Here is a 57,671-nt window from a genome sequence, read left to right as displayed (position 1 = left end):
CCCCGTAAGTACGCCCACCACCAGGACTGATCGGGAGGCTCATCGTGTCAACCACCCGAGTAACCAGAGCCCACCGCCGCGCCGCGCTACTTGCGGTGGGGGGCGTGCTCACGATCGGGGCCGCGGTGCTGCTGGCCCACGAGGGGCACGCGCCGCTGCCCACGCGCGGCGCGCAGGTGGACGCGGAGAAGGGCACCCTCGTGCTCACCGCCGATGCGCGAGCGGCCATTGATGTCGATACTGCACCCGTCGAGTTGTTGCCGATCGAAGAGCGAGTGTCGGCCTACGCTTCGCTCGTCGCGCCGTGGTCGAACCACGGCTTCGCTACGGCCCGGGTGCCGGGTCGGGTCGTCCGCGTGGCGGTGACACCCGGTCAAACGGTTGCGGCCGGGGCGACTGTTGCCGAGATCGAGAGCCTGGAAATTGATGCCCTGCAACTCGACGTACTCGCGGCCCGCAACGACATCGCGCTGGCCGAAAAGCAGGTCGCGGAACTGATCAAGTCGGCCGAGGCCGGGGCCGTGGCGGGACAGTTGGTGATTGATGCGCAAACGCGCTTGGCGCGGAACCGCAATGCACTCGCCCTCGCCCGGAGCAAGTGGCTCGGGTTGGGCCTGTCCGTCGCACAACTCGACGAAGTGATCCGGCGCAGCGCCGCACTTCCCGGCTTGGCTCTGCCGGTCACCGCTCCCGTGTCCGGGACCGTTGTCCGCGCGGACGCGACAACCGGAAAGGTGGTCGAACCGGCCGAGCAACTGGCCGAGGTGATGGACCTTTCGACCGTCTGGGTTCGGATCGAGGTTTTGGAGAAGGACTTACGCCGCGTGGCGATCGGGCAGTTGGTCGAACTGCACCTAGCCGCGTACCCGGGCGAACTCGTCCGCACAACAGTGCGAATTAAGAGCGAGTACCTCGACCCGACAACGAACGTGTCCACGGTCTGGGCGGAACTCAGTAACCCGAGCGGGTCCGAGCCGCGCTTCCGGCCGGGCATGTCTGGCCAGGTGCAACTCGTCGTGTCGAACGCGGCGCCGGCCGCGCCCGCATTGGCGGCGGTCACCGGCGGAATGGGCGCTTCGGCTCCGGGGGGCACACGCGCCCCGGGCCGCCCGACGGTCCCGAGCGCCGCAGTGCTCCGCGAAGGGGTGGAGCGGTTCGTTCTGGTCGAAGAGGCGAACGCGGCCGAGTCGTCGGAGTACCGCAAGGTGCCGGTGGTGGTCGGGCGAACGGCCGGCGAGCGGGTCGAGATCGTTGGCGGCGGGGTCTTCCCCGGCGACCGCGTGGTTACGCGCGGCGGGCACGAACTTGCGCCGTTCTTTACACCCACGGTGCTGCGCCCGAGCCCCGAGGCGGTGCGGACCATCGGGTTAACCGTGGAACCGGCGCGCTTCGTTGCACTCGATGAGGTGCTGGCACTGGAGGGCACCGTCGATGTGCCCCCCGCGCGCCGCGGATTCGCCGCGTCCCAACTCGCCGGCACCGTTCACTCGATCCGGGCGGATCGCGGGCGGGCCGTAACTGCGGGCGAGGTGCTGGCCGAAGTGTTCAGCCCGGAACTCCTGGTTCTTCAGCAGGAATTGCTCCGGGTTCACCTGGAAACGGCTCTCGCGGCCGACCGGCTCGACCGCTTGCGGGACGCGGGGGCCGGAGTCGCGGTGACGCGCGTGTGGGAACTGGAGAGCCAACTTAACAGCCTGAAGAACCAGTCAGACACGTTCCGCCGCAAACTCCTCACAGTGGGCCTGCTCCCGGTGCAAATCGATCAGGTTCTCGCCGACAAGCGCCTCATCGGGTTCGCTCCGATCCGTGCCCCGTTCGCCGGGATCGTGGTGAACTTCGACAAGGTGTTGGGGCAGGCCGTGGCCGCGCACGAGTCGGTGTTCGAGCTTCGAGACCCGAGCGCCCGTGCCCCGGTCCGTGCGTTCGTGCCCGAGCGCGACGCGGGGCGCATTCGACCCGGTCAGGTCGTGCGGGTCCGACTGGTCGCCGACCCGGACTTCGTGGGCGCGGCTCTCGTCGCGCGCAGCGGGCGCACGTTCGGCGCGGAGAACCGCACCCAGTCCGTTTGGGTCGAACTCGATGCGGACCCGGCCCACCCGCTGTTGCACGGCCAGCTCGCCGGGCTCGTGGTCGTACTCGGGCGCCGGGCGCCGGCGCTCGCCGTTCCGCGGTCCGCGGTCGTGACGGACGGGACCGCATCATATGTGTTCGTGCGCAAACCGGACGGGACGTTCGACCGGCGCTCCGTTGAGACCGGACCGGCCGACGACCGGCTCGTGACGATCACGCGCGGGCTGACCGAGGGCGAGCCGGTCGCGGCCACGGGCGCGCACGAGCTGATGACGGCGTTTTCGTCACTGCGATAAATGGGAGGCGGATTCGTGCTCGATCGCGTGATCGCGTTCTCGCTCCAGAACCGGGCGCTCGTACTGATCGCCGCCCTCGCGGTCGTCGTCGCGGGCGCGTACCAGCTCGCGCGCACGCCCGTGGACGTGTTCCCGGACCTGAACCGCCCGACGGTCACCATTCTGACCGAGGCGCCGGGGCTGGCCCCCGAAGAGGTCGAAGCGCTCGTGACCCGGCCGCTGGAGTACGCCCTGAACGGCGCGACCGGGGTGAAGCGGGTCCGGTCCGCGTCGGGCATCGGGCTGTCGGTCGTTTGGGTCGAGTTCGATTGGGGTACCGATGTGTACCAGGACCGGCAGGTCGTGTCGGAGCGGCTCCAACTCGTCCGTAGTCGGCTCCCGCAAGACGCCAACCCGGTGATGGCCCCGATCTCGTCCATCATGGGCGAGGTGATGCTCATCGGCTTGCGCCCCGCGGACCCGGCGCAAACGCCCGAAGAGGATCTGAAGCGCGGGATGGAACTGCGGACGTTCGGGGAGTTCACCGTTCGCAACCGGCTGCTGGCGATCGACGGCGTGTCGCAGGTCACGGTGATGGGCGGGCACCTGAAGCAGTATCAGGTGGTGACGACCCCCGCGCGGCTCGCGGCGCAGAAGGTCACGCTCCAACAACTGACCGACGCGGCGGAAAAAGCTTACGTCCTGGCGGGCGGCGGGGTAATGGAACGCGGCCCGCGCGAGTCGCTCATCCGCATCAGCGGGCAGGCGCTGACCCCGGAACAGATCGAGGAAACGCCGATCGTCTGGCGCGACGGGCGCGCGATCCGCATCCGGGACGTCGCGGACGTGCGGTTCGCCGGGCCGGTTCGCCGCGGCGCGGGCAGCACCCGTGTGAAAGAGGGGGACGCGGTCGCGGGCGGCGCATCGGTCATCGTGACGGTGCAGAAACAACCCGGGGCCAACACCCTCGATCTGACCCCGAAATTGGACCGGGCACTGGAAGAACTGCAGCGCGACGCCCCGGCCGGCACGATCGTGGAGCGCCGGGTGTTTCGGCAAGCCGACTTCATCCAGACCGCGATCGACAACGTGGTGGAGGCGATCCGCGACGGAACGGTGTGGGTGTTCGTCGTGCTGCTCCTGTTCCTGGCGAGCATCCGCACCTCCGTTATCACAATGACGGCGATCCCGCTCTCGATTATGGTGACGGTGTTGGTGTTCAGTTACTTCGGGATCACCATTAACACGATGACGCTCGGCGGAATCGCGGTGGCGGTCGGTGAGTTGGTCGATGACGCGATCGTGGACGTGGAGAACATCTTTCGCCGGCTGCGCGAGAACCGGCAGAAGCCGGTCCCGGACCCGCCACTGAAGGTGATCTTCCGGGCGTCGAGCGAGGTCCGCAACTCGATCGTCTACGCCACGCTGATCGTGTGCCTCGTCGTGATGCCGCTGTTCGCACTGTCGGGGCTGGAGGGGCGGATGTTCGCGCCGCTCGGCCTCGCGTACCTCGTCGCGCTCCTCGCGTCGCTGGTCGTGTCGCTCACCGTCACGCCGGTACTCGCGTCCCTTTTACTCGGGCGCGCGAAATCCCTGGCGCACCCGCGCGATCCGCTCTTGCTCCGCGCGCTCAAGTGGCTCGATGCCCGCGTGCTGCGGTTCACTCTGCGGCACCCGCGCCCGATTCTGGGGGCCGCGATTCTGCTGTCTGCGGCTTCACTCTTTGCCGTGTTCGGAATGGGGAGTGAGTTCCTTCCACCGTTCAACGAGGGCACGGTCACGGTGAACCTCCAGCTCCCGCCGGGCACCAGTCTGGCCGAGAGCGGGCGCGTCGCGGAACGGACCGAGCACGCGCTGCTGCAAATCCCCGAGGTCGTGTCGGTGTCGCGGCGCACCGGGCGCGCGGAGCAGGACGAACACGCGGAGGGCGTGAACACGTCCGAACTCGACGTCCGGCTGACCCCGCACGAGCACCCGAAGCCGGGCGCCGGGTACGCGCTGCTGCGTGCGGTCCCGGGGTTGCACAAGTACGGCGTTGAGAGATCCGGTCGGCCGCACGAACAGGTGCTCTCCGACATCCGCGACCGCGTGAGCGGCATCCCGAACGTGAACGCGAACGTGGGTCAGCCGATCAGCCACCGACTCGACCACGTCATGTCCGGGGTGCGTGCTCAGGTCGCGGTCAAAGTGTTCGGCCCGGACCTTCAGGAATTGCGGAACGCGGCGCAGGAGATTCGCGACGCGATGAGCGCGGTTCCCGGGGTGGTGGACCTCCAGGTCGAACCGCAGGTGGAAATTTCGCAGGTGCGGCTCCGCGTCAAGGTGGCGGAGGCGGCCCGGTACGGGCTCGCGCCCGGCGACGTCGCCCGACTGCTCGAGACCGCCTACAAGGGCCGCGTCGTCGCGACCGTGCTGGACGCGGAGAAATACTTCAGCCTGGTCGTGTGGTACGACGAGACCGCGCGGAACTCACCCACCGTGATCGGTCAAACGGTTCTCGACACGCCGGCCGGCAAGCGCGTCGCGCTGGATCAAGTTGCGGACGTACTGGACACGACCGGCCCGAACACACTCAATCACGAGAACGTGGCTCGCAGAATCGTGGTGTCGTGCAACGTGCAGGGGCGCAGCCTGGGAACCGTAGTCGCGGACATCAAGCGGGCCATTCGTCCCGCCGAAGAGAAGCTCAGGGCGCAGGGCGCGGAGTACCGGATCGAAGATGACGGCCAGTACCGCGCCCAGCAGGAAGCGAACGGCCGGCTCCTCGCGCTGGGGGCGCTCGCCGTGGTCGGCGTGTTCCTGCTCCTGTGCCGGTGCCTGGGTTCGTGGCGGGCCGCACTCATGGTGCTCGGCATCAACGTTCCGCTCGCCGGTCTGGGTGCGGTCGCTGCGCTCCTCATCATCAACCGCCCGGACCCGGTCGCACTGCACGGGGTGCCGTGGTGGAAGTGGCCGCACGTGTGGTCACAGGCCACAACGCTCTCGGTCGCGCACTGGGTGGGGTTCATCACGCTCATCGGGATCGTGAGTCGCAACGGAATCATGATGATCGCCCATTACATTCACCTGATGCGCGAAGAGGGCGAACCGTTCGGAGAAGCGATGATCGTGCGCGGCAGTCTGGAGCGACTGGCGCCCGTTCTGATGACCGCGGGCGTCGCGGTGATCGGGCTCGTTCCGCTCGCGCTCGGGGGCGGGCAACCGGGCAAGGAGATCCTCCACCCGCTCGCGGTGGTCGTGATCGGCGGGTTGCTCACTTCGACGCTCATGGACCAGATCGTGACGCCGGCCGTGTTCCTGCTGTTCGGGCGAAGGGTCTACGTCCCGCCCCCGGCGCCCACCGCCGGCGCGCCCGCGCAGGATTGGGACGATGCGTGGTTGACCGAACTCCGGGAACCCGCCCCACCACCAAACGGTGTCCCGCACGCGACGTCTGCGAAATAAAGACAGAAGACCGAATGGCCACAAAAAAGCACAAAGGGCACAAAAGAAGACCGGGACAGAGAGCAGAAGGCAGAGAACTGAGATCAGAGGGCAGGTATCAGAACGAAGAAGACGGAAAGCTGAGGATAGACGTGTGTTGGTTGAATCCCGGGTGGGCGACCGGGTAAGCCGTCAGGGGTGCGGGGCACCCCAGTGGGACGGTTCTATTTCTTCAGCGCGCCGATCTTCGATTTGAGCGTCATCGTTCCGCGAACCGCGATCGACCCGGCGTCGGGGATTTCGGCGGCAATATCGAGGTCGATGTCCGCGGTGCTGTCCTCGAATTCGACGGTGCCGTCGATGCACGTGTCGATGGTGATTTTCATTACCATCTTACTGTCCGCTGTGGTCCGGACGAACTCCTCGCCCGTGCCGATCTCGGTCACGACCATCGTCACGGTGAGTTCCATGACGCCGAACTGTGCCCCGGCCCTCTTGTAGACCTTCAGGAGCTTCCCTTCGATCGTCGATTTGTCCGCGTCGTATTTGGCTTTCCCGTCGCCGAGCGCCTGGAACAACTTCTCGCTTTTGGCGCCCGCTATCTTCCAGCTCTGGCCGACTTTAACGGCTTCGGCGGGCATGAGGTCTTCGTTCGTCGGTTCGTCGGTCTTTTTGTCGCGGTAAGTCTTGACCAGGTCCGGGGCTTCGTCTTCCGTGAGGGGCTTCCCGTCGATGCTGAGGACGTACTCGTTCCCCTTCTTTTCAATGAGGACCGTTTTCCCGGCGTACACGGTCTTGGTCGTTTCGCCCTTCTCGGTCTTCTCGGCGACGGTGTACGTGCGCTGCAGTTTCGTGACCTGTTTGGTGGCGGCATCGATTTCCAGGATTTCCTCGGTGTAGGTCTCTTTCAGGCCGCTCGCTGTGTTTTCTTCTTTCTTCAATCCGTCAGTTTCGAGGACCGTGCTGGCTTTGCTGCTCTCGCTCCGCTCGTGCGTGTTCTTGGTGCCTTCCTTGCTCTTGTAGAGCTTGATGGTGTAGGTCTCGTCGGCTGCTCTGCTGGTCCCGGCGCTCAAACCGACCACGAGAACACTCGCTAGTAACGCCCGCATCGGACTCCCCCCGCGCTGTTTTTGGTGTGGCCGGGCGACGTGCCCGGTCTGCCAAGCGAGCGGGAACGCGGGGCGAGTGTTACCGGATTTTTGCCCCACGAACGGCCCGACCCGTGCGGGAGTACCGTCCGTTCAAAATGCGCTCTAACGTTGGGGAGAAGGTGAATGCGGTTCGCGGTTCTGCCCGATCCGAATCGAGGGTTCATGCGCGGCTGTCAACTCGTTCGAGACGGTGACCGGCTCACGATACGCCCCACCCGGGGCACGGTACTTGTACCGGTTCTCGCCTGCGTTTTCCTCGGCGGCGCTTGGGTCGTTGCGGGGGTTCGCGCCGCGCAACTCCCGCCCGCCGATCTCAACGCGCTGGCACGCGAACCGATCACGTGGGGGTACGCGGCGCTGAGTTTCGCGCTGCTCGTCGGCGCCGGCGGGTGGTACTGGGCCGTGTCCGGCCCGATTGTGCTGGACAAACACACGAAAAGACTGGAAATCGACCGCCGAAGTGAATCACTCGTGGGCGCGGCCGGAGTCGCACTGACTGTGTCATCTTCGAGCGATTCGGCCGACAGTCATCACATCGAAATCGTTTTCGCGGATCGCCGCGTGCGCGTCGGGCGGGTGGGGTGGACGGATGAAACGGACCGCGCCCGTGCGGAAGCGAACGCGGCCCGGATCGCGGACTTCCTCGGTGTACCGGCCCCGCACGCGGCGCGTTGAGCACCGCGTGCTACTCGTTCTCGTCGCCGTGGTTGCGTGCTGCGGCCTGGCGCGACGCCACGCCGACCGGCAGTAACTTCGGGCGCGGGACCACGACCCCGGTGATGCCGCCGTGCGTGTCCCAGAGGTCGCGGTAGCCCGTGCGCAGGAACGCGAACACCCCGGGCTCCGGGTGCCCGGCGAGGTAGTCGTCTACCAGTTCCGCCATCCGCGAGTCGTACAAGTCCTTCGAGTGCGAGTGGACCGCGTAGCGCCCGGGGTGGCGCCGGAGGTCGCCATCGAACGCCGGCGCGACGTGGTACAGTTCGTGGAACACCGTGATGAGCTTCTCGCGGAACGGCTGGTCGATGAACCGCGGTAAGCAGAACGTGAGCACGTACAGCATCTCGCGGCCGTTCACGAAGAACCGCTGCACCTGGTAATCGGTCGGGCCGTGGCGCCGGGTGAGCGCCCCGTCGCGGAACCGGAGCGGCGTGACCCGGGCCTGGAGCCCGTACCGGCTGCGGTTGCGGCTGGGCGTGAATGTGACCAGCACGCGCGGCATGTGGACGTGGTGCAGGGGTTCGCATCGGGCCACCACGTCTTCGCACAGTACCCGCATTCCCGCGGTGAAATCCAGGGGCGCTCTGGCGGCCCGGGCCGGGACCGGGGGCCGCGCGCCGTCCGGGAGCACCCAGCGCGCCGGGAGCGGGGAGCGGGCATCCCACCGCAGTTCGAGCGGTAACGGGTGCGGGCGGCTGGGGTTCCGTGCGACGGTCATCCGTCAGATCGTCCATCTGGGGGGCGACAAGCGACAGGGTGCCATGCTAGGACGGAACCCCAACTCGGTCAACGACGGAACGCACCCCGGTACCGAACCAACTCGCACGGGCGCAAAATTTAGTTGAAGCCGCAGTACCACTCCGGTCGATACAAGCGGCATCACCGGTCACCCGCGCGTTGGGGCGCGTCGGGGCCGCGATGGAACGGGAGTGAGGATTCAGATGCGAACCAATCGGCGGTGGCTGGCGAGCGTCGCAGCCTTGCTCGGCCTGACCCTGACGTGCTCCAGCGGGTGCCAAACGGTCATGGGCGGCATGACGCTGCCCAGCCCGCGGTACCTGGAGCACTACCCACAATACTTCGCGCCGGACCCGGCGTTCCCGCTGCCGCGCGAGCTGGCGAGTCAGGAAGACCCGGAGGGCGCAGCGCGCCGCGGGGGCGCGATTGGTGGCGGCCCCGCCCCGGTCGCTCCCGGCAACCCGGCGCCCGGCGGGCGCTAACTCGACCGAACTTCGGTTCATCTCGACACGAGCGGCAATCGCTGCTCGTGTCGGCGTATTTGGTGAACGATGGCGAAATCCACCCGCTCGTTGACACTCGCGGTTCGCCAAAAGGCTCGGGCGAACCGCGAGTGTCAACGAGCGGGTGGTCCCACTCCGCGGGTCGGCTTGATTCCGCTTCTACTCACCGCTATTGCCCCCAACCGAAACGAACGAGTCCCAGCCGGGCGGCACGGATGTCGCGAGGTGGAACCAGTTCCGGTCGAGTTCGGGGGAACGGAAACATGGCGCAAGGAACGCGCGGGCGATGGGTGCGGGGCGCGGCGGCCGGGTTGGGGGTGCTGCTCTGCACCGGCCTCGTCGGGTGCATGAACACCGACAAGGATAAGAAGGACAAACTCGTCACCAAGCAACCGGGGCCGGGGCTCCCGGGCACGCCCCCGATCGGGGCGAACGGCCAGTCGATCACCAAGACCGGTGGGGCGCCGGCCTTCGGCGCGGGTGCCAGCGGTGGCGGCATTCAGCAGACCGGCGGAATCACCCCGCAGCGGTACGGCAGCACCGGCTCCAACTCGCTGACGAGCCCGCCCCAAACGTTCGGTAACACGTCGGCTCAGCCCGGGAACCCGGGAACGATCGGTGCGCCGGCCAGCCCGATCGTGCCGAGCGTGTACCCGAGCGGTTCCTCCCCGATTGGTGCCGCTTCCCCCTCGGGGGGATTTGGGAGCGTGCCCTCGAACCTAAAAGACCCGCTCGTGAGTAACGGCCCCGCGTTCCTCGACGCGCCGCTCCTGCCCCCGCCCCCGCCCGGTTCCCCCACGGCTTCCGGCACCCAGTTGGCCGTGCAACCGCCGCTCGCGCCCGGCCCGCTCTCGCCCGCGAGCATGCCGCCGGCGCCTTGAAGGGCGCGCCCGGTAACGAGTGCCGCGAACCGCCCGAATCACCCACGGGCGCTCGGTGTTTGAAGGCGCTTCGTGAAGCGGGCGGCAACGTAGCCCGCCTTGAAGCCCGCATCAATGTTCACCACGCACACGCCGGCCGAGCAACTGTTCAGCATCGTGAGCAGCGCCGCGACGCCGCCGAACGCGGCCCCGTAGCCGATGCTCGTCGGGCACGCGATCACCGGGCAGTCCACCAGCCCGCCGACCACGCTCGGCAGCGCCCCGTCCATCCCCGCGACCACGATCACCACGTCCGCTGAGGTGAGCCGCTCGCGCTGCCGCAAGATGCGGTGCAGCCCGGCCACGCCCACGTCCACAATGAGTTCCACCCCCGCGCCCATCACCCGCGCCGTGACGAGCGCTTCTTGCGCGACGGGCAGGTCGCTCGTACCCGCGGTGACGACGCACACCCTACCGACCGGGGCCGGGCGCTCGCCCGCGAGGGGCAGCCAGAAGGTGCGCGCGAGCCGGTCCTGGTCCGCGTGCGGGAAGTGAGTAGCTAGGTGGGCCGACTGCTCCGCGCTTACGCGCGTCACGAAGCAGTCCTGCCCCGCTTCCGAGAGCCTCCGAACCGCCCCTTCTACCCACTCGGCCGTCTTCCCCTCCGCGAACACCACCTCCGGGAACCCGCACCGCTGCTGGCGGTCCAAGTCGAGCGTGGCGAAGCTCAGCTCCGCGACCGACGCTCGCCCCAACCGGGCCGTCGCGTCGGTCACGTCGATCGCCCCGGTGCGCACGCCTTCCAGGAGTTGCTGCAATTCGTCGGAGGTCATTACCCGTTCCTTGCTTGATGGTCTCTACCGCCCGGAACCCCGCCCGTTCTTGCGCGGCTCGAGAATTCAACTTGAATGAATTCTGGAGACTCGCGCGAAATACTGAATTCTTCTACCGGCACAGCCGATACACCCGATACAGCTCGCGCCCACGCGGGCGCTCCGTTCCGCACGCCGGGGATGAGTCATGACGTTCGCCGCCGCCGCCCTGCTCGGGCTCACGATGGGCCAGCCCGTCGGCTCCGACTACCACGCAATGAACGCGCGGAACATCAAGCTGCCCATCGATTACAAGAAGGACCGCAAGACGATCCGGCACGTCGTCCTCTACGTCGCCCGTAACGGCGAGAACACGTGGTACCAGGAGGGGTTCGTTACGCCGGACAAGGACGCCTTCGTGTTCGTCGCGAAGGACGACGGCGTGTACTGGTTCAAGATGCAGATCGTGGACTTGAAGGGCAACAAAGACCCGGCCGAACTCACCAGCGACCCGCCGGACCTGAAAATGGTGGTCGACACCACCGCGCCGCAGGTCCGCGTGACTGATGCGAAGCGGAACGGCGCCGAGATCGTCGTCAAGTGGGCCATCGAAGACAAGTTCCCGAACGACGCGGGGACGAAGGTCCATTTCCGCGCCACGAACAACCCGAACGGGTTCTGGCAGGAAGTCACGATTCACCCCTCGTCGCCGAACGGCGTGGGGTTCTCGAGCGGGATCACCGAGGGCGTGACGGTGAAGATCACCGCCGTGGACGTCGCCAAGAACGTGACCGAGATCACCCACGACTTCCCGGCGGGTAACGCGAACGCTTCCACCAGTCTTAAAGAAACACCGCCCGCTCCGCCCGCGGGGACGGGTGCCGTGGGCGCGGGGGCTTTTACTCCGCCCCCGCCGTCGAACCTCGTGCCGGCCGGTCCCGGCCCGGGTACGCCCATCGGCCCTCCGATTATCCCACCGGGACCGGGGCCGGTGTCCCCGCAACCACCGGTCGTGCCGACGTTCAAGCCGGAGCCGCCCGCCGGTACGCCGTTGCCGAGCAACCCGCTGCCCGGCACCCCACCGTTCACTGGGCAGGGGCAGCCGCTGCCCAGTAATCCACCGCTAACAGGTGGCCCGGTGCAGACGGGCGGTCCGCAACCGCTCGCGACCGTCGATCCGAAGGCCCCTCCGCTTCCCGCCCCTGGGGGCGCGACCCCGGCCGGTGGGTGGAACGGCGGTACCAACCCGATGGTCGAATTGACGCGCGCCCAGGCCATCAACTACCCGAAATTTGACCTCGGCTTCGACCTCGAACAGCGCGGGCCGTCCGGCATCAGCCGCGTCGATTTGTGGGTGACGCGCGACGACGGGCGCTCGTGGAGCAAGTGGAGCCAGCACGACGGCAAGGGCGGGGCGGTCCGCGTGTCGCTCGACGCGAAGGAAAACCCGCAAATCGAAGGCACTTACGGGTTCCGCCTGGTGCCCGTGAGCGGCGCCGGGTTGAGCGAGCGCGAACCGGCCGCGGGGGACGCGCCGGACATGCGCGTGGTGCTCGACGTGACCCCGCCGCAACTCGAGTTGTTCGCGCCGGTGTCCGACCCGAACGCGCTGGACACGCTCATCATTCAGTGGAAGGCCAGCGACCGCAACTTCGGCGACGACCCCATTACCCTGGAGTGGAGTGATTCCGCGACCGGGCCGTGGAAGCCGGTCGCCGCCACCGGGAACGAGCCGGTGGTTCGGGCCACCGGCATGGACGCCCCGATCGCGAAGCGCCTGGCGAACACCGGGCAGTACGGGTGGCGCGTCCCGGTGGGCGTCCCGGCCCGCGTGTACCTGAAGGCCACGGCACGCGACGCGGCCGGGAACGTGAAAGAGATTGTGACCCGCGAACCGATCCTCGTGGACCTTACCAAGCCGCGAGCGAAGATTAATGGCATCGTGTCGCCGCCGATTGTACCCCGGCAATAATTGTTCGCGTCTGTACTAAATTGCGGTTGGTAAGTTCTGTGCGGGAATCGAGTCAAACCTCCCGGAAGAACCGGGCGCGTTTGACTCGCCCCGGTTCTGTGACCTACTATTGTGCTAGTGGCTGAACAACCCACTCCCCGACTAGCACCACCAATGTCGTCGTCCGGGCGCGTCATCGCCGAGAAGGTCACCGAGACGTGGGTTTCCACGCCGAAGAAACTGTTTACGGCCAAACGCGAAGCGTGCCTGGTTCACATTTACCCGACCGGCCCGACGATGGGGTGCCGGTACCCGCTCACCGACCGGCCGCTCGTCCTCGGGCGCGGGGAAGACAGCGACATCCGGCTCACCGATCACTCCGTTTCGCGCAAGCACGCGCTGATCGAACCGGCCGTGGACGGCTACCACGTGTCCGATCAGAACAGCACCAACGGCACGTTCGTTAACGACAAACAGCTCGAAACCTCCCGGTTGCTCAGCGACGGCGACTACCTGCGGGTCGGGAACTGCCTGTACCGCTACCTCGCGGGCGGGAACATCGAGGCCGAGTACCACGAAGAGATCTACCGGCTCACGATCCTCGACGGGCTGACGCAGATCCACAACCAGCGATACCTGGACGAGTTCCTGGAGCGCGAGGTCGTGCGGTCCCAGCGGCACCACCGGCCGCTCTCGGTCCTGGCCATCGACATCGACAAGTTCAAAACGATCAACGACAGCCTGGGCCACCTGTGCGGCGACTTCGTGCTCCGCGAACTGGCGGGCGTGATCCGCGGGATCGTGCGCCAGGAAGACTTGTTCGCCCGCTCCGGCGGTGAAGAGTTCGTCGTCGTGTTGGTCGAAACGACGCTCGAGGGCGCGCTGCAGGTCGCGGAGCGCATCCGCGAAGCGGTGGCCGAGCACCAGTTCCGGTTCGAGACCACCCCGGTCAACCTCACGATCAGCATCGGACTGGCGAGCACGATGGGCGACGACAACGCCAGCACGACCGACCTGCGCCACACGGCCGACCAGAAACTGTATGAGGCCAAGCGCACGGGCCGCAATCGGGTTTGCAGCTAATTTATGAGAATGCCCCGATCGGGCGAAAGAGCACACGGGGCGGTAGACCGGTGTTACAACCGCCGACGGAAGAGGGGTTTTGTCTTCGCCCCGGAGGGGCCGTCTGGCGTAGCACAGGGCGGGAGCCCTGTGCGCTTTGGGCTTCGGGTCACAACACCGGGCTAAATAGCCGGCACGCATTCTCGGCGAGGCGCCCCACCAGCGGGCGGGTCGCGTACACGTCCGGGTCGAGTCGCACCGACCACTCCAGGTCCGCCAAGTACGCCTCTTCCAATCCCTTCACGACGCCCGCGTCGAAGAACTGAACGTTGCACTCGAAGTTGAGAAACAGGCTGCGGTTGTCCGTGTTCGCGGAGCCGACGGACGCCCATTCGTCGTCCACCAGCACCAACTTGCTGTGCAACATGCCCCGCGTGTACTGGTACACTTTCACCCCCGCCGCGAGCATGTCCGTCCAGTAGTACCGGGCCGCCAGGAACGGGAGCCATTTGTCCGGGCGGCACAACCCCAGCAGTCGCACGTCGACCCCGGACCGCGCTGCGATCACGAGGGCGTCGCGGAACCCCGCATCGGGCACGAAGTACGGGCTGGCGATCCACACCCGCTCGCGCGCCCGCAGAATGGCCGCGACGTAGGTCTCGCGGATCGCCTTATACTCCGCGTCCGGCCCGGACGCGACCACTTGTGCGAGCACCGTTCCCGGCGCGCGTTTTTCGGGCGCGGGGAAGTACCTGCCGCCCTTCACGGCCTCGTTGGTGGTGAAGTGCCAGTCGTCGAGGAACGTGTGCTGGAGTCCCTCGACAGCCGGCCCCGCGATGCGGAAGTGCGTGTCGCGCCAGTAACCGAACGTCGGGCACTTGCTGAGGTACTCGTCGCCGATGTTCAGCCCCCCGGCGAACCCGGTGTGCCCGTCCACGACCAGGATCTTGCGGTGGTTCCGCAAGTTCACCCGCAGCGGGTTCACGAGCGGCAAAAACGACGCGACCCGCCCGCCGTCCGCTTCGAGTTCTCGCAACAGGCGCGACGACAGCCCGTATGACCCCACCCAGTCCACCAGGAACCGCACTTCCACCTTCCGCTTGGCACACGCGCGCAGCGCGTTAATGAACCGCTTCCCGGTATCGTCCGAGTGGCAAATGAAGAACTGCGAGTGAACGTGGTGTTGCGCCGATTCGATCGCTTGGAGCATGGCCTCGAACGCGGCGTTGCCCTCGTGGTACAGGGCGACGGCGTTCCCCCCCGTGACCGGGAAGCCGTCGCCGTGGTGCCCCAATTTGGCGAGCACTTCCAACTCGGGCCGAACGCCCGCGGACGGGCCGCCGGTGCGCGCGGTGAACGCCTTGTACGCCTTGCTCCGCTCCCGGCGCCGGCGCAACCGGCGGTGGACGGTCTGGTAGCCGAAGACCAGAAACAGGAACGCGCCGAAGAACGGCACCAGCAGCACCGTGAGCGACCACGCGATCGCCGACATCGGTTCGCGCTTGATGTGCATCACCGCGAGCAGCGTGCCGACGGTCAGTAGCACTTCGGTCAGCAGCAGCCAGCCGGCGATATCTGGCCAGAACGCCGTGAGGAAGTCGGAAAGGGACATTCGCACTTTCTTCGTTGGGAGCGATCGCGGACCGGCGCGCCCGCGGAGCCTTCACAACCGCGCGCGGATAGATACTGAATGTATCATCGCGAGCCCCGTTCCGCTGAGGAAGCGCTGTGAAACGTGTCGTGTTCGATCGGGTCGGTCCGCCGGCCGAAGTGTTGCGCCTCGAAGACGACGTTCCGGCCCCGCAACCCCGGCGCGGCGAGGTCCTGGTGCGCATGCTCGCCAGCCCCGTGAACCCGTCCGATCTCATGTACATTGGGGGGAAGTACGGTCTCAAACCGCAGTTCCCCGCGACGCCCGGGTTCGAGGGCGTGGGCGTGGTGGAGGCGACCGGCGGCGGGGTGCTGGGGTGGTTGCGCAAGGGCAAGCGCGTCGCGGTGATTAACGACCGCGTCGGCAACTGGGCCGAGTACACCGTCACGTCCGCGCGCCAGGTGATCCCGGTCCCGGACGCGATGAGCGACGAGCAGGCCGCATCGTTCTTCGTGAACCCGGCGACCGCGCTGGCCATGACGCAGGACGTGCTGAAGGTCACGCGCGGCGCGTGGGTGCTCCAGAGTGCGGCCGGCGGGGAACTCGGGAAGATGGTGATCCGGCTCGGGCACAAGTTCGTGTTTCGCACGATCAACGTGGTGCGCCGGCGCGAGCAGGTCGAGGAACTGAAGAAGCTCGGCGCGGATCACGTCATCGTCGAATCGGACGGCCCGATCCCGGAACAGGTGCGGAAACTCGTTCCCGACGGCGTGCGGTACGCGATCGATCCTGTGGGCGGCGAGACGGGCTCACAGGTGATCGCGTCGCTGGCCCACGGCGGGCGGTGCCTGTTGTTCGGCTCGCTCTCGGACGAGCCCATTTCGGTTCACCCGCGCTACTTCATCGGGAACGATCTCAGTGTGGAGGGCTTTTGGCTCGGCGCGTGGGCCAAGAAACAGCGCATCCTCACGATGCTGAAGCTGTTCCGCCGGATGCGCGAACTGATGAACGAGGGCGTATTACAAACGCAGTTCGCAGCCACCTACCCGCTCGAAGACGTGCGCAAGGCGGTCGAGCACGCCGCTACGCCCGGCAAAGGCGGCAAGGTGTTGCTGAAGATCGGCGTGCGGTGACATTGCTGCGCGATGTCACAAGTTGCGCTCCGCGCGGAGTTTCGGTTCGTGTCCCGGCGCCGCGCCCGGAACCGCGGTGCGCGGGAGCTCGCAGCAAATCGCATCGCCGGTTCGTTGAGCAGCGCTAGAATAGGTGTAGCCGTCCCCGAACACGCGAGACGCAGGTGCCGATGTCATCCACTACCGTCCGCCACCCGAAGGGGCCACCGGCCCTCAAGTCCGACCGCCAAGCAGCCCCGTTCTTGCGGGCGTTCTTCGACTCCAGCGTCGGTGCGAAGGTCACTGTTGCGCTTACCGGCTTGGGGCTGGCCGGGTTCAGCGTCTTCCACATGATCGGCAACCTGAAAGTGTTCCAGGGGCCGGACGCGATCAACAGCTACGCCCACTTCCTCACGCACAGCCTGGGCGCCCTCCTCTGGATCGCACGCGCCGGGCTGCTCGCGATCTTCCTGTTGCACCTCGCACTCGCGATCCGCTTGAAGCTGCGGTCGCGCGCCGCGCGCCCGATCGGGTACGCGTACCCGGGCAGCGTCCAAGCGACGGTTTCCAGTCGCACGATGATCTGGAGCGGGGCCGTGGTCGGGCTGTTCGTCCTGTTCCACCTCGCGCACTTCACACTGTTGGGCCTCCAATCGGTGGAAGTGGAGCCGGGGAAGGTCGTGAATTACCTGGAACTGAAGGACAAAGACGGGCGGCACGACGTGTACAACATGGTCGTGGCCGGGTTCACGACGCCGTGGTTGGCCGTTCTGTACATCGTGGCACAGGTCGTGTTGTTCGTTCACCTGCTGCACGGCGTCCAGAGCGCGTTCCAAACGCTCGGGCTGAAGAACAACCGGTTCGCCCCGCTGATTCGGCTGCTGGGTGTCGCGATCGCGGCCACGATTTTGGTGGGTAACCTCGGGATCGTGATCGGTGTTTGGGCCGGACTCGCCCCGCCGCTCCTGCTGTACGGCAAGGCCCTTTGATTTGAAGAGTCGGGGTGAAGAGGGGGCGGGTGAACGGGCGAAGACGTTCACCGATCGCCTCGCACCGAGAGCCGCGCCGCCCGGTTGCCGGGCTCCTTTCACCCGCTCGCCCCTGTATCTCTTCATCCCTTCTCTTCGCCGAGAGTGAACCATGCAACTTGACGCGCGCGTTCCGGGCGGGCCGACGGCCGAGAAGTGGTCGCGGTTCAAAAAGGACCAGCGGCTCATCAACCCGGCCAACAAGTCGAAGTACCACGTCATCGTGGTCGGCAGCGGGCTGGCCGGTGGGAGCGCCGCGGCCTCGCTCGCCGAACTCGGCTACAAGGTCTCGTGCTTCTGCTTCCAGGACTCGCCCCGGCGCGCCCACAGCATCGCGGCGCAGGGCGGCATCAACGCCGCGAAGAACTACCGCAACGATGGCGACAGCGTCCACCGGCTCTTTTACGACACCGTGAAGGGCGGCGACTTCCGCTCGCGCGAGGCGAACGTTCACCGGCTCGCGGAAGTGAGCGTGAACATCATCGACCAGTGCGTCGCGCAGGGCGTGCCGTTCGCGCGCGAGTACGGTGGGCTGCTCGATACCCGCAGCTTCGGCGGCGCGCAGCTCCAGCGCACGTTCTACTGCCGCGGGCAAACGGGTCAGCAACTCCTGCTCGGCGCGTACCAGGCGCTCAGCCGGCAGATCGGGCTGGGCGCGGTGAAGATGTTCCCGCGCTGCGAGATGCTCGACCTCGTCGTGGTCGACGGTAAGGCGCGCGGGATCGTCACCCGGCACCTCGAAACGGGCAAAATCGAGTCGCACACGGCCGACGCGGTGGTGCTCGCGACCGGCGGGTACGGCAACGTGTTCTTCCTCTCGACGAACGCGATCGGGTGCAACGTCACGGCCACGTACCGCGCGTACAAGCGCGGCGCGACGTTCGCGAACCCGTGCTACACGCAGATCCACCCGACCTGTATCCCGGTGACCGGCGACCACCAGTCGAAGCTCACCCTCATGAGCGAATCGCTGCGGAACGACGGCCGCGTGTGGGTGCCGAAGGACAAGGCCGATTGCGGCAAGCACCCGAGCGAGATCCCCGAGGCCGCGCGCGACTACTACCTCGAGCGCAAGTACCCGAGCTACGGCAACCTCGCGCCGCGCGACATCGCGAGCCGGGCCGCGAAGGAGGCGTGCGACGACGGGCGCGGGGTCGGGCCGGGCGCGCGGGGGGTGTACCTCGACTTCGCGACCGCGATCGCGAAGCAGGGGCGCGCGAAGATCGAGGAGAAGTACAGCAACCTGTTCGAGATGTACGAGCGCATCACCGCCGAGAGCGGGTACGAGCGCCCGATGCGGATCTACCCCGCCGTCCACTACACGATGGGCGGGTCGTGGGTGAACTACGAACTCATGTCGAACGTACCGGGGCTGTTCGTGGTCGGCGAAGCGAACTTCTCGGACCACGGGGCGAACCGGCTCGGCGCGTCCGCGCTCATGCAGGGGCTCGCCGATGGGTACTTCGTGCTCCCGTACACGCTCACGCACTGGCTGGCGGGCGAGAAGCCCGGTGTGACGCCGACCGACCACCCGGAGTTCAAGCGGACCGAGGCCGAGGCCACGGAACGCATCAAGAAGCTGCTCTCAATCAAGGGCAAGAAGACCGCGACCGAACTGCACCGCGAGCTCGGCAACGTGATGTGGGAGAAGGTCGGCATGGCCCGCACTCGATACAGTCTGGAATCCGCGATCGTGCGCATTCAGGAATTGCGGGCCGAGTTCTGGGCGAACGTGAACGTGCCGGGCAGCGACGCGGACCTGAACACCGCGCTCGAGCGGGCGAACCGCGTCTCCGACTTCATGGAGTTCGGCGAACTGCTGGCCCGCGACGCGCTGGTGCGCGAGGAGAGCTGCGGCGGGCACTTCCGCGTGGAGCACCAGACGTCCGACGGCGAGGCGCAGCGCGACGACAGCAAATTCTGCCACGTCGCCGCGTGGGAGTACGCGGGCGAGGGCAAGACCCCGATCCGCAACGAGGAACCGCTCGTGTTCGATGCCATCAAGCTCGTCGAGCGGAGCTACAAGTGATGCCGGAGAAGCGCGCGACTTGGAACTGCCGGACGTAAACACAGTGGGTCGGGCGACAACCGACCCGCGAGCACCGGTCCTGCCTGCGGCTATTTTTCCAGTCCGTTTTTGAAGTAGACGATGCGGTTGATCTTCTCGTTACCGCGCGTGATGTGGAAAATGCCGGCTTCGAGCGCGACCGAGTACCGGAGCTCGCGGCGGAAGTCGTTGGCGGTCTTGATGACCTTGTCGTTCACCCGCGTGACCACGTCGCCCTCCCGGATGTCGTACTTGGTAAGCGGCGACCCGGGCGTGAGTTTGGCGATCGTCAGCGCCTGACCCTTGAGGGCGGCCTCGGCACCGAGGTCCGCGGTCTCGAAGAACCGCAACCCGAACGGGTTCTCCTTTACGCCCCCTTTCTCAATAGTTTGTTTGTTCCCACCGTTGACCTTAGCAATTGGCACATCAACCTTCCCGCCCGCGAGCAGTAGGCCATTGTGGGAATTGGTCCCTTTCGCCACGATATCGCCCTGCGCGTAGAACGTAGAACTCGTACACCCGAGCCCTTTCTGGCTCCGAATCGATTCTCGCGCAATAATCGTCGAGTACCCCCCGTCGACGGCATTGACGAAGTCGATGTTGCCGTCGCACACGACCAGTGACCAGGTGCAACTGTCCAGGGTGAGATCCCCGTTGTGGAAGAGGTAGCAGTTCTCCCACAAACTGTTCCGGGTCGTGCCCTTGAGTTCGTCGCGCGTCAGGGTGAGCCAGTAGAACCGGGTTTGGTTCGTGGCGTCGCAGGACTGCGCGCGAACGTAGGCGTGGCCGATGTGGTCGGTCGTGACCTTGCCCCGGGGCTCGTGGAACTGGCGCAACCGCTCCACCTCAATGTGATCCAAAAAGTGTTTGGCTTCGGGTCCGCCGAGTTTCTGGGGGACCGGGCGGATCGCTTCGGCGAAGTCCATGAGCAGCTTGGCGAGCGTGTTGGCGTCGTCCGGTTCGGGGAGGTGGATGGCGGTGTCGACGAGCAGGTCGTAGCGCCCGGCTTTGGCCCACTGGGGCACGCGCTTCATGTTGCGCTTGGCGCGCTCGGCGTCGATCAGGGCCAGGGATTCACTCGCGCGCGTGTTGTCCTTCCCGGCGTCGGTTGTGCGGTAGTGGCGGATGTACGGTTCCGCGTCGGGTAACTGGGCGAGCGCCCGGGACGCCTCCAGGCGCTTTTGCGCGTCGGCCCCTTTGAGCTCGGCTAGTGCGCCCGCGAGTTCACGGGGCGGGGCCTCGAGGGTCACGGCGGTCCGCGGCGCTTTACTATCTTGCGGTACGCCCGGCAGCGGTGCGGGAACCGCCACGAGCGCACTCGCGCAGATGACGAAAACGGACTGAAAGCCTCGCCTGATACACATATGTCCCCTCCGAGTGCGTTAACTGCCGAAGGAATAAGGTCGTGACAGTTGGGCGTTGGATCGAATTACGGCAGCGGATCGTAAATTCGATCCGCGTTGGTTACACCGGTGCTGCCAGTGAGGTAGATCCACGTGTCAGGATTTACAAGGATTTCGCCGTGGTACGCGATGATCGGGCCAAGAATTGATGCGCTGTTTTGATCGAATGTTGAATTATATATTTCTACTTTTTGATATTTGATATATAAGGCTCCTCCTTTGCCTGCTGAATTGCCCGAGAATTCAACCCCGTCGATAATGGCATTGGCCGTGGATAAGAACAGCGCCCCGCCTTTACTAGTCGCGGAGTTGCAAACCGCCGAGCCACCGATCATCTTGAAAGTTATTACGTTTGCATTGCCACCTGATATGTACGCGGCTCCGCCTATGTCTGCTTGGTTGGCAAGTAGATGTGAGTCGTATAGCTCCGCTAGCGATTGAAAATTAATTGAGATTGCGCCGCCCTTGGCTCCTATGGCTTTGTTGTTACTTAATGTGCTCGAGTAAATCTTGAGTTGCCCGTTCCCGGTAACCCGAATCGCGCCCCCTTCGAGACCGGCGCCGATGACTTCGTTCTGATCCACCACGCAATTCTTGAGGACCAGGCCCGAGCTGGCACCCACATAAACAGCTCCGCCCTGGTTTGCTTGGTTCTCGAATAGATTTACGTTTTCGAGTGTGAGATTGGCTGCATTTTGACCAGAATTTGCAACAGAAAACGCCCCGCCGCGTGCGAAATTGATCGGCGAATACCCGCTGTCGCGGATTGTCATGTCCTTGAATGTTACGGCACAAGCGGCTACGTTCGGCGTGTCGGCGATGCTGAAAAAGCGAAACCCCGCTGTGGCCGTATTGCGCGTAATGGTGAGCAGATCGCGGCCGGGGCCATTAATTTGAACGAAACAATGGATGTCTTCGATGGGGGCGGTCAGAACGATTGTTTTTGGCGCTGGTGGGGGTAGAGGTGGAGGGGCGCCTTCGCCCTCTTCCACGGTCGCGGTCGCGGTGACCAGGAAGGAAATGATGGTCGGATTGAGTGACGTGCTGAAAGTCGAGTTCGCTTCCTCAATTGCCGAGCGGAGCGTTACCTCCGGTACCAATTGATTGTTGACGAGAACCATGTTTCCGGTCGAAGCGACTCCGTTGCCGCGATTCGAGTCCCCGAGGTCGCCAACGCTGTTGACGACGAATAGGGCCGGTACCTCTCTCGCCTCGAATTGCTCCAGCCCGAGGCGCGCCCTCGGTTGGGGCGCGGGCCGCCGGAGCGCACTCTTCCGAGCCAATGATTGGCACAACCGAGCTGCGAGCTTGCGGATGGTGAGCGACATAGTCTCGTGCTTTTTAAGGTGATGGATCTGGCACGGGAGAGGTGATTCGCGTTCAGCCTTCGCTACAGTAATCGGTACGCGCTGGCCGGTCAATCGTAATTGGTGCGAAATTTTTCATTCGGATGCGCACGAATCATGCAAACAATCGTCTTTAGGTTTTCTGTAGCGATTAGGGCGTCGGCACGTGGGGTGTGCTCGATTCGCACTGGCGATTGTCAGGCCGTTTTTGGATGCAGTGACGGCATTCCTGCGACAACCATCTTGGTGGTGGGGCAAATCGATTGTGATCTCTTGTTCACTGGTTTATAATTGATGCTGTAGAGCATCCGGTCCGAATTTTTATTCCAAAGTTGGGTGCGATCGGGCCGGAAATCATGGCGATGTGAGCAAATGTTAGCCTCGGTCCGTCGCCGAAGTGGGGTTGTTGGGAGGGTCACAATGCAAAAAGACCGGAACTATCAGCAGTTGGCGCATTGCCACTCGGCGTAACACTCGGGCGGGCCGCCCAAGGGCCAAGAATGTTAACAATTGTTAGTCGGCCGGCAGTTTGAGATGGACGGATGTAGAATTTATTGAGCTAATGATTTGCTGATAGCTGCGGTTGCTGTGCCCGAGATCATCGATTCAGCAACCCGCGGGCGTGTCTCCTACAACCGCCCGCTGACGGGTTCGACCGCGAACGTGAAGGCGTCGCACGACACGACGCAGGGGAGCGGCAGGACCGCGCGGTCGGTGTGTGGGCGGTCGTCAATGGTGAAGCGGCAATCGGGAACGCGCACGCTCAGCCCGTCGCGCGAGCGGTAGATCAGCACCGGGGCGGGCACTTTGAGTGGGACGTGCGCGTCCGGTTCCGGCCCCAGAATCAGTTCATTGCCCATCAAAAGCACGCCGTCCACCGCGACCGGCAAGCGGTGACCACTCGTCAACTCCAGGCGTACTGACGAACTGACCGCGACGGGCCGGTGGAACAGGAACTGGCAGCTCGCGCCGAGCGTGACGCGGTCGTTCGTGGACAGCACCGCGCGCTTCGTCTCGGTCCCGTTCACGCGGATGCCGCGCCCGGACTCGATGACGTACCCTTCCGGGTCGCGCGTCATCTCCGCGTGCGTGCGCGACACGTCCGCGAACAGCGGCACGTCCACCGGGCCGTCGGCGGTCGCCTGCCCGAACGTGACGCGGCTCGACAGGCACACCAAGTACCCGCCCACACCATCGACCCACAACAGGAAGCGCTTCGGGAGCGCGGCCCCACCGGTGGACGAGAGCGACGCTGCGCTCGACGAACGGACGAGGGGGTGCTCGGGGGGCGCTGGTGGGCGGACGGAGTCCCACCGCGTTTCGCGCGCGCCTCCCACGGCCGACGTGCTTCGCGCTTGAGCCGCCAGTGTGCCGTTCGCCGCGGGTGGGGGCGGGAGGGAGACGACGAAATCGGCCGTCTCCGGCGTCGCGACCACCCACGCTTTTCCGCGAACGGCCTTCGCTTCGCGGTGGTCCGGCGCGACCGCGAGCACCTCTGCTGCCACCGCGACCGCCTCGCGCCAGCGCTTCGCTTCGGCCGCGTCCAGCAGGCGCGCGACCGCTTCGCGGAACCGGGCGTGCCGGTTCTCCACTTCGCCGCGGAACCGGTCCAAACCGGTCGCGGGGCAGGGGAGCTTGGGGCCGATGCGGTCGAGTTCGGCGACGGCCCGCAGGAACTCCCCGCGGTCGGCGAGTTCGGCGGCCTGTACCCAGTCCTGCGCGGCCGTTTCGAGGCGCTCGAGGTCCGGGTGACGCACGCCGCGGTCGCGGATCTTGGCGATTTGATCGATGGTGTCGATGGGGCGCCCGGCTTCGAGCATCGCCTTCGCCTGCACAACCGACAGGCGCGCGAGCGCGTACCGCAGGTCCGTGACGGCCTTCTCACCGGTGTTGAGCGATTCGGCCGCGAGCAGGTCGCGCCACGCGGTCTCGGGGTTGTGTTGGTCGAGGGCTTTGTGCGCGCGGGTGGCGTAGGCCCGCACGACCTCGCGGGCCAGTTTGTGAGCCTTCCGGTGCCCTTCGGCCATGAGCGGTTCGAGGAACCGGTGCGCCTCGTCCGGGCGCCCGGCGGCAACCGCTTCCTGAGCCTGACGCAGCACCAACCACGGGGACGCGGGCATAAGCGAACGGGGCGCTGAGGGTGTCTGGGGCGAGGTGTCAGTTTACCATACCCTCGAAGTTGGGGCACGGAATTCGGCACGCGGAACGAAAACACGAGCTTCGGCAACGAAAAACGCCCCGGTCACGGGGACCGGGGCGTTCGGGGTTGTTGCACGGACCGCGGATCAGTCGACCAGCGGCAGCTTGCTGTCGGTGTCGGTTTTGGAGGTTTCCGGCTTCTTGGCCGGGGCGTTCAGCGGGGCCATGATGTCGTCCACGCTCTTGCCGCCACCGTTGCTGGTCGAGGCCGGGGCGTCATCCAGGGCGGACGGCAGCAGCTTCAGCTTCTCGCGCTCCACCGCGACGCGAGTCTTCAGCTTCTGCATGTCTTCCTTGATCTTGGCCAGCCGGGTGTCGTCGGTCTGGTACTTGCTTTCCATCTGCTGGAGCTTCAGGACCGCGAGTTCGGCTTCCATCGCGTCGACCTGATTGGCCAACTCGGACTTCTGGTTCTTCATCGTCTCGAGCTGCTTTTCCAGCGTGTCGCGCACCTTGATGCGGTTGGTGAGCAGCGACTCGTGGGCGTCCAGCGACTTCTGGTTGGTGCTGAACCGCTTCACACCCTCTTCCAGTTCGGCCTTAGCCGCCGAGACGCTGAGCGGGCGGTTGCCGAACGAGATCGCGTAGGTCGGGTCTTTCTCGGCCTTCGTGATCGTCGCGGCGCGAGCGCTGAGCAGTTCCTTGTCCTTGCTCTGCTTCGCGGCCATCGCGTCAACTTTTTCCTTGAGATCGTTCACTTCCACTCGCTCTTTGGCGAGGTGGTTGACCAGCGTCTTGACGTCCTTGTCGAGCAACCCGACCTCGTTCTTGAGGCGACCGATTTCCTTCTCCGGCGGGATGCTGTCTTCGGCTTGTTTCGTGGCCGACTGCCATTCCGATTTGAGGAATGATACGGCTTTTGTCCCCTTGAGTGCGACGACGGCAACGAAGCCGACTACCGCCAGGATCACCATCTTTTTGAGCATCGCAGACCCTCACGTTGGAAGTGCCAGCCGGCCGTCCCGAACACCGGGCACCTGCCGTTCATACCAGATTCTTCGCTAGCCGCGTGACCGCATTTAACCGCGTTTGCGCCGAATTTTGTTTTGCTCCCAGAATTCGGAACTTCCGATACGCGCTCGCGAAGTCCGACGCTCTCCCTCGAAACTCGTTAATAACTTCAAACCATTGGAGTTAGGGACCGGAAACGTTGGGAGTTAAGGGTCCCGGCGAGTTGGGCCGGTGTTTCGATTTCTTGGTGGTTGCGACCACCGCCACGCGGACGCCACGCGGACGTGCCCCGTCCCTAACTATGGCATTTTAACCGCTTTTGCCGCGCACCGCGCGAGGAATTTTCGGTCGGCCTCGTTGAGAGTAGGGGCGGGGAACGTGCCGAGTGGCTCGGGACACTCCCCGGTGAGTTTGCCGCACAGGAACGCCGCCGTCAGAAACGCGCCCAGCGCGGACTGGTGATTGCCGTCCCAATCGTGCAGTGGGAGCGACGGGCGCTCGGAGAGCGCGATGTCCCACGCGCGCCCGACGCCGGCGAGATTTACGCCCGCGTCGCGTGCCATCTCCGAATAGACCTTCTCCTGGCGCGAACCGTCGCCGGGTTTGTCCTTCAGTCCCCACTCGGAAAAGAAGAAGACCTTCGCGCCGCGCGACTTCGCCAGTTTCGCAAAGCCGGTGCCCTCCGTGCGCGAATACTCGTGCTTGCCGCCCGTGCTGATCTTCTGCGCTTGCAGCACGACGAACTTCCACGGGTGTGACTCGATTTCTACGCGGTAGCTCGGGTTCCGCTCGACGTCTTCGAGGAACCCGACACCGAGGGTGTGCGCGTAAGTCGTTTTCCCGGGCTGTCGAAACTGAATCATCTCACAGACGAGGTTCGGTAAGTCGTGGCTGGACGTGTGACTGTTGCCGACGAACAGGATGCTGTAATCCGCCGATCGCACCCGGCCGGGGTTGGGTGGCACGCTGACCGATGAGACCGAGGGGGCGCTTGGGAGCTCGGTGAGGCTCGCGGCGGGCGCGTGCTCGGCGTTGCACCCGCACCCGGTTAACAGCGGGAACACCATACACAACACGAACGGCTCGAAGTTGTGGCGCAAATGGGCCTCCGAGGTTGGGTTGATTCTGGTCACTCGCGGAGACGAGGACGGCTCTCGACGGACCGATTGTTAACTATCGTTTCGCCCTTGTCTACGGCGTATCGCCAACGACTCGATCGGGGTGTTTGGATCGTCGTGCAACTGACGCAGTCGCAGGAGCAAATCGTAAGCCCGCGGGTACCGGCGCCACGGGTCTTTCCGCAAGCACCGCATGCAGACCTGTTCAACGCCCGGCGTCACTTCGGGGTTGAAGTTCGATGGGGGTGCGGGTTCCTGCGCGCGAATCGTGTCGCGCGTTTCGATGGCCGTGGAACCGCTCGCCACGGGGCGGTTCGTCAGCAGTTCGTACAAGATGGCGCCCAGGCCGTAAACGTCGGTGTGGAGACGCGCTTCGGCGTTCGGTTCGAGCAATTCCGGCGCGAGATAGGCGACGCCGGGACCGTCCTGGTCGTCCACGAACGAGAGCGCGGAGTTGAGACCGGACGTCGGTTGGAAGTCCGCGACGCGGGGGATGCCGTCGGCCGCGAGCAGCACGTTCGTGGGCTTCAGGTTCCCGTGAACCACGCCCTGGCGGTGCAGGTAACAGATGATTTCCGTTAGCTGTGCGACGAGGTGCAGGGCGTCGCGCAGCGGGTACCGCTTTTCGCCGCGCACCGTGCCCAGGTTCCCGTGCGGGACGTGGTCCATCACCGCGAACGGGGCACCGTCCCACCACCCGGTGCGGTGAACGAGTACGACCTGCGGGTGCGACAGGGCCGCGGCTTGTTGCCCCCCGCGTGCGGTGCGCGCGTCCCATTCCTCGCGCGAGCACACGCCGGGCGCGAAGACCTTCAGTGCGACGGGTTGCTTGTTGGGGCCGAACAGCGCGCGGTAAACGACGCTCCGCGGTCCGCGGCCGATCTCGCCGACGATCTGGAACCCGTCCCGGGCGGCGAAGCGCGCGAGTCGCTCCCCTTCGTTCACGGGAACCGCGACCACCGGTGCCCCCTGAAGGAACCGGCCCAGGTCGTCGGCCAGGGCTTCCGCGGTGGCGTAGCGCCGGGCCGGGTCTTTTTCGAGGCACTTGAGGCAGATCGTTTCCAGTTCGCGCGGCACGTCCGCGCGCAGGCGCGAGGGCGCGACCGGTTCGTCGTGGAGCACCTGATCGACCGTTTCGTTCCACGTCAGACCGCGGAACGGCGGTTGGCCCGTGAGTAGTTCATAGAGCACCGCACCGAGGGCATAAATATCGACCGCGGGGCCGATTTCGCGCACGCGCCCGGCCGCCTGTTCGGGCGCCATGTAGCTCGCGGTGCCCAGGACGGCCCCGTCCTGCGTCAGCACAGTGCTGTCGCTATCGAGCCGCTTCGCGAGGCCGAAGTCGGACACTTTCGGCTGCAAGTCGCTGAGCCGAAATGTCGAGATGTCGCGAATCCCGGAACCGGGCTCCTCAACCGCGGGTCGTTCGACACTCAGCAGAATGTTACCGGGCTTCAGATCACGGTGGACGACCTGGAAATCGTGTGCGTGCTGGATGGCCGCCGCGAGCGTGTGGATCAACTCGGCGGCTTGGGGCGCGGCTTGCGGTTGCCCGCGCAGGTACTGGTCGAGGTTGCCCCCATCGACGAGTTCCATCGCGAAGTACGGCAGCCCGCTGTACGTGCCGACCTCGTGGACCGCGACGACGTTCGGGTGTCGGAGGCGCGCTGCGGCCTCGGCTTCGGTCCGGAAGCGGGCGCGGTCCTTCGACCCTGCGAGCGCGCCGTCGCGCAGGAGTTTGAGCGCAACGAATCGGTCGTGTTTTTCGTGCCTAGCCTTGTAAACGACTCCCATTCCGCCGCGCCCGAGTTCGCCGGTGATCTCGTAGCCGGGAACGACGGGGCGCTCCGGTTCCGCTCTGGTGGGCGCCGACCAGTCGCCGGTGGGCTGAGGGTCGGTCATCGCTGCGTCCTTGAATCGCGGCCGTGGCCGCGCCGATGTCGTGTTTGGGCGAACTTGTATCTGCTTACCCGCCGTTCGGGTAACGCTACCCCGCGTGCTCATCTCGGTCAACGTTGGTGGACCGCGGCCAGACGAGTTCGGTTTCAGAGGCGCCGACCTCAAGAGAACCCTTGCGGTCGCGCCTTGTAACGAGCCGCGACCGCAAGGGAGCGGGAGGCGCTGCCCGCATCCAGGTGATCTCAAGGTAACTCGGGGAGCCGCTCCCCGCTCCCTTGCGGTCGCGGCTCGTTTGCCCGCAACACACTCGTGATCCGAAGCCCGACTAACAAAAGCTAACCTTTTGGGGGTGCGGGATGCCGCACTGGTGGAACGCCAGCTAAGAGATACGGTAACCTCTGTTGCTTTAACGCTTTATCTCCGTTTTCCTTGATCGCGACACACCGCTTTGGCCGCTAACAACGGCTAACAATTTCGCTATTCCTGACTCACATTTCTCACGCATGTCACTCAATTTCTCGGTGATGGACAGCCGAGCAGATAGGTGCAATATCCGAAATTGTATACTAGTGGACATATTGTTACAAGGAATTTTGGCCAAATATTACGACCGCGAGTTTCTGAGCCGTTGATTGCCGACGAAATGGCCGGGGCTGTTGAACGAGCGCCGCGCAGGTCGGTTCACTCGTCAGCGAGTGGACGGAAGGTTCTGCGGTACTCGCCCGGCGTCAGGCCGGTCGTTCGGCGGAATTGCCGCGTGAACGCGCTCTGGTCCGCGTACCCGCACTCCAGCCCGACTTCCACTACCGGGCGGTCGGTGTCGCGCAGTTGCTCCGCGGCTGTGTCCATACGGAGTTTGAGGAGCAGTTGACCCGTCGATAACCGGAACAAGCGTCGCACGCGCTGGTCGAGCTGGTACGCCGATAGCCCGGCGATCGCGGCCAGATCCTCGGTAATCAACCGTCGATCGAGGTGCGCGCGGGCGTGCCGAACGGCCGCGGCCACGCTGCTGTACTCTTCTGCGCTCTCGTCCGGCGGGTGCAGGTCGTGGGACACGCCGACGAGCCCCACCACGGCGTCGCCCGGCCCCCGGAGGGGGAACTTGTCGGTCAGGCACCACCCGGTCACGCCCGTGGGGTAGAGGTGCAGTTCGAGCTGGTTGAGGACCGTTTGCCCGGTCGCGAGCAGGTGCGTGTCCTGTTCCCAGAACGACCGACCGAACGGGGGCGGAAACGTCTGAGCGGCCGTCTTGCCCAGTAGCGTCCGCTTGTCCCGCGTCCCGCAGCGTTCGGCCAGTGTGCGGTTGACAACGACGTACTCGGCCCGCTCGTTTTTGATGAAGTACACGACATCGGTTAAACGGTCGAACACGTCTTCGGCAGTGAACGGCTCCGCCAGCCGCGCGAACAGCCCGGCGACGAGACTGGAGTTGGTCACGGGATCCCCCGCAGTTTGTGCGCGGAATGGAGTTATGAGTCGGCGCCCGGTCAAGACCCGCGTGCGTTCACAAATTATACTCATTTCCTATAAATCGTTCCCGCGCCTCCGTCCACGGAAATCCTCATGAGCGTTCGCTGGGCCGGTGTGTTCCCGGCCGTGACAACGCAGTTCCGGTCCGATCAGACCCTCGACCTCGGGGCCACGGGGCGCCACTTGGAAACCATCGTTGCGTCCGGGGTGAGCGGGCTGGTGGTGTGCGGGTCGCTCGGGGAGAACCAGACCCTCGACCCGGACGAGAAGCGCCAGGTGGTGGAGACCGCCGTGCGGGTGGCGCAGGGGCGCGTGCCGGTCGTCGCGGGGGTGGCCGAGTCGTCGACCGCGGCCGCCGTCCGGTACGCGCGGGATTGTGCGCGGATCGGGGCGTCCGGGCTCATGGTCATGCCCCCAATGGTGTACAAGGCCGACCCGGGCGAGGCGGCCGGGTACTTCCGGGCGGTGGCCGCGGCGACGGACCTGTCGTGGATGCTTTATAACAACCCCATCGGCTACACGGTCGATGTTACCCCCGAGCGCCTCGTCGAATTTGCCGACATCCCCAACCTGGGCGCGATCAAAGAGAGTTCCGGTGACCCGCGCCGCGTGACCGAGATCCGGCTCGCGCTCGGCGACCGCCTGGCCATCTTCGCGGGCGTGGACGACCTGATCCTCGAGTCCTCGATCCTGGGAATCGACGGGTGGGTCGCCGGGTCGGGGATCGCGTTCCCCGCCGAGAACCAGCGCCTCTGGGAGCTGACCCGTGCGGGCAAGTGGGACGAAGCCCGGCGCCTCTACCGTTGGTCCGCCCCGCTGATGAAGCTCGACACGCACCCGAAGTTCGTCCAGTTTATCAAGCTCATGGTGCAGGAAGCGGGCCTGGGGGCCGAATGGGTCCGGGCGCCCCGGCAACCCCTGACCGGGGCCGAGCGCGAGCGCGTACTCGGCATCATCCGGCACGGCCTGAAATCCCGCCCGGCCCTCTCGAAGTAACGCTCCCGCCGTGGTACCTTCGATTACCGCCTCCCTCCCGCGTCGCGGTTAGAATCCGCGACCGGGCACGCAACGAATTCGTCCCGCCTCTCCGCCATCAAATCTCTCCGGTGTCGATCGCGTTCATTTCATTCATTCTCGTGTCGGGGTAATTTCCCATGAACTTGGTAACCCGAAAGGGCCGGGGGTTCACGCTCATCGAACTGTTGGTGGTGATCGCCATCATCGCCATTCTCATCGGGCTCTTGCTGCCGGCGGTCCAGAAGGTGCGCGAGGCCGCGGCCCGCATGAAGTGCCAGAACAACCTCAAGCAAATGGGGTTGGCCGCTCACAACTACGAGAGCGCCTACAACAACTTGCCGCCCGGAACGAACACGGCGAGCGGGATCGGGACGCTGGCCTATCTTCTGCCGTTCATCGAGCAGGACAACATCTACCGGCAGATCACCCCCGCGCTGCTGATTGTACCCACCGCGCCCCCGGCGGATGCCGGGGGCGGTGCGCCGGCGATCACCAACCTGTGGACCAATGACGTCACCACTCTGAAGGTGTCGATCAACCGGGTGAGCATGTTCGAGTGCCCGTCGGACAACCCGTCTGCCAACATGCCGTACTGGATCGCGGCGACCACCGCGATCTGCGTTCCGGGTCCGGGGTACTTCATTAACTACAACTGGACCGGTCTGCCGACGTTCACCGCGGCCGGCGGTAATCCGGGCGTGACCAACTACGTCGCCTCGGCCGGCGGGAACGGTATGTCCGACGGGAACGGACCCGGCTACGGGTCGACGGCCGTCTCGTGGCGGTCGCTGTTCGGACCGTTCGGGCTGAACACGAAGCAAAAACTGGCCACCTTCCCGGACGGCACGTCCCAGACCATTCTGTTTGGTGAAACGGTCGGGACCGCCGGTAACGAGCGACTCTCGTGGATGGGGGCGGGCACGTTCACGTTCCTGTACGGCATCACTGAGCCCGGTCCGTCGGGCTGGTCGTCGTTCGGCAGCCGGCACACCGGTGTCGCGCAGTTCGCCTACGGCGACGGGTCGGTGCGCTCGATCCGCAAGATGGGCAAGGACTGGTACGCGGGCTGGTACACGGACGCCTGGAAGAACGCGGTGTACGCGGGCGGCACGTCGGACGGGGTTCCGGTCAACTTCGACGCGATGGGCGGCCAGTGACTCACACCACTCAAAATGAGGAGCATCACGTGACACGTAAAGTCATCACTCGGTTGGCGTGCCTGGTAGCCGTCGTTGTCGCTCTGGCCGGGTGCGAGCGGGAGCCGTTGACCAAGCCGGCCGATCCGAACAACCCACCGCCCAAGCCGGCCGGCCCCACCGGTCCGCCGGCGAAACCGGCAGCCAAGTAGTTCCAGCGCCCGCCGTTTTTCGTTTGTGAGTGTAGTCCGCTCGCTCCGCGAGCGGTTGGCTTCAGGGGGGGGCCGCCTTAAGCGCGAGGACGCCGAAGTACCGCTCGCGGAGCGAGCGGACTACACTGCGGCTGCGGCGGGTACCAGGCGCCCGCCGTTCTTCGTTGGTGGGAACGCTCGGGAGTGTAGTCCGCTCGCTCCGCGAGCGGTTGGCTTCAAGGGTGGTGGTGCTGCCTTAAGCACGAGGAAGCCGAAGCCCGCTCGCGGAGCGAGCGGACCACACTACGGCTCCCGCTCAATCGTTCGTGGCACAGGCCTCCGGCCTGTGGAGGCGCCCACACAGGCCGGAGGCCTGTGCCACGAAACTAAAGACCATATATGCAGTATGTCGAGCTGCAGTTTGTTCGCACACGCGCTTGCTATCAGCTCGCGTCGAGTTCGCGCACGGTGGCGCGGTCGTCGAGCACGTACATGGGGCGCTTCGTGTGGTCCGGGATGGTCGTTTCGGGGTCGATCCCGAGGTGCTGGTAGAGCGTCGCCAGGACGTTACTCGGCGTGTACGGCGTGCCCTTTGAGCGGCCCCCGTGGGCATCGGTCGCGCCGATCACCTGTCCCACTTTGAACCCGCCGCCCGCGATCACGGCCGCGCCCGCGTCCGGCCAGTGGTCGCGCCCGTCGCCGCGCGAGATCTTCGGGGCGCGGCCGAACTCGCCCCACGCCACCACCGCAACGTCCTTGTCCAGCCCGCGCTCGTGGAGATCGGTCACGAGCGCGTAAAGCCCCTTATCGAGCTGCGGGAGCTGGTCCTTGTGGTCGATGAAGTTCTTCTCGTGCGTGTCCCAGTCGCCGACCTTCGTGGTCACGACCGATACGCCGGCTTCGACCAGCCGCCGCGCCATCAGGAACGTTTCGCAGTATTTGCCGTAGCGCGCGTGCGTTTCGGGCGATTCCTTCGACACATCAAACGCCTGCCGCACTTTCGGCGACGCGATCATTTCCAGCGCGCGCTGCGTGTACGTGTCCATGCTCCTCATGCCGCCGGACGAATCGAGATCGCGGTTGAGCGTGTCGAACGTGCGGAGCAGTTCCTTGCGCGTGCCGAGCCGCTCTTGAGAAACGCTCTTTTCGAGGCTCAGGTTCGCCAAGCCCTCTTTCTTCGGCACGAACGGGCGGTGCGCGGGGCCGCAATACGTCGAGCCTTCGTTGTCGTACAGCCCGGGCGGTTTGTACATGAGGCTCACGTAGGGCGGTAGGCCGTCCGTTCGGGGCTTCAGGTAACTCACGACCGAGCCGATAACGGGCCGCTTCCCGCGGTCCGGGAACCCGGTGAGAATGTAGTGCGGCGTGTGGTCGCCGATATCGACGGACTTGATGCCGCGGATCACCGCGAGCTTGTCCATCATTTTCGCGTGCAGTGGCAGGTGCTCGCACACCTGAATGCCGGTGACGTTCGTGTTGATCGGGCGGAACTCGCCGCGAACCTCCGCGGGCGCATCGGGCTTCATGTCGTAACTGTCGATGTGCGATGCCCCGCCGCGCAGCCAGACCATGATGACCGCCTTGCCGCGCGTCTTGCGTTCGGTGGCGGGAGCCGCGTGCGCACGCAATTTGAAGACGTCCGCGAGCGAGAGGCCGCCGAACCCGAGTGCGCCGATGTGAAGCGCGTCGCGGCGCGAGAAGCGACCGCGTGGTGAGCCGAAGACGTTCAGCATGTGAGTCTCCGATGTGGTGCGGCGGGGAGAGCGGGGGAGGGCACCAGCGGAACTGATTCTCGCTCGGACGTGGGGCGAGAGCAAGAGGCGATGTGGTGTGTTGATTTCGCCCCGGAGGGGGTGGGAGAGAGTAGCCAGGGGTGGAACCCCTGGCGGGACAATGCGTGTAGCTGGTGACCGATGCGCAGCGCTCGCCGTTGGCCCGTGACGTCCCGCCAGGGGTTCCACCCCTGGCGGGACGTCGCGCCCTATCGGGGCGGCAAGACGGTTACTTCACCAGTTCCGGCAGGAACTTCACCGGGAGCGTGCCGTGACTGAGCACGTCTTCGTGGAACTTGCCCAGGTCGAACGCCTCGCCCCGTTTGCGCTGCACGTCCTGGCGGAGCCGGTAGAACGCGGTGCGGCCCACGAAGTAGGTCGAGAGCTGCGTGCTGCTCTGCTTCGCCCGGGCGACCTTACCCACGGCTTCCGCTTCGGTCTGGAACCCGCGGCCCACCAGGAGCTTCATCGCGTCGTCGTCGGTCAGGTCCGCGCAGTGCATCTTGTGGTCCAGGATCGCGTTCAGCACGGCGCGGATGTAGAACTTCAGTTGGTGCAGCCGCAACGACAAATCGCCGGCGCCGTAGCCCTGGTCGAGCATCATCTGCTCGGTGTACACGGCCCAGCCCTCCGCGAACGAGCCCGACCACAGCACCTTGCGAACGAGTGACGGGTTGCGGTTCGAGTACGCGAGCTGGACGTAGTGCCCCGGGTACGCTTCGTGGATCGTGAGGATCTGGAGCATCGCGGAGTTGTACTCGCGGAAGAACGTTTCCTGGCGCGCCGGCGTCCAGTCCTTCGGCGGCGGCGCGACCGCGTAGAGGCTGTTGGCTTTCGGGTCGAGCGGCGGGGCCGGGTTCAGGTACGCGGCCGAGAACCCGCGCTGGAACTCCGGCATCGCGATGATCTGGCAATTGTCCGGTTCGGGGAGCGTGAGGATCTTCTTGTCCCGAATGAAGTCCTTGATCTTGCTAACGGTCTTCTTCGCGTCGTCCACGATCGTTTCGGGCTTACCGTGGTCTTTTCCGAGTTCGTCGAGCACGGCCTTGATCGTCGCGTGCCGGCCGGTCGCGTCGTCCGGGGGCAGCGACTTGCCCGGGAACAGTTTGCTCCAGAGTTGCTTGGCAACGTAGTACATCTCGCGCTCGACGCGGTCCGCTTCGGCCTCCGCGATCTTCACCACTTCGTCCGCGGTGAGGCCCGCGTCGAGTTCGAGTTCCAGCTTCTTGGCGAACTTTTCTTTGCCGAGGCGCCATTCGCCCTTCGACTTCGGGAGCAGCTCCTTTTCGAGCCACGTCTGGTAGTCCTTGAGGGCTGTTACCGCGGCCTTGCACGGCGTCGCGAGCGGTTCGGTGCCGGGCGTTTCCTTCGCGAACTCGTAAATGTCCTTCTCGTAGAAGGCGATCGCGCCGAGGTTACGCTTGATCGCGACTTCCGTGAGAATGGCCGGTGGGTTTTTCAGCCCGGCTTTGGCGGCTTCCACGATCTTCGGGATGTGCTTGATGCGCTTGGCCGCGTTCTCGACGTTCCGCTCGCGCGGTAGTGTGGATTGCGTCAGCAGGATGAACACACTGTCCGAGATGTACTCGCCGTAGCTTCGGGGGTCGTACTCGAACCGATTGTCGTTTTCCGCGGACCACAGCCCGTAGTTGAGAGTGTGTGCCCAGATCTGGTAATCGATCCGGCCGTTTTGCGAGAGCTTCTTGACGTCGATTTCCTTCGCGAGCGTCGCGACGAGGGCCTTCGTGCGGGTCACGTCTTTTGCGCGGGCCGCGGGTGAGAGGTCGTCGAGTTGGTCGTCGAAGTCGTGGTTGCCCTGTTGGGTCGCGAACAGCGGGTGCTTTTGGAACTCTTCGTCGAGATAAGTCTGGAACAAGTTCTTGAGGCGGGTGTCTTCCGCGGCCGGTTGCGCTGCGGGGGCATCGGCGGGTGTAATCATGACTCCGGCCCCCAAAAGCGCGATGATGGGGAACAACAAGCGTGACATCAGCAGCTCCTGCGCGGTAGTGGCGTCTCCGCCAGACTACAACCCGGTGGTGCGAACGTCCGCGCAGAGACGCGCGAGTCCGCCGTAACCGCTGCACACGGGATTACGACGGACTCGTGTGTCGTGTCAATATCTTGCCGGAGCGCTTACGGCTCCTCGTCGGAACCCGACTGGCGCGAGGTGGGCTGAGCCTCCACGTCTTTGCGCGTGCGCACGACGGGCGTCGACGGCAGCGCCGCGAGCCCGGGGTCCGGTTGAATGTGGGCCACGGGTGTTGTGGTCGCAACGGGTGTGTTTGCCGGGAGCGCCGTTTGTACCGAAGTTTGCTGCTTTGCTTGTGGGTCGGGTGCGCCCGGTTGCGCGGGCGGCTTGGCGAAGAACACGGCCGCGCCGACGACACCGAGCACGCCGACCAACATGCCGAACTTGGCGTCATTCGTCATCGGGGTACCTCGTGAACTGATGGTTCACTTGAACTATTCCCGACAATCTCTCGCGCGGAAGGTTGACTTGAGTGCTTTTAGGAGAAACTCTCACCCGTCGACCGTGGCGCGCAGCGCATCGCGTGCGGCCGACATTGGCGGCACAATTTGACGCGACACGAGCGGAGCGACGCATGGGATTCGCGGGTGTCTTGGCGCTACTGATTGTGGGCGCTGCCATTGTGCTGGTGGTGAAGGGGTGGGACGTGCGGCTCGTGCTGCTCGGGGCCGCGCTCGTGATCGCCGCGACCGTCGAAGTCACGACCGTCGCGGGGCGGGGCGGGGAGCCGGGCGCGGTCGCGGGCGTGCTGCGAACGTTCCTGGCCACGTTCTCGAACGAGAAGTTCGTCGTCCCCATTTGCACCGCGATGGGGTTCGCGCACGTTCTTAAACACACCGGCTGCGAGCGGCACCTGATATTGCTCCTGGTGAAACCGCTCCGGCGCGTGCGCGGGCTGCTGGTGCCGGGCGTGGTCGCGGTCGGGTTCCTGGTGAACATCCCGCTCGTGAGTCAGACCAGCACCGCGGTGTGCCTCGGCGCGGTCGTGGTGCCGCTGATGCGCACTTCCGGGTATTCGATGGCGACCATCGGTGCGTGTCTGCTGCTCGGCGCCTCCGTCGGCGGAGAACTACTGAACCCCGGCGCGCCGGAACTGCTCACCGTGGCGGACCGGACCAACGTCGCGACGATCGTGCAGACGCAGAGGTACCTCCCGCCCCTCGTGTTCACGCAGCTCGCCGTCGCGACCGCGGTGATTTGGCTGATGAGCGTGTGGTGGGAGCGGAAAGAACCTCCCCCCCCGTCCCCCCTCCCTGAAGGGAAGGGGGAGACCGAACCTAACCCCCTAACCCCCTTCCCTAAGAAGGAAGGGGGAGAAAATTCAAAGGCACAGGCAATTGCACCGCAAGCGCCGGTATTAAGCCTCTCTCCCTTTGGGGGAGGGGTTAAGGAGGGGTTACCGACACAACCCGAGCCCATCAACCTCCTGAAAGCCCTCGTGCCGCTGGTTCCGCTCGCGCTGCTGTTCGCATCAGCGATGCCCGCGCCCTACAACCTGTTCGAGATCCCCGATTCGTGGGTGGTGCTGAAGAAGCCGGACGGTTCGCGCGACCCCGCGTACAACAGCCGGCTCATCGGGTTCGCGATGCTGATCGGGGTACTCGTCGCGGCGGCGGTCACTCCCAACAAGGCGCGCGACTGCGTGAAGGAGTTCTTCTCCGGCGCCGGGTACGGGTTCGCCAATATCGTCAGCCTCATCGTCATCGCCAACTGTTTCGGGGAGGCCATTAAATCTGCGGGGCTGGCGGAAGCACTCGGCGCGCTCATCAGGAGCGCGCCCGGATTGATGCAACCACTGGCCGCGCTCGTGCCGCTCGTGTTCGCGGCGATTTGTGGCTCCGGTATGGCGAGTACGCAGAGCCTCTACGGGTTCTTCCACGGCCCCGCGGAAGCGCTCGGACTCGACCCGGTCGCGGTCGGCGCGATGGTGTCGCTCGGGAGCGCCGCGGGGCGCACGATGTCGCCGGTCGCGGCCGTGGTACTGATGTGCGGGACGCTCACCGGAACGAACCCGTTCACACTGGCGAAGCGCGTCGCGGTGCCGCTCCTAGTCGGAATCACCGTCGTGGTGCTGCTCCGGCTCGCGGGCGCGCTGTGAGCGGACGTGACCAACGACGCGCCCGTCCCGTATACCCGACCACATGGACTTCGCGACCGCACGCCGGGATTCCCTGGTCCGCTACCTGCGCCGACACACCAGCGGCGAGGTGCGGTTCGATGACACGTCTCGCGGGCTGTACTCCACCGACGCGAGCCACTACCAGGTCCGGCCGCTCGGGGTCGTGCTGCCAAAAACCGTTGATGACCTCACGAGCACGGTGCAGATCGCAGCGGACCTGAACGTGCCGATCACCGCGCGCGGCGGCGGAACGAGCCTGTCCGGGCAGAGCATCGGCCCGGGCATCGTGATCGACTGCTCGAAGTACCTTAACGCGGTCGGCGAAGTGGACACGGTTAACCGCTGCGTGCGGGTCCAACCGGGCGTGGTACTCGATCACTTGAATCGCGCGCTCGCACCGCACGGCCTGATGTTCGGCCCGGACGTGGCGACCGCGAGCCGGGCTACGCTCGGCGGCATGATCGGTAACAACTCCGCCGGCGCGCGGTCGATCGTGTACCGGCAAACGGTCGATCACGTTCGCGCGCTCAAGGTCGTGCTGTCCGACGGTACACGAACCGAGTTCGGCTCGCTCACGGAACTGGAGTACGAGCGCAAACTCGAACTGCGGACACGCGAGGGCGAAGCGTACCGCGCCGCCGATTCTACCGTGCGCGAGAACGCGGTCGAGATCCTCGCGCGCACGCCGAAAATCGTGCGCAAAGTGAGCGGGTATAACCTCGCCGCTCTGGTTGAGCGAACCCCGGCCGCAAGGCCGGGGGTACACTCCAACCCCAGCGGATACGCCGGTCCTGGCGGATCGGGTTCTCCCCACTCCCTCGTCCCGCTCCTCGTGGGGAGCGAGGGCACGCTCGCGGTGATTGCGGAAGCGGAACTCGCCCTCGTCCCGCGCTTGAAGCACCGCGGGCTACTCGTGCCGCAATTCGCGTCGCTCGGGGCCGCGCTGGACGCGCTACAAGCGTGCCTCGAACTCGAACCATCCGCCGTCGAGTTAATGGACCGGATGCTGATCGACCTCGCGCGCAATCAGCGGTCGCTGAAAAACACGATGGCCGCGGTCCGCGGGCGCCCTGAAGCGCTCCTGATGGTCGAGTTCAGTTCCGACGACCCGGCCGAGGTTTCGTACCGCGTTCACGAACTCGGGCGCCGGTTGGCGGGGTGCGCCGGGCTCACCGCGAGCGTCCCCGCGCTCGACGCGGCCACGCGCGACCCGCTCTGGGCGCTGCGCAGTTCCGCGGTGCCCCTTCTGTACGGGATGCCGGGCGACGCGAAGCCGGTCACGTTCTGCGAGGATGCCGCGGTCGCCCCCGAACGGCTGCCGGAGTTCGCCGCCCGCTTCCGCGAAATCTTCCACAAGCACGGCACCGATGGCGCCTTCTACGGTCACGCGAGCGTCGGCTGTTTGCACATTCGGCCGGTGCTGAACATTCACGAAGAAGCTGGCGTCGTGACCATGCGGAAGATCATGGAGGACGTGACCGACCTCGTGCTGGAGTTTAATGGGAGTTTGAGCGGCGAGCACGGCGACGGGCTGGTGCGCAGCGAGTGGAACCGCAAGATGTTCGGCCCGGTCGTGTACGAGGCGTTCCGACAGGTGAAGCGCGGGTTCGATCCGGGCAACGTGCTGAACCCCGGCAAGGTGGTAGACGCGCCCGCGATGGAAGCCAACATGCGCGTGCCCCCGGGCCGCATGCCCGCGACCGACCCGCCGACGGTGCTCGATTTCTCCAAGCAAGGCGGGTTCTTCCGCAGCATCGAGTTGTGCAACGGCGCCGGTGTGTGCCGCAAAACACAGGGCGGCGCGATGTGCCCCTCGTACCGCGCCACGAAGGACGAACAGGATACCACTCGTGCCCGCGCGAACGCGCTGCGCCTGACCCTCACGAATGAAGCCCCGCAAAAGAGCCGGCACGCGCCGATCGCTCAGCGGTGGATCGCGGACGTGATGGATTTGTGCTTGTCGTGTAAGGCGTGCAAGTCCGAGTGCCCCAGCAACGTGGACGTCGCGAAGCTGAAGGCCGAGTTCCTCCAGGCTTTTTACGCGCGCCGCGCGCGCCCGCTCGGGCACCTACTGGTGAAGCACGTTCACCGCTTGAGTCCTCTGGCGGCGCGGTTCGCGGGGGTGAACAACTGGTTCGCGCGCCGGTCGTGGACCCGCCGGGCGATGGAGAACTTCGCGGGCATCGACCGCCGGCGCAGCCTCCCGGAATGGCACTGCGATCACTTCCGCAAATGGTTCTATCAAACGCGGAATTCGGAGCGCGGAGCGCGGAACGGGAGGTCGGGGGAGGAACGTTCTTTGCCTTCCGCGCAGCGCACGGTCGTACTGCTCGACGATTGCTTCACTACCTACCAAGAACCGAATATTGGGCGCGCTGCGGTGACGCTCCTGGAGCGCGCCGGGTTCACGGTAGAACTCGCGGGGATCTGCTGCGGTCGTGCGATGCTCTCGAAAGGGTTCCTTACCGACGCAAGGAAACTCGCACGCGACGGCATCGCGAAACTCGATCACTTCGCGGCGCAGGGGATACCGATCCTCGGGCTGGAACCGAGTTGTATTCTCTCGCTGTCCGACGAATGGCCCGAACTGGTGCCGGGACCGGCGGCGAAGCGCGTCGCGGCGGCCGCGGAACTGGCCGACGGGTGGCTCGCGCGCCAGGTGAGCGACCACGGACTGGCTCTGGACGTTGCGCCGCTCGTGGGCAAGGCGCTACTGCACCCGCACTGCCACCAGAAGGCGCTGGTCGGGTCGAAGGGCACGCAGGACGCGCTGCGGCTCGTGCGCGGGCTGGACGTGACCGTACTCGATGCGGGCTGTTGCGGAATGGCCGGCGCGTTCGGGTACGAGAAGCAGCACTATGACGTGAGCGTGAAGATCGCGAACCTCGAACTCGTTCCCGCCGTCACCGCGGACCTGGACGCGACCGTGATCGCGACCGGAACCTCGTGCCGCCACCAGATCCGCGACCTCACCGGGCGCGTCGCGCGGCACCCGCTCGAAGTGCTCGCGGGAGCCGCCGCGCCCGGCTAAGTAAACGCACTACGCGCCCTTTTCGTCCGCCTGAACGCCCGCGTGGTAGGTCGTGTATACGAATACCGGGATCGACAGATCGCCGAGGTGCTGGTGAACCAGCGCCTTCACCTTTTCCCACTCCAACCCGCCGACCCCGGTCGCGAGTTTCGGCAGGGCGATGCTCTTGATCTCGCCCTTGTCCAACTCGTGCCTCAACCGGCGGAGGCAGTGGTTCACGGTGGCCTCGGTCGCCGGTCCGGGCTTACCGCCGTGCCCGTGTTCGCCCTGGGTGAGCAGGTTGAAGATGCGAACACCGCCGACCCCGCCCCACTCCCACAGTTCGCCCGGCTTCGGGTGGCACTGCTGGGCGTAGTGGCGGAAGTCCTTCACCATTGCGGGCCACTTCTCCCGCAGCACGAGCGCGAGCCCGTGGTCGAAGTGGTCGCCCGGCGCGACCCCGTGGGCAACGGCCTGGGCTTTGGTCAGAATGATGTCGCCGGAAACTTCTTGGATCATGACGGCTCCCAGAGTGGCACTCGGCACGGATTCGCGCCGAGTGTAGTTTTGATGGCCGGGAGCCGGTGCGCGATTCGAGAATTGTGGACTTAATTATCCTCTAATCCCGTCCTTCAGGGGGTCGGTCTCGTCGACGAGCAGCGTCGCTTCGGCGGTGAGGTACGCGGTGCCGGTGATGCTCGGGACGACCACGCCGGGCTCGCCGGTGAGTTCGACCGTGCCCTCGAACACGCTCCCCGTGATGCTCTCCTGGCGCCACACCTCACCCGGGCGCAACTTGCCGTCGGCGAACAGGCACGCGAGCTTCGCGCTCGTACCGGTTCCGCAGGGGGAGCGGTCGTAGGCCTTCCCCGGGCACAGTACGAAGTTCCGCGAATGGTTGGCCGCATCGACCGCAGGGCCGAACAGTTCCACGTGATCGACCGGTTCGCGGACCGTTGCGTTCACGGCCCGGCGGATGCGCCACGACACGTCCGTGAGCCGGTCGACGTTGTGGAGCGCCAGTTCTTCGCGGTGCTCTTTCGCCAGGAAGAACCAGTTGCCGCCCCACGCGACGTCGCCCGTTACGCGGCCGATGCCCTCCACATCGACCGCCACACTGGTGTGGCGCCGGTAGCTCGGCACGTTCCGCACGGTGGCGCGGTGCGGGTCGTGGAGCGCGACCGTGACCACGCCGACGGGCGTTTCGATCCGGTGCTCGCCCGCCTTCATTCGGCCCATGTGAGCGAGCGTGACCGCGAGCCCGATCGTGCCGTGCCCGCACATCCCGAGGACGCCGACGTTGTTGAAGAAGATGACGCCGGCCGCGTTCGCCGGGTCGTGCGGCGCGCACAGCAGCGCGCCGACCAGCACGTCCGAGCCGCGCGGCTCGTTCACCACGCACGAGCGGAACGTGTCGAACCGCTCTTGGAACACCTTCGCGCGCTCGGCGAGCGGCCCCGGGCCGAGGTCGGGGCCGCCCCCAACGACGACGCGCGTCGGTTCCCCGCCGGTGTGCGAATCAATGACCTGAATTCGACGCATAATGAGGGGTCCGGAATCTGCCACGGATCAACACGGATGTGATACGGAAGACGGAATGGCCACAAAAAAGCACAAAGGGCACAAAAAAGAACAGAGACAGAAGGCAGAGATCAGAGAACAGTGGACAGAACGCAAAAGCCAGATGTCAGTAGCTTTTACTTCCGCCGACCACTCCCGCTCCTATGCGTAAAGATACCGTGATCTCTGTTTTCTGATCTCCGTCCTCTGTCTTCTGAACTCTGCTCTTTGCTTTCTTTTGTGCTCTTTGTGCCTTTTTGTGGCCATTCCGTCTTTCTGGTTCTGATCCGTGGCTGGTTTTATAGTTCGGTACCGGGGTTCACTTCTTCGTCGGTCGCGTGGCGATGGCCGCGCGGATGAGCTTCAGCACGTGCTCGCGCTCGGCCCCGACGATCGGCAACCGCGGCGCGCGGCACAACTCGGTGCCGTACCCGCACTCGGCCGCCGCGAGCTTGATGTACTGCACCAGCTTGACGTGCGTGTCCAGGTGCAGGAGCGGCGTGTACCAGCGGTACACATCGAGCGCGTCCTTCCACTTGCCCGCTTGTGCGTAGTCCCACAGGAGCCGGTTTTCGGCGGGGAAGGCGTTCACGAGCCCGCTCACCCACCCGACCGCGCCGAGGATCATGCACTCCACCACGAGGTCGTCGACCCCGGCGAAGATCACGTACCGGTCTTTGGTGAGGTTGATGATGTCGGTGATGCGGCGCGGGTTGTCGCTCGATTCCTTGATGCACGCGAACTTCGGTTCGTCGGCCATTTCGACGAACATCTCGGGCGTGATGTCCACCTTGTACGCCGGCGGGTTGTTGTAAACCATGATCGGTAGGTCGCTGGACTTCGCGACCGCGCGGAAGTGCGCGATCGTCTCGCGCTCGTCGCTCTTGTATACCATCGGCGGCAAGACCATCAGTCCGTCCGCGCCGAGACGCGCGGCGTCGGCCGCCCACCGGCACGCGCCCGCAGTGGTGTACTCGGCCACGCCCGTGAGCACCGGTACGCGCGTGCCGACGTGCGCGATCGTTGCCTTCAGCAGTTCCTTCTTTTCACTGGGATCGAGTGTGGTGTTCTCGCCCACGCTCCCCATCATCACGAAACCGTGAACGCCGGCCGCGAGCATCGCGTCGACGTGCGCCAGCGTGCCCGGGATGTTGAGCGACTGGTCCGCGTGGAACTGTGTGCAAACAGCGGGGAACACACCGCGCCAGTTCACTTTCATGACTGCTCTCCTTGTGTTGATTTGAGATAAGTGATTTCAGATTTTAGATTTGCGGCCGGTAATTAACTAATTAGTGGTTGGCTTGGGCATCAATTGGAACACTGAAGTCCCGATGTCGTGTTGGAACTTTGCGAACGGCGCGGCGTAAGCCGCCGGTAGTGTCTAAAAACCACCGGCGGGCTTACGCCGCGCCGTTCGCCCGCACCGGGACATCGCAAAAGCTCCAATCTCACTTCCCGTTCGCTCACTTCTGCACGGGTGCGTACACGACGCGGAACCCGACGAAGTCGAGGCGCGCGGTTTGGCGCTGGCCGTCGCGGGCGGCAGAGCGCGTGGCCGCGGCCGGGTCGCGGAACGAGCCCCCGCGGATCACGCGCCTGTCGCCGTCGGTCGGGCCGGAAGGGTTGTCGCGTGCGGCGTCCTTGTACGCCTCCAATTTGTAATAATCGCTGCACCACTCCGCGATGTTGCCGTTCATGTCGTAGAGACCGAATTTGTTCGGCTCGGTTTTGCCCACGTCCTGCGCGAACCGGAGCGGCTTGAGGGGGTCTCCGCCGGTTCCCAGGGGGTCGTCTTCGGTCGCGCGGAATACCGCTTGAGTGGGGAAGTTCACGCGGTCCCCGCACGCAAACGGTGTGTCGGTCCCGGCGCGCGCGGCGAACTCCCACTCGGCCTCCGTCGGCAACCGGTACGCCCAGTTTTTGCGCGCCCAGGGCTGGTTCTTCTCCGCCTCGGTCAGCTTCTTGCAGAACTCGTTCGCCTCGCTCCAGGTCGCGGCGTCGACCGGGAGCGAATCGATGCGGTGGGCGATCTTCGCGGCCCGCGATTCGTTCCGCCCTATCACCTTCACGAACTGGCTGTTGGTGACTTCCGTCGCGGACATGAAGAACGGCCCGCGGATCGTGACCTCGCGCACCGGCCCCTCGCGCCCGTCCCCAGCGCGCCCGGGTTCGCTGTCCGGCGACCCCATGCGGAACGTCCCGCCCTCGATGCGGACCATCTTCATTTCCAGCGTGTTCGCGAACGGCTCGACCGGGGGCGGTTCGGTCTTCAGGAAGAGCTGATAACCCGCGAATCCGAGCACCCCGACCACGAACAGCGCGCCGAGTACGACCAGCACGGCCCCGACCGGGAACCCGCCCTCGGCCCGCCGCCGAATCGGGTCGTCCGCGTTCCTCCGGGGCGGCAGCTTGAATACTTGATTGCTCGGGGCCGGGTCCGCGGGTGGGAGCGGGATGCCCTGCGGGGCGTACACTGGCGCCGGATACCCGGCCGGCGGTTGGTACGCCGGCTGAGGGGGGTAAGAAACCGCCGGGGCCGCGGGAGCGGCATACGCGCTTTGTGGAACGGGCACGGGCAGGGGGGCGACGGTTGGGATCGGGTAGTACCCGGAGCCGGACCGCGACCCGCCGGGCGCGGGCGGCGGGCAGAAGGGCTGGAGCGCGAGTGCCAGTTGGAGCGGCGTTTGGGGCCGCTCTTCGGCCCCTTTCGCCATGCACCACAGGATGATCTGCTCGATTTGTGCGGGCGCGTCCGGGCGGCTGAGGAGCAGGCGCGGGGCCGGGTCGGTGCAGTGCTTGAGGAGCTTCTCGGTCGGGGTCGCGCCGTCGAACGGGGCCTTCCCGGTGAGGGCGAAGTACAGCGTGCCGCCCAGCGCGTAAATGTCCGCGCGGATGTCCACGGCCATCGGGTTGCGCGCCTGCTCCGGCGCGAGGAAGTCCGGCGTGCCGATCACGAACCCTTCTTGCGTGATGCGGCTCGCCTCCTCGCCGCCGGGCTGCTCCATGAGCCGGGCCAGCCCCAGGTCCACCAGCTTCACCGCGCCGCCGGCGCGCGGGACGATGATGTTCGAGGGCTTGATGTCGCGGTGGACGAGCCCGCGCTCGAAGGCGTGTTCGAGCCCCAGCGCGGCCTGGCGGATCACGTCGCAGGCGTCCGGGACGCTCAGCGCCCCGCTCTCGCGGACGATCTTCGTGAGGTCGGTGCCGTCGATCAGTTCCATCACGTAGAAGTGGTTCCCGTCCACCTCCTCGGCGTCGTACACCTTGACCACGTTCGGGTGGTCCATCGCCGAGAGCGCCTGGATCTCCTGGTAGAACCGCCCCTGTGCGATCCCCTGCGCGAGCTTCTCCTTGCGGATCACCTTGAGGGCCACGGTCCGGCCCATGCGCGCGTCCTGGACCTTGTACACGCGCCCCATCCCGCCCTCGCCCAGGATGTCGAGCAGGAGGTAGCGGCTGGCGATCTTGAGCGCGGCCGCGCGGCCCTTCGCGGTCTCGCGGATCTGGTAGGGCGTGAGCCAGGACCGCCGGTGCAGTTCTTTCGCGACGCCCTGGACGTCCGGCTTCGTGTACGCGATCCAGCCCCACAGCTCCCGGAGCTGCGCTTCGGTCAGGAGCCTGCTGGCCTGCAGGTTCTGGTAGAAGCTGGCCGTCGCGTCGGCGGCGCTACTCATCGAATGGTCACCGGGGCTGCGAATTGCGTCACGGTACGGTCTGTTGTACCAAACGACCCGGGGGTTGAAACCCCGGACACTGTGTGGGCGGTTTTGGGAACCGTTTTCCGGTATGTTACCCACACCGAGAACGGAGCCGCAATCATGCCGAAGATCACCGTCAACGACGAGCCGAAGACGTTCCCCGATCCCCTCACCGTCGCGGACCTGCTCAATCATCTTGGCAAGGACGCGAAGAAGCTCGCGGTCGAGGTGAACCGCGCTGTCGTACCCCGCACCGACCACCCCGCCCGCGCGCTCCGAGAGGGCGACGCGGTGGAGATCGTCACCCTCGTCGGCGGCGGGTCGGGTGCGGTCGAACCGCCGTCTGACAAGCCGCTGAAGGTCGGGAAGTTCGTCTTCTCGTCGCGCTTGTTCACCGGCACCGGGAAGTACACATCGTACCCGCTCATGCAGCAGTGCATGGACGCGAGCGGGTGCGACGTGACGACCGTCGCGGTGCGCCGCGAGCGGCTCATCGACAAGGACGGCAAGAGCATCCTGGACTTCCTCGACCTGAAGCGGCTCACGATCCTGCCGAACACGGCCGGGTGCTTCAGTGCGGACGATGCGATCCGCCACGCCCGGCTCGCCCGCGAACTGCTCACTAACTTGGAGAACCCCGGTGCGGACTGGGTGAAACTGGAGTGCCTCGCGGACAAGCGCACGCTGCTCCCGGACCCGGTCGACACGCTGAAGGCGACCGAGCAGCTCGTGAAGGACGGGTTCACGGTGCTGGTTTACACGAGCGACGACCCGGTGCTCGCGAAGCGCCTGAAGGAAGCGGGCGCGGCGAGCGTGATGCCGGCCGGGAGCCCGATCGGGAGCGGGCAGGGGATTCTGAACCCGAACAACATTCGCATCTGCCTGGAGTATCTGAAGGAGAACGACCCGGACTACCCCGTAATCGTGGACGCGGGCGTGGGCACCGCGAGCGACGTGAGCGCCGCGATGGAACTCGGGTGCGACGGCGTGCTGCTGAACACCGCGATCGCCAGCGCGAAGGATCCGCTGCGAATGGCCTGGGCGATGCGCTACGCGACCGACGCCGGGCGCCTCGCGTACCTGGCCGGGCGCATCCCGAAGCGCCTCTACGCTAACGCGAGCAGCCCGACCGAGGGTATGATTGCCGGTAGTGGAAGCAAGTAAGGGGAGCCGCCATGAGTACCGCCGAAGTGCTGATGCCGTTGCCGAAACTGGTGCGCGACGCCTTTGAGGATCGCGACCACTACGAGATCGTTGACGGCGTACACGTGGAGCTGCCGCCCATGAGTGTCGACTCTCAGGTTCTGGCCTCTCGCTTGCTCCGCCACCTGAGCAACTACGGAGTTGCCCAGGATCTCGGCGAGGCTTACGCGGAAGTCCTGTTCAAGTCGCCCTCCAAGAAGGACCGGAACCGGAGACCGGACGTTGCGTTCGTGTCGTACACGCGGTGGTCGAAGTACCAACCGATGCCGGACACGAACGCCTGGGACGTCTTGCCGGACCTGTGCGTTGAGGTGGTCAGTCCCAACGATACGGGTGACGAGATCGAAACGAAGGTGGACGAATATTTGCAGGCGGGCGTGACCCTCGTGTGGGTCGTCTACCCGCGGCAGGAGCGGTTCTACGTCTACGAGTCCGCGAGCCGGGTGCGCCGATTGACACGTGTCGATACGCTCGACGGCGGCCCGGTGCTGCCCGGCTTCGCGCTGCCGCTCTCCGAACTCTTCCTGCAACCACCCACGCCTCCGGTCAACCCGCCGGTGCAGCCGTGAGTGAAGATGAGCAAAATGCCGCGAGAGGGAGAGGGACGAATGGCCAAGGGCGTTCGATTCAAGAAGACGGGGCGCGAGATCAAAGCCGCTGCAAGCGCGCGGTTGGATCAACTCCGGTCGCGTTTGGCGCGTCGCGACAGCGCGCTTGAAACGTTCCTTCAAGATCGGGCATTGGTCCGGTCGTACCTCGTCCGTGCGATAGGCGGACGGGTTCGGTATCGCAACCCCGAAGACGGCACCCCGTTGCATTCCGAGTCCGAAATCTCCAGTGAGCAGATGGAAGAGATCCGCAAAATCTGTGAGCGGATATTCGAGCTGGAAACGGAAATTCGACGGTTGCGACTCGTGGTCATGCACCTCGCAGACGACGAAGAATTCGAGTTGAACTTTGCCCAACTCTCCGCTTACGGCTTCGAGTCATCGTGAGGCTGCTTCTTATGCCCGACGAAGTGCCCGCTCCTCCGAAATTCAGAATGTACATCCTTGTCCGCGAATCGGTGCCGGTCGGGTTCGCGGTACTCTCTGCGGCGCATGCCTCGCTCGCCGCGTATCTGCGCTTTGCAGACACGCCCGAAGTGAAAGAGTGGCTGGCCGGGCCGTTTTACAAGACGGTGTGCCGCGTCAGTGATGCGGAGTTCGAGAGGGCGAAAGAGGAGCCGGAACACGTCGTAATCACTGAATCGGCGCTCGACGGGCAAGAGGTCGCGATCGCGTTCAAGCCGCGTGCCGAGTACCCGAAAGTGTTTCGGTTCTTCACGCTCTACAAATGAGGCTCCTCACCTGTTCGGGAGCCTCATTCGCTGTCGCGCAACTCACCCCCGGCTCGCGGCCAGGACTTCGGGTAGCACTTCCGCCAGTCGGTCGATTTCGCCCTCGGTCGTGTAGAAGTGGTGGCTCACGCGGACCAGCGAGCGGTTCGGGCGCTCGATCACGGGGATTTCCACGCGCCGCGCCCAGAACTCCTTTCGCAGCGCCGGGGCACTGAGACCGGGCGGTAGTTCAAACGCAGTCATCGCGCCGCACATTCCCGGGGTGGTCGGGGTCGCGAGCGGCAGGCCGGTGCCGCCGATCACCTTGCGCGTGTACTCTGCCAGTTCCGCGATGCGCCCGCGCACGGCGTCGAATCCGAGTTCGGCCTGGAAGTCGATCGCAGTGGGCACCGCGAGCCACGGGCAGATGTCGCGCGTGCCTTCAAACTCCAGGAACCGGGTGCGCGGGGTACTGCCGTAATTGTCGCGCGCGTCCGGGCCAGCGGACGGCCTTAGCTCGTTCGTCGTGTCTCGCGGCCTGTCGCCCGCCGAGCCGGGCTTCACGGCCGCTCCAAGGGGGTATTTGTCCGCATAGTATCCCCAACTCACGTGGAGTGGTTGCAAGCGGTCCTCGTTGCCGGGGCCGATCACCAGGAACCCCGCGCCGCTCGGCGCGAGTAGCCACTTGTGCAGGTTCGCGGTGTAGAAGTCCGCGTTCACGTCGGACACGTTGAGCGGGATGTAAACGGGCGCGTGCGCGCCGTCTACGACCGTCATAATTCCGCGCTTCCGGGCTTCTGCACACAGTTCCTGGGCCGGGAGAACTAGGCCCGTCGGCGACAGGACGTGGCTGAAGAACAGCAGTCGCGTGCGCGCGGACATGGCTTTTGTTGCGGCCTCGACGATCGCACCGGGGTCGGTTGCCATCGTGGGGAGCGGGAACGTGCGGATCGTGAGCCCCTGGCGCTGCGCGACGCGCTCCCAGCACCAGATCATCGCGCCGTACTCGTGGTCCGACATCAGGATCTCGCCGGGCGCGTTCAACCGAAGCCCGGACGCGACCAAGTTGATCGCCGCGGACACGTTCGTGGTGAAGACGAGCCGGTGCGGTTTCGTGCCGAGGAACGCCGCGGTGCGCTCGCGCGCCTCCCATAATAGTGGTGGGGCTTGTCGGACGAAGAAGTCCGTCGGCCCGGCCGCGAGCCGCAACCGTAGCGCGGTGGCGTGGTCGAACACCGGGCGCGGGAGCGGCCCGAACGAACCGGTGTTGAGCATTGTGACGGTCGGATCGAGGACGATCCGGGCGCGGGCCGCGCCCCAATTGGGGGCCGCGCTCGGGTTCGGGGGTTGCTGACTTTCGTTGCGCATTCCGCACTCCGCGCGCCACATTGTTCCCGCGGGGTTGACAGACGCCTTCAGCCCCGCCATCGTCTAAGAATACATACCGATTCCCCTTACACAGGGCGGCGCGAGCCGTCGGGCGCCATGCCGAAAGACCGCGAGACCGAAGACCTCCCGCCCGACGAGTACCAGGGCGCCTACGGGACGCGCGCGCTCGAACTCGGCGACCTGGCCGAACTCAACCGCACCGCGCGCGAGAGCCCGTGGGCCGACGAGCGCATGGAAAAGGTGCTCGATAAGCTGTACGACGGGTGCGCGCGGCGCGCGGTGGAGCACGACGAGTTGTACGACGAGGTGCAGAACCTGCGGGCGAGCGGCGTCGGGCGCGCGTCGCCCAAACTGAAGCGCCAGATCGAGACCGTGGAGCAGCAGCGGGCCGAGAACCGGGAGTGGTTCGAGTCGTTCGACCGGCGCGTGTACCTGCTCCACGTGCAGATGGCCAACCGGGTGGACAAGAAGTTGCGGGAGGAACTGGTCGAGCGGTACCGGCTCCAGTTGGAGGTCCAGCGGTTCTACCAGAAGGTCCGGGCCGCGTTCACGAAGGCGGACGCCTACCTCGCCGCCCACGCGAAGAACGAGCGTGACGAAATCGACCTCGGCCCGGAGTTCGTTGATGACGTGGTCCGGGTGCTCCGGGATTCGTGGAAGGCCCTCAAGGGAATCGTCAAGGAGGCGCGCGAGACCGACCTGCCGGCGCTGACGTATTTTGAGGAGTGCGCCGACCTCGGGGACTTCATCCTCGAAGACAAGTTGGTGGCCGAACCGCCCCCCGATTACGCAAAGGGGTGGACCGGCAAGTTCATGAACCAGCTCCAGAGCGCCCGGCAAAAGTGCTCCCGACTGCACATCAAGAGCGTGAGCGGTATTTTGCGGCTCCAGGAGCGGATCGTCGCGAAGTGGAAAGCCGCACGCGAACCGATCCCTGCCGAAGTGGTCGAAGCGGAAGTGATCGAAGCCGAAGTGATTGACGCCGAAGTGATCGAAGCGGAAGTGATCGAAGCGGAAGTAATCGACGCCGAGGTCATTCCGTCCGAGCCGCCGGCGCCGGTCAAAACGATCGACTACGCGAAGGTGTTCGACTTCGACGGACTGGTGCCCGGCCCCCCGGTTGCCGCGGGGGACGTTTTCGCACTCGATGGCGACGCGATGGCGAGCGCGCCCACGGCGATGATGCCCGCACTGAGTTCGGAGCACGCGCCGATTCCCCCGGCGACCGGGGAGGGAGAACCGCCGACCAACCAGACCGCGTGGCTCGATCCGGTGAAATTGAAAGCAGAAAAGGCGAAGGCCGAAGCGAAGCTGGCCGAGATGCAAACGCGGACGGCTGCGCCCCAACCCTCTGCGCCGGCCGCAAAGGTCGCGTTCGGTGCGGGGGCGCCCGTGGTGCCCGGCACGAAATCGGTTCGGGGCCAGCGCCCGGCGCTCCGGATCACGATCGTGAAGCCGGGCGACGAGCCCCCCCTGGCGAAATAGCCCCGGTACCGCCCGGGGCACGGGCCTATTTCTTACGGAAGGTCGCTGTCACGCCGGGTTGCAGGCTGGGGTGCTCGAGCTCGTCGCCATCGAAGGTGACCGTAATCGTGCGCGGGCTCTCGCCGGCTTCGAGCTGGATCTTCAGGCCCTTCGTGCCCACGATGGCTTTCACCGTGTATTTTCCGGTCGCGGTCTGTGCGTTCGGGCCGAGCATCTTCGCGGTGAACGTCCCGTCGGCTTTGTAAGAGATTTCCTCTGTCGCCCCGCCCCCCAGATCCGCGGTCCACGCGCCCAGTAGCGCGGCCGTGTGTTTCTTCGTGAGCGCTTGTACTTGTGCGAGAGCGGTCGGCGTTCCCCCCACTGCGAAATCGCCGATGGGACCGGCGCCCGCACCCGCCCCGCCGGCTTTGGGCGGCACCGCTGGTCCGGGGTTCGCTCCTCCCAAGCCGGGTCGGATCGGCTGGATCGGTGGGACGCCGTTCGGGTTATTCATTCGAGGGTTGATGAGAGGGACTTCGCCGCCGTCGAGTGAAGTATTGCCCTTGGTGGTGACCTCGCTGTCCTTGTTTTCCTTGCGCTTCTTATCGTAGAGGAAGTAGGCGAGCACGAGCATGACGACGATGAGGACGCCGAGGATTACGAATCGGATCGGCGAGTTCTTATACGAGTGCTCGCCCTCTTCATCATCGTCGTCGTCGCGCTTCCGTTTCTTCTTCCGGGGTTTCTCGTCTTCCTCGTCGTCATCGTCCACGGCGGCGGCGCGGACGGCCTTTTTCCCGGCCGTCGTGCCTGCGCTCTTTCCCGTCGCGGGCTTGGTTATGACTTCCTCGAATTTCGCTTCGGGTTCTTCGACCGCGAAGTACGTTTCGCATTTGGGGCAGCACACCGTTTGTCCGACCGTGAATCCGGCGGCCGATTTCAGCCCGGCGTTGCACTCCGGGCACTTGATCTTGAGCAGACCCACGGGGGCACTCCGTGATGAAAAGGGATGGACGTTCTCCACAGTGTAACGGGGCGCGCACGCGCAAGCCACTCGCGTTCCGGTCGAGGTGCGCGGAAAGCGTGTGCTGGCGGCCCGGAACCGCAACGGTGGCCGCGCGATGGGACGCCCCGGGGCTTGCACGCGGCTTGTACTGGCCCGGGAAATGTACACGGACCGCGAGTTTAGCGCGACCGCCGATCCTGGCCGACGCACTTCAGGACGCCGGCTGTGATAGCGCCGATGTACTGGAGCACGTCCGCGGTCCGGGGCCGCACGTCCGTGGGTGCTGGGTCGTGGACTTGGTGCTGGGCAAAGAGTAGCGGGGTGCGTTCTGTTCGCGCGCGAGCCGTATAACACGCGCGGCGCACTTGTGCCGCCTCAAATCGATGACCAAAATGATTCTCGAAGTCGGCGCGATCGCACAAGTTGCACGGGCTTTTGAGTTGTCAGGAACTGGGGCAGGTGATGACGTTACCACTGAGTCGGACCGGGACCATTCGTTTGCAACTGCGCCCCGGGCACGACCCCGAGAGGATTCTCGACCGACTGGCCCGCGCGCTCCGAGAGGTTCGTGCGAAAGAGGTGCGCCGGGAACCTGGGGCGGTCGTTTTCGTCGGAGGGATGTTTCGGCGCGTACCGCGGTCGAACTTGCTCGGGCCGATCGGGTGGGGGCGGATCGAGGTCGTCCGCCAACCGACGCACGTGGAGGTGCGGTACCGGTTGGTGTTTACCGAGCTGATTGCGATGACGATCATTCCCTTTGGGGTCATGTCGGGCCCACTCGTCGCGGGCGGGCCGGGCCATTGGCTATCGCTTGCTGTCCCCATGACGGGCGTGTGCGCGGTAGCGCTTGGCGTCAGCATTGCAATCGCGCTCGTCCGGTTCCCCGCCTTCATTCGCCGCGAGGGGGGCGTTGCGGGCAGCACCACCGTTACGGCCTGACGGTGTGCGGCACCGGGGCTGTGTTTTTGAGTGCAATGAACTGACCAGTTTCTCGGAACCCGCCATGCCGCCCAAATAGCCAAGCGGCCGCTATTCTGCAACGAGTCCGGTAACTGGCCAGGAACCCGGATTCGTGCCGCGGTTCCCGAAACGCGAGCGAAATACCGGGCGCCAAACTCGCGCCCCCGGTTGCCGTCTGGACACTTCCGCAGAACAATAGGCAAGATAGGTTCCCGCCGTCCCCGCCCAATTCCCCTTTCCCAATCTGGAGTTGCTCCTGATGCAACGGTTCGTCTTTTCCGCGCTGTTCGCCGCGGCCGTGTTCATCGGCCCCGGGAGCGCCGCGAACGCTCAAGAAAAATGGGCGACGATCAAGGGCCAAGTGGTGTTCCCGAAGGACAAGGAGCTGCCGAAGCGCGCGACGCTCAACGTCACCCAGGACAAGGAGCACTGCACCAGCAAGGGCGACCTGCTCGACGAGTCCGTCCTCGTGAACCCGAAGAGCAAGGGCATCAAGAACGTGGTGGTGTTCCTGCGCCCCGACGACACGGATCTGAAGGCCGAGTTCCCGAAGGACAAGATTCACCCGGACGACGCGAAGCGGAAGCCCGGCGAACTGGTCATCGACCAGCCGTGCTGCATGTTCGGCCCGCGCGTCTCGGTGGCCCGCGTCGGTGACAAGCTCGTGGTGAAGAACTCCGCCCCGGTCGCGCACAACTTCTTCTGGGACACCGCCAACAACGGCACCCACAACAAGACCGTCCCGAAGCAAGAGGAGTGGAAGCTCCCCGACCCGCTGGTGAAGGAAAACACCCCGATCCAGTACAAATGTACCATTCACGGCTGGATGACGGGTTACGTCCGCATCTTCGACCACCCGTACTACGCGATCACCGACGAGGACGGGAAGTTCGAGATCAAGAACGCCCCGGCCGGGAAGTTCCGCATCGTGTACTGGCACGAGAACGGCGTCCGCGGCGGGGCCAAGGGGCGCGCCGGCGAGCCGATCGAGATCACCGGCCCGACGACCGAAGTGAAGCCGACCGAGTTCGATGTGAGCCCGAAGTAAGTCGAATGAAATCACAGGTTGAATGAAGACACGGGGGTTCCACCCTGTGCTACGGACGACGGCCCCTCCGGGGCGAAGAACAGGGGCTTCCTTGTCTTCGCCCCGGAGGGGCCGTCGTCCGTAGCACAGGGTGGAACCCCCGTGTCTTATTTCTTACTTCGGCGCTCTTCGTACATCCCTGGTTCCTTCGGGTTGTCGCTCACGAACCACGGCACTCCGTCGCGCAGGTACATTTTTCGTTGTTCCTGGTCGTTCAGTGGGCGCGCACCCACCCGGCCGAACACCCCGATCTGGTTCCCGTTCTCGTCCACCGCGCGGTCGCGGTCGAGTCCGCGGGCCACGCTCTTGATGTGCCCGCCGTGCGGCAACCGGTACGTCGCCACCAGGCGCGGGGTCGGGCGCGGCCCGAAGCCCTCGTACCCCGGCGTTTCCGGCGACATCAGTTGAACGATCCGCATCCCGTTCTTCCCGTCCGCGATGTACGCGAACAGGCTGTTGTACGTGATGCCGAGTTTCACATCGTGGGCGTCGTTGATGTGCCCGCCGGCGCTGTACACCTGATCGACCTTCGGCTCCTCGGCGTTCTGGATGTCGAGGATCACCAGCCCCCGCGAACCGGCCGCAACGTAGGCGTAGGTGCGGGCCAGGTAGACGCTGTGCGCTTCCGGGAGCCGGATCATCGACTTCGGAACGGGCTTGGCCGGGTCGGTGATGTCCAGAACCTTCACGCCCTCCTCGTCGCACACGTAGGCGTAGCGGAACTGCGTCGCGACCATGTGCGGGTGCTTCACGTGCTTCTCGCCGATGACCGAGGTCACCTTCGGCTTCTTCGGGTCATCAATGTCGATCACCACGAGGCCCGCGGCGCACGACACGTAAACGTAGTGCCCGTGGACCACCGCGTGCTTGGCGTCGTACAGGAGCCCGTCCGGGTTGAAGCACACTTCCTTCTTCAAGAAGTTGTTCACCGGGTTGCCGTCGATGGTGGTCGCGGCCCCGGTCAGGATCAGCCCCTCGTACTTGTCGCAGACGTAGAGGTACCCGAACAGCGGGTGGACCTTCTGTTCCTTGTTGCCCTCCATGTGCGTGCGGGTCGGGTCCACCGGCACCGTCGTCGGGGCCGCGACGTAGGTCGCGTACTTCGTATCGAGGTAGAACTTCTGGCCGACCGGCGAGACCGGCGCGGTCGTGATGCGCTCGGCGAACGCCTTGTCGTCGATGAACGCGATGTCGAACACGCGGACCCCGCCCTCGCCGCACGCGGCGTACAGGTACTCCCCGCGGTTCTGCACCATCAGCACCTCGGACTTCTTGAACGGCCGGCTCGCACCGGTCGCGATGTCGCGCCCCGGGTGCTCGTGCGCGTTCTTCAAGAGCCCGCCCTTCTCGGCGTGCTTCTTGTAGTTGTCCGGGTAGGCGTAGTAGTGCATGTCGCTGCCGAACACCGCTTGGGGCTCGGTGCTTTCCGTCACCTGCACCGCGAACAGTCCCTCCTCGCCGGCCCCGACCCAGGCGTACTTGCCGACGAAGTTCATGAACCCGGTGCCGTGCATGAGCAACTGGGCCATCCACGCGTTGTTGTCGTTCTTCTTCGAGAGGTGGCAGTCGCTGCACTGCTTGGTCTCGCCCACCCCGCGCCCGCGGACCGTGTGCGGCACGTTCGTGCTGAACGCGATGCCGCCGAAGCCCTCGGCCGAGATCGTCGGCTGCTGTACGTAGATCCCCTCGCGGTTCCCGTTGTGCGACCCCACGTGGATCGCGCAACTGGACCGGGCCGGGTTGATCTTGTTGCCCGTCACGTCGCCGTCGCGGGCGAGCATGTACGTGCAGTCCCGCAGCGTCTGGAAGTTGTACGCGGTGTAGTTCCGCTGCACGCCCCCGTCCGCGTGGAGCGTCGGCATCTTCATGTTGGCCCGCTGCGGTAAGTGGCACCCGAAGCAGCTCGGGTTCCAGGCCGAGTGGCACGTCATGCAGCTCATGTTGTCGTTGGAGTGGGCACAGCTCGCGCCGTCGGCGGGCAAGTCGCCCCACACCATTTTGCCGCTGGCCTTATCGACGCGGACGGTCTTCGCAAGCGCGGCCTTCTCGTTGTACCGAGCGTGGCCCTTTGTAATGGTGTCCTTCGTCTGCACCAGTTCCCACTGCAGTCCCTTCTCGACACTGGAGTTCTGGAAATAGCGCTTGGTGCCGTCCGGGGCCTCGCGGATCTCGAACCGCGGTGTGCCGAACGGCGTCTTCATGGCGAGCAGGTTCCGCCCCTTCCCGTCGGGCGCGGAGGTGTAGCTCGCGGGGCCGGACGTCTTCAGCGTGGCGTGGGTGCCCGCGGTGCCGTGGCAGTCCACGCACTGGATCTCGATCGCGGCCCGCACCTCCATGTGGAGCCGGTTGTTGCCGTGCATGTCCTGCGAGAAGTGGCAGTCCACGCAGTGCATCCCCTTCTCCATGTGGATGTCCATCATGTGAACGGGCTTCCCGGCGCGACACGAGTCGTTGAGCTTGGTTTCGGCTTCCCGAGCGGCCTGCGAGCCGGTCTTCGGGTCCGGGAACTTCGTGTCCTGGTGGAACTTGCGGGCCTGGTTCGGCCAGTCGACGCCCGCGGCCATCTTCTCCGCGGTGGGCGGACCGACGAACCCGCCGGCGTGGTCGATGTAGTTGCCCTTCTTGTCCTTCTTGAACACCGCGCGGAACGCCCAGCCGTGGCTGTGAAAGTCCGCGAAGTGGTTCTTCGATAAGTGCGGGTTCAGGTTCACGAGGTCCGCGGTGAACTGCGGATCGGACAGGTGCCCGCGCGCCGCGGACTCGTTCGGGTTCCGCAGCATCGAGCGGATCAGTTCTTCCGACGTCGGGTTCTTCTGCTTCGCCGGGTACATGTGTTTCCCGTCCGACTCCTCGTCGTACCACATGTACCCGATGTAACTGTTCATGACCGTGGTGCCGGGGTGGATGTGGCACACCATGCACTGGCTGGTCGGGATCGAGTTGGTGAACTTGTGCTCGATCGGGTGGCCCGGTTCGTTCTTCGGAA

Annotated in this window: 45 protein-coding genes (2 of these 45 only partly in view); 24 read left to right on the top strand and 21 right to left on the bottom strand. The window is 65.5% G+C overall.

Annotated elements, in window-relative coordinates:
* The 3 genes in view from J8F10_RS35435 to J8F10_RS35425 are tightly spaced (at most 15 nt apart) and all read left to right on the top strand, a layout consistent with a single transcriptional unit that may run on beyond the window.
* Positions 1–30, top strand: the final stretch of a protein-coding gene (locus J8F10_RS35435) for a hypothetical protein (RefSeq protein WP_210662704.1). 471 nt of this gene lie to the left of the window's left edge; the window shows 30 of its 501 coding nt (coding positions 472–501); its start codon lies beyond the left edge, outside the window; the stop codon is at positions 28–30.
* Positions 31–44: 14 nt separating this feature from the next.
* A complete protein-coding gene (locus J8F10_RS35430; RefSeq protein WP_210662702.1) occupies positions 45–2,366 on the top strand; it encodes an efflux RND transporter periplasmic adaptor subunit in 2,322 nt (773 codons plus the stop codon).
* Between the two features lie 15 nt (positions 2,367–2,381).
* On the top strand, positions 2,382–5,789 hold the full coding sequence (locus J8F10_RS35425; RefSeq protein WP_210662700.1) for an efflux RND transporter permease subunit: 3,408 nt from the start codon (positions 2,382–2,384) through the stop codon (positions 5,787–5,789).
* A 203-nt stretch (positions 5,790–5,992) separates the two neighbouring features.
* On the opposite strand, the gene J8F10_RS35420 is transcribed toward J8F10_RS35425, so the two are convergent.
* Entirely contained in the window at positions 5,993–6,877 is an 885-nt protein-coding gene (locus J8F10_RS35420) for a hypothetical protein (RefSeq protein WP_210662698.1), read from the bottom strand.
* Positions 6,878–7,042: 165 nt separating this feature from the next.
* Here J8F10_RS35420 and J8F10_RS35415 point away from each other — a divergent pair, with 165 nt between their 5' ends.
* Positions 7,043–7,594 (top strand): hypothetical protein, encoded by a 552-nt coding sequence (locus J8F10_RS35415; RefSeq protein WP_210662696.1) that lies wholly within the window; start codon positions 7,043–7,045, stop codon positions 7,592–7,594.
* A 10-nt stretch (positions 7,595–7,604) separates the two neighbouring features.
* On the opposite strand, the gene J8F10_RS35410 is transcribed toward J8F10_RS35415, so the two are convergent.
* A complete protein-coding gene (locus J8F10_RS35410; RefSeq protein WP_210662694.1) occupies positions 7,605–8,354 on the bottom strand; it encodes a hypothetical protein in 750 nt (249 codons plus the stop codon).
* 223 nt (positions 8,355–8,577) lie between these two features.
* On the opposite strand from J8F10_RS35410, the gene J8F10_RS35405 reads away from it, so the two are divergent.
* Positions 8,578–8,856 carry a hypothetical protein gene (locus J8F10_RS35405; protein WP_210662692.1) on the top strand — a complete coding sequence of 93 codons (279 nt, stop codon included), beginning with the start codon at positions 8,578–8,580 and terminating at the stop codon, positions 8,854–8,856.
* Positions 8,857–9,140: 284 nt separating this feature from the next.
* On the top strand, positions 9,141–9,758 hold the full coding sequence (locus tag J8F10_RS35400; protein WP_210662690.1) for a hypothetical protein: 618 nt from the start codon (positions 9,141–9,143) through the stop codon (positions 9,756–9,758).
* 38 nt (positions 9,759–9,796) lie between these two features.
* On the opposite strand, the gene larB is transcribed toward J8F10_RS35400, so the two are convergent.
* Positions 9,797–10,570, bottom strand: a complete 774-nt coding sequence (gene larB / locus J8F10_RS35395) for a nickel pincer cofactor biosynthesis protein LarB (protein WP_210662688.1) — start codon at positions 10,568–10,570, stop codon at positions 9,797–9,799.
* 187 nt (positions 10,571–10,757) lie between these two features.
* Here larB and J8F10_RS35390 point away from each other — a divergent pair, with 187 nt between their 5' ends.
* Together J8F10_RS35390 and J8F10_RS35385 are read left to right on the top strand one after the other, a co-directional pair.
* A complete protein-coding gene (locus J8F10_RS35390) occupies positions 10,758–12,521 on the top strand; it encodes a hypothetical protein (RefSeq protein WP_210662686.1) in 1,764 nt (587 codons plus the stop codon).
* Between the two features lie 153 nt (positions 12,522–12,674).
* Positions 12,675–13,583 (top strand): GGDEF domain-containing protein, encoded by a 909-nt coding sequence (locus J8F10_RS35385; protein ID WP_246524763.1) that lies wholly within the window; start codon positions 12,675–12,677, stop codon positions 13,581–13,583.
* A gap of 148 nt (positions 13,584–13,731) precedes the next feature.
* Here the strand turns inward: J8F10_RS35385 and cls are convergent, their stop codons facing one another.
* Positions 13,732–15,174: a cardiolipin synthase gene (gene cls / locus J8F10_RS35380; RefSeq protein ID WP_210662684.1), complete on the bottom strand. Its 1,443-nt coding sequence runs from the start codon at positions 15,172–15,174 to the stop codon at positions 13,732–13,734.
* A gap of 116 nt (positions 15,175–15,290) precedes the next feature.
* Here cls and J8F10_RS35375 point away from each other — a divergent pair, with 116 nt between their 5' ends.
* The 3 genes from J8F10_RS35375 to J8F10_RS35365 all read left to right on the top strand — a co-directional run bounded on the left by J8F10_RS35375 (position 15,291) and on the right by J8F10_RS35365 (position 19,322).
* Entirely contained in the window at positions 15,291–16,286 is a 996-nt protein-coding gene (locus tag J8F10_RS35375; RefSeq protein ID WP_210662681.1) for a zinc-dependent alcohol dehydrogenase family protein, read from the top strand.
* 170 nt (positions 16,287–16,456) lie between these two features.
* Positions 16,457–17,254: a succinate dehydrogenase cytochrome b subunit gene (locus J8F10_RS35370; protein WP_210662679.1), complete on the top strand. Its 798-nt coding sequence runs from the start codon at positions 16,457–16,459 to the stop codon at positions 17,252–17,254.
* Between the two features lie 151 nt (positions 17,255–17,405).
* Positions 17,406–19,322: a fumarate reductase/succinate dehydrogenase flavoprotein subunit gene (locus J8F10_RS35365; protein ID WP_210662677.1), complete on the top strand. Its 1,917-nt coding sequence runs from the start codon at positions 17,406–17,408 to the stop codon at positions 19,320–19,322.
* Positions 19,323–19,411: 89 nt separating this feature from the next.
* On the opposite strand, the gene J8F10_RS35360 is transcribed toward J8F10_RS35365, so the two are convergent.
* The 7 genes from J8F10_RS35360 to J8F10_RS35330 form a co-directional block, all read right to left on the bottom strand.
* The gene (locus tag J8F10_RS35360) at positions 19,412–20,650 is read right to left on the bottom strand and encodes a PDZ domain-containing protein (protein WP_210662675.1); all 1,239 of its coding nucleotides are present in this window, start codon (positions 20,648–20,650) and stop codon (positions 19,412–19,414) included.
* 119 nt (positions 20,651–20,769) lie between these two features.
* The gene (locus J8F10_RS35355) at positions 20,770–21,864 is read right to left on the bottom strand and encodes a hypothetical protein (RefSeq protein ID WP_210662673.1); all 1,095 of its coding nucleotides are present in this window, start codon (positions 21,862–21,864) and stop codon (positions 20,770–20,772) included.
* An 854-nt stretch (positions 21,865–22,718) separates the two neighbouring features.
* The gene (locus tag J8F10_RS35350) at positions 22,719–24,209 is read right to left on the bottom strand and encodes an FHA domain-containing protein (protein ID WP_210662671.1); all 1,491 of its coding nucleotides are present in this window, start codon (positions 24,207–24,209) and stop codon (positions 22,719–22,721) included.
* Between the two features lie 165 nt (positions 24,210–24,374).
* Complete coding sequence (locus J8F10_RS35345; RefSeq protein ID WP_210662670.1) at positions 24,375–25,214, bottom strand: hypothetical protein; 840 nt, start codon at positions 25,212–25,214, stop codon at positions 24,375–24,377.
* Between the two features lie 324 nt (positions 25,215–25,538).
* Positions 25,539–26,339 carry a hypothetical protein gene (locus J8F10_RS35340; protein ID WP_210662668.1) on the bottom strand — a complete coding sequence of 267 codons (801 nt, stop codon included), beginning with the start codon at positions 26,337–26,339 and terminating at the stop codon, positions 25,539–25,541.
* A gap of 69 nt (positions 26,340–26,408) precedes the next feature.
* On the bottom strand, positions 26,409–28,259 hold the full coding sequence (locus J8F10_RS35335) for a serine/threonine-protein kinase (protein ID WP_210662665.1): 1,851 nt from the start codon (positions 28,257–28,259) through the stop codon (positions 26,409–26,411).
* Positions 28,260–28,937: 678 nt separating this feature from the next.
* Positions 28,938–29,693 (bottom strand): helix-turn-helix domain-containing protein, encoded by a 756-nt coding sequence (locus J8F10_RS35330; protein WP_210662663.1) that lies wholly within the window; start codon positions 29,691–29,693, stop codon positions 28,938–28,940.
* Positions 29,694–29,819: 126 nt separating this feature from the next.
* Here J8F10_RS35330 and J8F10_RS35325 point away from each other — a divergent pair, with 126 nt between their 5' ends.
* From J8F10_RS35325 to J8F10_RS35315, 3 genes are all read left to right on the top strand, one after another.
* A complete protein-coding gene (locus J8F10_RS35325) occupies positions 29,820–30,722 on the top strand; it encodes a dihydrodipicolinate synthase family protein (RefSeq protein WP_210662661.1) in 903 nt (300 codons plus the stop codon).
* A 158-nt stretch (positions 30,723–30,880) separates the two neighbouring features.
* A complete protein-coding gene (locus J8F10_RS35320) occupies positions 30,881–31,900 on the top strand; it encodes a DUF1559 domain-containing protein (protein ID WP_210662659.1) in 1,020 nt (339 codons plus the stop codon).
* A 29-nt stretch (positions 31,901–31,929) separates the two neighbouring features.
* Positions 31,930–32,091: a hypothetical protein gene (locus tag J8F10_RS35315; RefSeq protein ID WP_210662657.1), complete on the top strand. Its 162-nt coding sequence runs from the start codon at positions 31,930–31,932 to the stop codon at positions 32,089–32,091.
* 422 nt (positions 32,092–32,513) lie between these two features.
* Here the strand turns inward: J8F10_RS35315 and J8F10_RS35310 are convergent, their stop codons facing one another.
* The 3 genes from J8F10_RS35310 to J8F10_RS35300 all read right to left on the bottom strand — a co-directional run bounded on the left by J8F10_RS35310 (position 32,514) and on the right by J8F10_RS35300 (position 36,272).
* Complete coding sequence (locus tag J8F10_RS35310; RefSeq protein ID WP_210662656.1) at positions 32,514–33,803, bottom strand: DUF1501 domain-containing protein; 1,290 nt, start codon at positions 33,801–33,803, stop codon at positions 32,514–32,516.
* A 268-nt stretch (positions 33,804–34,071) separates the two neighbouring features.
* On the bottom strand, positions 34,072–35,829 hold the full coding sequence (locus tag J8F10_RS35305; protein WP_210662653.1) for a DUF885 domain-containing protein: 1,758 nt from the start codon (positions 35,827–35,829) through the stop codon (positions 34,072–34,074).
* Positions 35,830–35,975: 146 nt separating this feature from the next.
* Complete coding sequence (locus tag J8F10_RS35300) at positions 35,976–36,272, bottom strand: hypothetical protein (RefSeq protein WP_210662651.1); 297 nt, start codon at positions 36,270–36,272, stop codon at positions 35,976–35,978.
* 173 nt (positions 36,273–36,445) lie between these two features.
* Here J8F10_RS35300 and dcuC point away from each other — a divergent pair, with 173 nt between their 5' ends.
* A complete protein-coding gene (dcuC, locus tag J8F10_RS39575) occupies positions 36,446–37,969 on the top strand; it encodes a C4-dicarboxylate transporter DcuC (protein WP_246524761.1) in 1,524 nt (507 codons plus the stop codon).
* Positions 37,970–38,012: 43 nt separating this feature from the next.
* Positions 38,013–41,021 carry an FAD-binding and (Fe-S)-binding domain-containing protein gene (locus tag J8F10_RS35285; protein ID WP_210662649.1) on the top strand — a complete coding sequence of 1,003 codons (3,009 nt, stop codon included), beginning with the start codon at positions 38,013–38,015 and terminating at the stop codon, positions 41,019–41,021.
* 9 nt (positions 41,022–41,030) lie between these two features.
* On the opposite strand, the gene J8F10_RS35280 is transcribed toward J8F10_RS35285, so the two are convergent.
* The 4 genes from J8F10_RS35280 to J8F10_RS35265 all read right to left on the bottom strand — a co-directional run bounded on the left by J8F10_RS35280 (position 41,031) and on the right by J8F10_RS35265 (position 46,234).
* Positions 41,031–41,519: a macro domain-containing protein gene (locus J8F10_RS35280; protein ID WP_210662647.1), complete on the bottom strand. Its 489-nt coding sequence runs from the start codon at positions 41,517–41,519 to the stop codon at positions 41,031–41,033.
* Positions 41,520–41,612: 93 nt separating this feature from the next.
* The gene (locus tag J8F10_RS35275) at positions 41,613–42,542 is read right to left on the bottom strand and encodes a proline racemase family protein (RefSeq protein ID WP_246524759.1); all 930 of its coding nucleotides are present in this window, start codon (positions 42,540–42,542) and stop codon (positions 41,613–41,615) included.
* A gap of 337 nt (positions 42,543–42,879) precedes the next feature.
* Positions 42,880–43,779: a dihydrodipicolinate synthase family protein gene (locus J8F10_RS35270; RefSeq protein ID WP_210662644.1), complete on the bottom strand. Its 900-nt coding sequence runs from the start codon at positions 43,777–43,779 to the stop codon at positions 42,880–42,882.
* Between the two features lie 244 nt (positions 43,780–44,023).
* Positions 44,024–46,234, bottom strand: coding sequence for a bifunctional serine/threonine-protein kinase/formylglycine-generating enzyme family protein (locus J8F10_RS35265; RefSeq protein WP_210662642.1), 2,211 nt, complete (start codon positions 46,232–46,234; stop codon positions 44,024–44,026).
* Positions 46,235–46,378: 144 nt separating this feature from the next.
* Between J8F10_RS35265 and thiS the strand changes: the two genes are divergently transcribed.
* The 4 genes from thiS to J8F10_RS35245 are packed head-to-tail and all read left to right on the top strand — an operon-like array spanning position 46,379 to position 48,800.
* Positions 46,379–47,422 (top strand): sulfur carrier protein ThiS, encoded by a 1,044-nt coding sequence (thiS, locus tag J8F10_RS35260; protein ID WP_210662640.1) that lies wholly within the window; start codon positions 46,379–46,381, stop codon positions 47,420–47,422.
* 11 nt (positions 47,423–47,433) lie between these two features.
* A complete protein-coding gene (locus J8F10_RS35255) occupies positions 47,434–48,030 on the top strand; it encodes a Uma2 family endonuclease (RefSeq protein ID WP_210662638.1) in 597 nt (198 codons plus the stop codon).
* A 39-nt stretch (positions 48,031–48,069) separates the two neighbouring features.
* Complete coding sequence (locus J8F10_RS35250; RefSeq protein ID WP_210662635.1) at positions 48,070–48,456, top strand: hypothetical protein; 387 nt, start codon at positions 48,070–48,072, stop codon at positions 48,454–48,456.
* Positions 48,457–48,503: 47 nt separating this feature from the next.
* Positions 48,504–48,800 (top strand): hypothetical protein, encoded by a 297-nt coding sequence (locus J8F10_RS35245; RefSeq protein WP_210662633.1) that lies wholly within the window; start codon positions 48,504–48,506, stop codon positions 48,798–48,800.
* A gap of 42 nt (positions 48,801–48,842) precedes the next feature.
* Here J8F10_RS35245 and J8F10_RS35240 read toward each other — a convergent pair whose 3' ends face one another.
* Entirely contained in the window at positions 48,843–50,147 is a 1,305-nt protein-coding gene (locus tag J8F10_RS35240; protein ID WP_210662631.1) for an aminotransferase class V-fold PLP-dependent enzyme, read from the bottom strand.
* A 117-nt stretch (positions 50,148–50,264) separates the two neighbouring features.
* On the opposite strand from J8F10_RS35240, the gene J8F10_RS35235 reads away from it, so the two are divergent.
* Positions 50,265–51,653 carry a hypothetical protein gene (locus tag J8F10_RS35235; RefSeq protein ID WP_210662629.1) on the top strand — a complete coding sequence of 463 codons (1,389 nt, stop codon included), beginning with the start codon at positions 50,265–50,267 and terminating at the stop codon, positions 51,651–51,653.
* Between the two features lie 25 nt (positions 51,654–51,678).
* On the opposite strand, the gene J8F10_RS35230 is transcribed toward J8F10_RS35235, so the two are convergent.
* Positions 51,679–52,617: a hypothetical protein gene (locus J8F10_RS35230; protein WP_210662627.1), complete on the bottom strand. Its 939-nt coding sequence runs from the start codon at positions 52,615–52,617 to the stop codon at positions 51,679–51,681.
* A gap of 125 nt (positions 52,618–52,742) precedes the next feature.
* On the opposite strand from J8F10_RS35230, the gene J8F10_RS35225 reads away from it, so the two are divergent.
* From J8F10_RS35225 to J8F10_RS35215, 3 genes are all read left to right on the top strand, one after another.
* The gene (locus J8F10_RS35225; RefSeq protein ID WP_210663775.1) at positions 52,743–52,955 is read left to right on the top strand and encodes a hypothetical protein; all 213 of its coding nucleotides are present in this window, start codon (positions 52,743–52,745) and stop codon (positions 52,953–52,955) included.
* Between the two features lie 145 nt (positions 52,956–53,100).
* Entirely contained in the window at positions 53,101–53,577 is a 477-nt protein-coding gene (locus tag J8F10_RS35220; RefSeq protein WP_210662625.1) for a hypothetical protein, read from the top strand.
* 280 nt (positions 53,578–53,857) lie between these two features.
* Complete coding sequence (locus J8F10_RS35215; RefSeq protein ID WP_210662622.1) at positions 53,858–54,646, top strand: hypothetical protein; 789 nt, start codon at positions 53,858–53,860, stop codon at positions 54,644–54,646.
* A gap of 146 nt (positions 54,647–54,792) precedes the next feature.
* Here J8F10_RS35215 and J8F10_RS35210 read toward each other — a convergent pair whose 3' ends face one another.
* On the bottom strand, positions 54,793–57,671 hold the 3' portion of the coding sequence (locus tag J8F10_RS35210) for a hypothetical protein (RefSeq protein ID WP_210662621.1). Its footprint extends 1,159 nt past the window's final position; only the last 2,879 of its 4,038 coding nucleotides appear in the window; the start codon falls outside the window, past its right edge — the gene reads right to left on this strand; the stop codon is at positions 54,793–54,795.

Origin of the sequence: Gemmata palustris (genome assembly GCF_017939745.1) — a bacterium.
GTDB classification, from domain to species: Bacteria; Planctomycetota; Planctomycetia; order Gemmatales; family Gemmataceae; genus Gemmata; species Gemmata palustris.
The sequence above is the reverse complement of the archived record's forward strand: the minus strand, read 5'-3'. Positions and strand labels throughout refer to the sequence as shown.

Bases quoted from the DNA above. Each gene is read 5' to 3' on its own strand.
- J8F10_RS35350 (WP_210662671.1), bottom strand. From the start codon at position 24,209: ATGCCCGCGTCCCCGTGGTTGGTGCTGCGTCAGGCTCAGGAAGCGGTT.
- J8F10_RS35310 (WP_210662656.1), bottom strand. From the start codon at position 33,803: ATGCTGAACGTCTTCGGCTCACCACGCGGTCGCTTCTCGCGCCGCGAC.
- J8F10_RS35280 (WP_210662647.1), bottom strand. From the start codon at position 41,519: ATGATCCAAGAAGTTTCCGGCGACATCATTCTGACCAAAGCCCAGGCC.
- J8F10_RS35305 (WP_210662653.1), bottom strand. From the start codon at position 35,829: ATGTCACGCTTGTTGTTCCCCATCATCGCGCTTTTGGGGGCCGGAGTC.
- J8F10_RS35365 (WP_210662677.1), top strand. From the start codon at position 17,406: ATGCAACTTGACGCGCGCGTTCCGGGCGGGCCGACGGCCGAGAAGTGG.
- dcuC (WP_246524761.1), top strand. From the start codon at position 36,446: ATGGGATTCGCGGGTGTCTTGGCGCTACTGATTGTGGGCGCTGCCATT.
- J8F10_RS35370 (WP_210662679.1), top strand. From the start codon at position 16,457: ATGTCATCCACTACCGTCCGCCACCCGAAGGGGCCACCGGCCCTCAAG.
- J8F10_RS35385 (WP_246524763.1), top strand. From the start codon at position 12,675: ATGTCGTCGTCCGGGCGCGTCATCGCCGAGAAGGTCACCGAGACGTGG.
- J8F10_RS35355 (WP_210662673.1), bottom strand. From the start codon at position 21,864: ATGGTTCTCGTCAACAATCAATTGGTACCGGAGGTAACGCTCCGCTCG.
- thiS (WP_210662640.1), top strand. From the start codon at position 46,379: ATGCCGAAGATCACCGTCAACGACGAGCCGAAGACGTTCCCCGATCCC.
- J8F10_RS35240 (WP_210662631.1), bottom strand. From the start codon at position 50,147: ATGCGCAACGAAAGTCAGCAACCCCCGAACCCGAGCGCGGCCCCCAAT.
- J8F10_RS35335 (WP_210662665.1), bottom strand. From the start codon at position 28,259: ATGACCGACCCTCAGCCCACCGGCGACTGGTCGGCGCCCACCAGAGCG.
- J8F10_RS35300 (WP_210662651.1), bottom strand. From the start codon at position 36,272: ATGACGAATGACGCCAAGTTCGGCATGTTGGTCGGCGTGCTCGGTGTC.
- J8F10_RS35255 (WP_210662638.1), top strand. From the start codon at position 47,434: ATGAGTACCGCCGAAGTGCTGATGCCGTTGCCGAAACTGGTGCGCGAC.
- J8F10_RS35325 (WP_210662661.1), top strand. From the start codon at position 29,820: ATGAGCGTTCGCTGGGCCGGTGTGTTCCCGGCCGTGACAACGCAGTTC.
- J8F10_RS35270 (WP_210662644.1), bottom strand. From the start codon at position 43,779: ATGAAAGTGAACTGGCGCGGTGTGTTCCCCGCTGTTTGCACACAGTTC.
- cls (WP_210662684.1), bottom strand. From the start codon at position 15,174: ATGTCCCTTTCCGACTTCCTCACGGCGTTCTGGCCAGATATCGCCGGC.
- J8F10_RS35400 (WP_210662690.1), top strand. From the start codon at position 9,141: ATGGCGCAAGGAACGCGCGGGCGATGGGTGCGGGGCGCGGCGGCCGGG.
- J8F10_RS35320 (WP_210662659.1), top strand. From the start codon at position 30,881: ATGAACTTGGTAACCCGAAAGGGCCGGGGGTTCACGCTCATCGAACTG.
- J8F10_RS35215 (WP_210662622.1), top strand. From the start codon at position 53,858: ATGCAACGGTTCGTCTTTTCCGCGCTGTTCGCCGCGGCCGTGTTCATC.
- J8F10_RS35265 (WP_210662642.1), bottom strand. From the start codon at position 46,234: ATGAGTAGCGCCGCCGACGCGACGGCCAGCTTCTACCAGAACCTGCAG.
- J8F10_RS35405 (WP_210662692.1), top strand. From the start codon at position 8,578: ATGCGAACCAATCGGCGGTGGCTGGCGAGCGTCGCAGCCTTGCTCGGC.
- J8F10_RS35285 (WP_210662649.1), top strand. From the start codon at position 38,013: ATGGACTTCGCGACCGCACGCCGGGATTCCCTGGTCCGCTACCTGCGC.
- larB (WP_210662688.1), bottom strand. From the start codon at position 10,570: ATGACCTCCGACGAATTGCAGCAACTCCTGGAAGGCGTGCGCACCGGG.
- J8F10_RS35345 (WP_210662670.1), bottom strand. From the start codon at position 25,214: ATGCTCAAAAAGATGGTGATCCTGGCGGTAGTCGGCTTCGTTGCCGTC.
- J8F10_RS35415 (WP_210662696.1), top strand. From the start codon at position 7,043: ATGCGGTTCGCGGTTCTGCCCGATCCGAATCGAGGGTTCATGCGCGGC.
- J8F10_RS35250 (WP_210662635.1), top strand. From the start codon at position 48,070: ATGGCCAAGGGCGTTCGATTCAAGAAGACGGGGCGCGAGATCAAAGCC.
- J8F10_RS35245 (WP_210662633.1), top strand. From the start codon at position 48,504: ATGTACATCCTTGTCCGCGAATCGGTGCCGGTCGGGTTCGCGGTACTC.
- J8F10_RS35220 (WP_210662625.1), top strand. From the start codon at position 53,101: ATGACGTTACCACTGAGTCGGACCGGGACCATTCGTTTGCAACTGCGC.
- J8F10_RS35235 (WP_210662629.1), top strand. From the start codon at position 50,265: ATGCCGAAAGACCGCGAGACCGAAGACCTCCCGCCCGACGAGTACCAG.
- J8F10_RS35420 (WP_210662698.1), bottom strand. From the start codon at position 6,877: ATGCGGGCGTTACTAGCGAGTGTTCTCGTGGTCGGTTTGAGCGCCGGG.
- J8F10_RS35410 (WP_210662694.1), bottom strand. From the start codon at position 8,354: ATGACCGTCGCACGGAACCCCAGCCGCCCGCACCCGTTACCGCTCGAA.
- J8F10_RS35275 (WP_246524759.1), bottom strand. From the start codon at position 42,542: ATGCGTCGAATTCAGGTCATTGATTCGCACACCGGCGGGGAACCGACG.
- J8F10_RS35390 (WP_210662686.1), top strand. From the start codon at position 10,758: ATGACGTTCGCCGCCGCCGCCCTGCTCGGGCTCACGATGGGCCAGCCC.